The following is a 57,671-nucleotide window of genomic DNA, read 5'->3' as shown; positions in this document are numbered from 1 at the left end:
TATGTGATCATCCTGGGCATCATCATCGGGATTCCGGCCATGATCCTGGCCGGCCCTGTGTTCGGAAAATTCGCAGGGGACCGATATAACTTTCCGGTGCCGTCCTCCTTTGAGCAGAATGAGAAGAAGATGGTGGAGGGAAAACTTCCGTCCTTCGGCACCGTGGTGGCCATTATACTGCTTCCGCTGTTTCTGATCATCCTGAATACCCTGTCATCCGTGATACCGTTTATGAAGCCGCTGAATCCGGTACTGACCTTTTTGGGAACCCCTGTGATCGCCCTTCTGCTGTCCACGATCACGGCCATGGTGTTACTGGGAATGCGCCACGGCTACACCAGGGAGGAGCTGACAAAGATCATGACAGAATCCCTGTCATCCGCCGGAAATATCATTCTGCTGATCGCAGGCGGCGGTATGCTGCGCTTCATTCTCCAGAATTCCGGTATCGGTGAAGCCTTCGGAAATTTCGTGGGAGGCCTTCCCCTGCCGCTGGTACTTGTGGCATTTTTGATCGCTGCTGTGGTGAGAATCTCCGTTGGTTCTGCCACGGTATCCATGACAATGGCTGCCGGGATCATGGCATCCATGCCGGCCATTGCGGATCTGTCACAGATTCAGCTCGCCACTATCACCATTGCCGTGGCAGCAGGCGCTACTGCCTTCAGCCATGTAAATGACTCCGGGTTCTGGCTCTCCAAATCCCTCTTTGAGGTGGATGAGAAGACAAATCTGAAGACCTGGACCGTGATGGAAACGATCATAGGCATCGTCGGTGTCATAGGCGCCACGATCATCTGGTTTATTGTACAGTAAGGTAAAAAAAATAAGAGAGGTAAAAAATTATGAAGTTATCATTTCGTTGGTATGGAAAAGAGGACAAGGTTACATTAGAAAATATCCGTCAGATTCCGGGCATGCACTCTATTGTGACTGCAGTCTATGATGTCCCTGTGGGAGAGGTCTGGAGCCGGGAGAGCATAGCGGAGCTTAAAAAGCAGACAGAGGAGGCCGGCCTTCACTTTGAAGTCATTGAGAGCGTTCCCGTACATGAGGATATCAAGCTGGGCAAGCCGGCAAGAGACCGCTATATTGCCAACTACTGTGAAAATATCAAAAGACTTGCAGAGGCAGGCATCAAATGTATCTGCTATAACTTTATGCCCGTCTTTGACTGGACCAGGACACAGCTTGACCATGTGCTGCCGGACGGCTCTACCTCCCTTGTATACTACCAGGAGCAGGTAGACCAGGTAAATCCTCTTGCCAGTGACAGCGACCTGACACTTCCGGGCTGGGATGCCAGCTATACAAGGGAAGAACTGAAACAGGTGGTGGCTGAGTACAACAGCATGTCCGAGGAGGATCTGTGGGATAATCTGAAATACTTCCTGGAAGCAGTGATCCCCACAGCCGCATCCTGCGGTGTAAATATGGCGATCCATGAGGATGATCCCTGTTGGAGCATTTTCGGCCTTCCGAGGATCATCACCTGTGAGGAGAATCTGGACAAGTTCCTGAAATTAGTGGACGACCCGCATAACGGCATCACTCTCTGCACCGGCTCTCTGGGCTGCAGCGCAGAAAATGATGTGGTCAAAATGGCCGGAAAATACGCCGCCATGGGAAGAATTCACTTTGTCCATGCCAGAAATGTGGCTGTCCTGGAGGACAACAGAGGATTTGAGGAGAGGGCACATCTGTCAGCGTGCGGAAGCCTGGACATGTTTGCCATCCTGAAGGCCCTTCATGACAATGGATTTGACGGCTACATCCGTCCGGACCACGGCCGCATGATCTGGGGAGAGACAGGAAGAGCGGGATACGGCCTGTACGACAGAGCACTGGGAGCCACATACTTAAACGGAATCTGGGAAGCCCTGGATAAAATAAACAGATAGAGAATACGGACCGGCATATGGGGAACAGAATGATTTCTCATGGGCCGGTCTGTTTTCCTGTTCCCAAAACCTGTGGTATGATAAAATAGAAAATGGAAACGGAGGGAGCAATATGAGAAAAATACGATTTCTGTCTGCTGTCCTCCTGCTGGCATTGGCCCTTACAACAAGCGGATGCGGCAGCAGGGATACAGAACGGGAAGAACCTTCAGAGACAAACACCATGCAGACAAATGACCGGAAAGTGGCATTTGTACAGAAAAGCATGAACACATATTTTCATCGTCTGTTAGACGCCTCTCTCAGAAATGATACCCAGGAAGCGGGATGGGAATTCCGGGAGGCAGTGGCGGATTACGACCAGACACGGCAGAACCAGCAGATGCTGAACTTCTGCGCCGGTAACCCGGATGTGATCGTGGCGGCGTCTATCGACAAGGACGGTATCAACTCTGCTATTGAGCAGATAAATGAAAAAGGCGTTCCCGTTGTTCTGGTAGATACGGAATCCACAGGCGGACAGGTCAGTCTTACCATAAATTTTGACAACTATAAAGCCGGAAAAATGGCGGCACAGGAGATCGTCAGGCTTCTCACAGAGAAATACGGGGAGCCAAAAGGCATTGTCTGCCATGGCTACGGCAGTGAGGAGAGCAGCGCCTGGAAAGCCAGAAAACAGGGATTCGAGGAGGAAATCGGAAAATACGAAGAGATCCGGTGTATCTCCGCTGATCTGAAAGGCGACCCGGAGGAGGCCAGGTCATGGCTTACTGGTGTTCTGGCGGATGGCACGCAGATAGACGCAGTCCACTGTTCCAGTGACCATCCGGCAAGAGGTCTTGTGCAGGCTCTTAAGGAGGCGGGAATGTGGAAAAAGACAGGGGAGGCGGGACATATTATCTTTGTCACCATTGACGGGGACCCATTTGCCGGAAAACAGATCCGCGGAGGGTATTACGACGGCAGTGTAGTGCAGGATGCCCTGGCGTACGGGGATGTGCTGGTGCAGATGCTGGATGGTTACATTTTTTCCGGAAAAGCGGTGCCTGTGGGGGAATATGCCCTGGCGGATACCTGGTTCAATACCTATGAAGTGCAGGAGGATGAGCGGGGAAGACACGCGGTCATACCGCCGTATTATATGAACCGGGACAACGTGGAAGACGGGCGGCACTGGTATAAAAAAGCAGAGGAGCAGTGGGGCTATGCATACAATGATTCGCCGGATACGGAAACTGAAAATTGAAAAACGCCTGAGGACCTTCTTCTTCCTGGCATCCATTGTACCTGTCCTGATCCTGGGAATCTGCAGTGCTGTACGTTCCTATGAGGAAATGAAGGGTATGGCTGTGGAATATTCTGCCGCCATGGCAGACATTTCTTCCGGAAACATGGAGCAGCATTTCTCAAAATACATCAGCCAGATAGAGGCCGTGGAGGAGAACGAGACGCTTCTGCGGCAGCTTTCAGTCTACAGCAGCGCGGACTGGGATGAGAAAAAGAGGACGGAGAACGAAATGCGCCTTCTGATAAACAGTATTTTCGGGCAGAACCAGGAGGTAGACACTGTGGAGATCAGCAGTGCCGACGGGGCGAAGTTTTATTATCCATCGCCGGTCACGCAAAAGGAATCCCCCCTGCTTGCCAGGACAAAAGCCTCGGAGGGGCCGCTGTGGAGCTTTATCCCGAAAGAAATCGGTACAGACCGGGAGAATTATATTGTGATCTCCAAGACAATGGAACCCTACGGTAATATTGTCCTGGCCCTGAAAAAGGATTATGCGGAGACGCTGTGCCAAAACGCAGGGGCGGGAAAGCAGTGGAAAACAGCCATATTTGACGGAAGCGGCGTGCTGGTGGCAGGGGAGGATGCCTTTGACCGGATGTCCGGGGAGAAGGGGAACATCACTTCCACGGACCAGGGAAGGATGTTCACCTCCGGCCATGTGATCACAGCCATGCAGTGGAAGATCGTAAACGGAGTGCCCTATTCTTATCTGCTGGGTGGTGTCTATCAGCAGACTGCTGTTCTGGTGGTTTTGCTGGCAGCAGGACTTCTGGTGGTATTCTTTCTCTCGAGGATCATGACAACCAGTATCACGGAACCTCTCGGAAGGCTGACGAGAGCTATGGAACGTGACGGGTGGAGTGAACTTCTGACAGACGGAGGAAGGGATGAATACCATGAACTGATCCGGGGCTTCAACCGGATGAATGAGCGCCTGGGGCATATGGGAAATGAAGTGCTGCAGATGGAACTCAAAGAGAGCCGTCTGGAACGCATTAAAAAAGAGACGGAGCTTTCCGCTCTGCAGAAACAGATCAATCCCCATTTTCTCTACAATACCCTGGAGACAATCTATTGGAACGGGCAGTATGAGGGAGCGGAGGAGATCAGTGACGTGGTGATCGCGGTGGGGAATTATTTCCGCACCATTATCAGCAAAGGGCAGGAGTACACAACGGTAGGGCAGGAGGCTAAGAGCGTGGAGAACTATCTGTTTCTTCAGAACCTGCGCTTTGGGGACAGAATCAAAATCTCCTGGAAAATCCAGGAGGGAATAGAGGACTGTCAGGTAATGAAACTGATCCTTCAGCCGGTCATGGAGGACATGATCAATGAGGCTCTGGAAGAACGGGCAAAGGAAATTCAATTTTATGTGGAGGGAAAGCGGGAAGAGGGCAGGATACGTTTTTTTATAGGCGGTGTGCCGCAGACCACTGCACAGCATTTTCAGGAAAAACAGGATTTGCCCGGCTGTGACAATGTGGATCAGCGCCTGAAGCTTTATTTCGGAGAGGCTTATGGGATAGCAATAGAAGAAAGCGGGATCAACATTCTGGTGCCCATAAAGGAGGGGGATGTATGACGGAAATATTGAGAAAACTATCCATAAAGCGCAGGATGGTCCTCTTCTTTTGCCTCCTCTGCCTTTTCCCTATACTGCTTCTCCTCTGCTTTTCCGGGTGGAGCGGCCGGTATCAGGCGGAAAATGGTGAGCAACGGTTTACGAACATGTATCTGGAACAGGGGCAGAACCAGTTAAATGCCTATCTGGAAGAGTATGAGCAGAAAGTCAGATATCTGACAGAAAACCCGGATCTGCTGGCTGATGTCTATCTGTATCATGAAAACTGCAGTTACCGGGGGGAAACCACTGCGTCCAGAATAGAGAGTATCCTGTACCATGCCTGCAGGGAGGAGGCATTCTTTGACTATGGGATTATTTTATCAGAGGACGGCAGTGTGTTCTTAAAAGGTCAGGATATGGAGGCGGAGGCTAGTTATTTTCAGAAGCTTATGGAATCCGAAGGGGAGAAAATAACTGCGAATAAGCCGGTTTTCCTTACAGGGGAAGACGGAAATGTGTATCTGGCAGGTCTTCTGAGGCCCGGTCTGGAGCCGAAACAGATTACGTGTTATCTGATCCTCAGATGTAATATGGATGCGTTCGGGGAAATAGTTGCACTGCTGAAACGGACACAGGAGCAGAGATTCAGCCTGATGGGGGAAGAGGGACAGGTATTATTTAGTGATGCGGAGGCTGCTGTTGATGCGGAGGCTTCTGTTGATGCGGAGGCTGCTGCTGATGCGGAGACTACAGATGAGGCAGAGTTTTCGGATGAGACAAAGACCTCGGTGGATGCAGCGGCCCCGGAGGCGGTGAATACCATACGCCTGAGAAATGGCTGGAATCTCACCATTTCCGGTGACACTATCTCTTCAAAAAATCCTTTTGGTATTCAAGGGCTGCTGGCCCTCATCCTTCTTCTTTTTTCAGCGGCCTGCATGTATCTGCTGGCAAAAAGCCTGACAATCCCTCTTGGGCAGATCATGGAAAAAATGTACCGTGCAGGTCTGAAAGGAGATATACAGGAAGCCACAGAGGAGAAAAATACAGCAGTTCCGTCCGGCGATGAGCATCACATGCTGGAACAAAAACTGACAGAGATGATCGGAAAACAGCGGGAACTGCGCGATAAGATGTATATGAGCAGAATCGGTGAGGAGAAGATCCAGATGCGCATCAAAGAGCTGGAACTAAATGCCATGCAGCAGCAGATCAATCCTCATTTTCTTCTGAACGTTCTGGAAACCATTTACTGGATGGCTGAGGAAAAAGGATATGAACAGACAGAGGAGATGATCGCTGTCCTGGGTGATTATTTCAAACTCTGTGTCTCAACTGCCGGGGAGTTCGTGACCATCCGGGAGGAGATAGAAAACGCAAAAAGCTACCTGCAGATACTTGCCATATTATATGAAAAGAATTTTGAAGTCCAATGGGAGACAGACCCGGATATCCTGGACGGCAGGACCATCAAACTGATCCTGCAGCCTGTCATAGAGAACGCATTTGAACACGGAATACGCAGTATGAAACAGGGCGGCCGTATCAGAATCACGGGCTGCCGTACGGAACACGGGGTAGAATTTGGGGTCGAGGACAACGGAAGAGGCATGACAGAAGAACGCCTGAAGGAAGTGACAGATTATATGAAGGACAGCAATTATGATCCGGCCAGAAGTGTTGGCACTAAGAACGTGAATCTGCGGATCCGCCTCTATTACGGGGAAGCATATGGTCTCTCCTATGAGTCAAAAGAAGGTCAGGGGACCCGGGCCGTCATAAGGATTCCCTGGGAGACAGGGGCCGGTACACAGGGAGAAAATGTCATCAGAAGCTGATAAGGGAACAGAAAAGGAGGCTTGGAATCATGTATAAGATCATGTTGGTGGAAGACGAAGCCATCATCCGCCGGGGCATCAAAAGAGGTGTCAAATGGGAAGACAATGGATTTGAGATAGCGGCAGAGGCAGAAGACGGGGAGGAAGCGCTGAAGCTTTTGGCGGAGACCGGCGTGGATGTGATACTCACCGATGTAAAAATGCCGGGAATGAATGGGGTGGAGCTGTCCAAAAAGGTGAAAGAACAGTATCCGCAGATAGAAATCGTCATTCTCAGCGGCTTTGCCGAGTTTGAATATGCGAAGGCTGCTGTCTCCTTCGGGGCCTTTGAATATATGGTAAAACCTGTGAGAAAACAGGAGATTGAAGCAGTCTTCGGCAGACTGAAAGAAAAGCTGGACCGGCGCTCCCGTGAGGAGGCAGAGGAACAGCGCCGCATGCTGGTATTAAATGAGGGCATGGAAAAGCTGAGAGAGACACTTCTTCTGGAACTTCTGGAGGGGGAGAGGAAAGCCTATACAAACCTGGAGGAAGAGATCATGCGTCTGGAGCTGGATCTGTCCACCCGGAATGTACAGGCGGCTGTCCTACGCACTGCTGCTTCTCAGGACACTGAGACAGGGGAGCTTAAACAGGCGTACCGGAAAATCTTACAGGAGTATGTCCCGGACGGGGTTTCTGTGATACGCAGTGAACAGGAGACGGTACTGGTCTTCTCTGATGTGGAGATGCAGAGGGAAGAGCAGCTCGCCGCCAATCTGAAAAAGGCAGCAGAAAAGATGAAAGAGGAGTGCTTCGGGGAGGCCAGACCAGAAGTGCGTGTAGGAATCGGAATGGTATACCCCTCCATCACCCATCTGTACAAGTCCTTTGCTCAGGCGAAAAAGGCCATAGATTCCAACTTCCATGAGGTAGGCCAGACTGTAAATCTCTTCAGGGACGGAATTGAGTATGAGTTTGAAAAACAGTGGATTCAGGAATACCCCAGAGAGATAAGCAGTATCACGGAGCTGGTACTGGCGGGAAAAGAGGAAGAGGTAAGGTCTTCCATAGAAAAAATGTTCACAGAATTTGAGCACAAGAAAATGAATCCGGAGCTTATAAAAAACTATTGCTATGTCCTGGGAATCATGCTGAAAAATGCGGTCTACGGCGTTCTGAAACCTGAACAGGAGCAGAGTTATCCAGACGGTTCCTTTGAGACAAGGGTGAAGAACGTCCTTTCCATGGAAGAATTAAAAGAGATCATGCAGCGGGCAGCCGGAGGCATGGTGCTCATGATGAAGGAAAACGGCGTGGAAGAACCGGCCAGGGACAGGCTTGTGATCGGCCAGGCAAAGGCCTATATAGCCGAGAACTACAGCAAAAAAATATCCCTGGATGAAATATGCCGGAATCTGTATCTGTCCACGACCTATTTTTCTTTTATCTTCAAAAAGGAGACGGGACAGAATTACATGGAATATCTGACCGGTATCCGGATGGAGAAGGCAAAAGAACTGCTTGGTACCACCACAAAGAAGGTCTATGAAATTGCCGGGGATGTGGGATACAGTGATTACAAATATTTCACGGCACAGTTTAAGAAATATACAGGGATGTCTCCGAAGGATTACAGACTGGGTGACAGGGCGGGACGGTAACAACAGAGTTTCATTAAAAATCCAGGGCAATGCATTTGGCGGCATTGCTCTGGATTTTTTGAATTTCTGATATATCATATAAGAGTGACATGCTATAATAAATGAAAACTGCCGAATTTTGTAGTGAGAGAGGGGACAAATATGGTAAAAAGAATAAGAAAGCAGATAGGGGTCAGAGGGAAAATATTATTGTCATGCCTGGGATTGATCCTGTGTGCGTTATTCCTGCAGACCCTTGTTTTTCAGTATCAGTCCTCCAGGCTGATCTATAAACAGACACTGGAAATCAGTGAGAATGCGATCAATAATATGAAAGAAGAGATGAATACTACGTTTGATGTTCTGCACAATATGATGATGCAGATATATAATGACAGAGATTTTATCAGTGATCTCTCCAAGTCTCATGACCCGGTAAAGATGCGGATGGGATATGCGGCTTTAGCCCGTGATTTTGCAAATGAAACCTTTGATACCTCTTATGGACTCGGTGCTCTGTATCTGTTCGATGCAGGCGAACATTTGATCAGCCGTTACCTGCTTGCCTCCAACAGCCACATTTCCTATTCCATTGATATCTATGAAGAGAATGAGGAGAATAATATGCAGGCAGTCAGGGAATACATCAATTCCGATGAGAGCGGTTTGCTCATTACCAGCTATTATAACAAGGGGCAGAGGCGGGATATCCTGCGCCTTGTGATGAAACTGTTCACGAATAACGGAAGAACCTGTACCGGATATATGATCTGTGATTTTGAAGAAAACTTTATAAAAAGGGTCATGGATAAATATTTACTGTTTGATGAACAGATGATGTGGATCCAGCCTGTTGGAGACAGGCCGGCTGCGATTTACGATACAGCAGCAGTGGAAGGAAAAGAATATTATGAACAAGTATCGGAAGATACCAGCAAGGGGTTGGATATAGAAGAAAAAGAATACTATTTTACTTCTACGACATTATTCAGTGTGGACTCTGCAAAATATAATCTGAGAATGATATCCCTGGTTCCGGACGCCTTGCTGAAAGAGAGCCAGAAGATTCTGAACCAGGATTTATTCATCACAGCTTTGTTTGTGACCGTTCTGTTCGTCTGGATTTCATCTGGTATCTCCCGACTGATATCGAAGCCAATCGTGTATATGACAGAGATGATGCGGCGTATCAGCAGCGGTGAGAAGAAACTGCGCCTTGACATCAAAACAAAAGATGAATTTGGCGAGCTGGGGCAGACCATGAATGAAATGCTTAATCAGATTGATAAACTTAATTACCGGGAATATTCATCTAAAATCCTGCTCAACCAGGCCCGTTATAAAGCACTGCAGGCACAGGTGAATCCCCACTTTCTATATAATACCCTCAATACCATGGGAGCCATCGCAAAGACTAAAAACTGTCCGGAACTTTCGACCATGTGCAGAGCTCTGTCCAATATCTTCCGCTACAGCCTGGGTATGAAGGAAATGCAGGTGGCGCTGGAAGAAGAGATACGCCATGTAAAAAATTATATGTATATTATGCGCATCAGACTTCAGAATGAAATAGACTTTCAAATAGAGGTAGAAGAACAGCTTCTCCTGGAAAAGATACCCAAGATGTCACTGCAGCCTTTGATTGAAAATTCAATTCTGCATGGACTGAAGAATAAAGAGGGGGACAAGAAGATAGTATTGTGGGGCGGACCAAGAGAAAATCATATAGTGATTACAGTGTATGATAACGGAACGGGTATGGATGTTGAGAGTATGAACAATAAGCTCTGGAACAGGGAATATGACCCGTTAAGCCAGGATAATACTATTGGAGTCGCAAATATCCATCACAGGATACAACTTCTGTATGGACATGAATGTGGGATCCGGTTCAGAAAAGCAGAGAAAGGTGGAACTCTGGCTGAAGTCTGGCTGCCTAAAAACAGAGAGGAAAGCCTGACAAGCCCGCAGAAACAGATATAAGGAGGCATGGAAATGGAAAAATATACGGTTTTAATCGCAGATGATGAATTCTGGATCCGCGATAACTTAAAAAAAATGCTGGAAGAATGTAAATTTGATTTATATGTGCCTGCCCCTGCCAGGGATGGGCTGGAGGCGGTAAAGAGGACAAAACAGGACAAACCTGATATTGTCCTGACAGATATTGACATGCCGGGGATAAATGGAATCGAACTGATACAGATGCTAAAAGACAGTGCGCCGGAGATTGAGATTATTGTAATAAGCGGATATCAGGATTTTGAGTATGTGAGAGATGCGCTGGTGCTGGGAGCTATAGATTATCTGCTCAAGCCAATCAATCTGTCGGCCCTGGAATCTGTGCTGGAAAAGGCAATCATGAACATTATGCATCGTGATGAAGACAATTTAAAAAAGAGCATAAGACAAAAGGATATGCTGCGCTATTCTTCTTATCTGCAGGATCAGGAATACAGTCTGATGGTTTCCCATTATGACAGCTTTTCACTGGTAGAGAACCAGATAGCGGAACTGGAGCTGGATTATGTGGGGTATTGTCTGGTCCTTGTTAATCTGAACGGTTTTACAAGGATGTGCAGAAAATGTGAAGAAAAGGAGCTGCACGAAGAGATTTATCAGGTAAAAGAGTACATCAGAAAGAAACTTTCAGGCAGAATGGGGATTGTATTTCATAATATTTATGTATCGGATGAGTTTGTTATCATCTGTGATACGCCCCAGGAAGAGATGCACAGGCTGGGAGAAGAACTGGCAAAGGAGCTTCCCGTCCGGGAAAAATGCTGCTGCACAGTGGTGGTCAGCAGATATACGTATTCATGGAGAAAGATCAAGGAGGTTTATCTGTCCACAAAGGTAGCCCTCCTCTCCAAAGAATACAGAAATTACAATTATGTGGGTATCGCTGATGAGGATGGGAAAAACGAGGGCAAAAAAAGAATTTCGTCTGAACAGGAGAGGAATCTGACACAATCGGTCAGAATGAAAAATAAAAAAGAGATTATGTCCGTTTTAGAGGAGATACATTTGGCGGACAGCAGCACAGAGAAATGGAGCTTTCTGGAAGTGAAGCAGACTGTAAATAAAATTGCCTGGATTTTTATGGAAGACCAGGAAGTTGTCAAAAATCAGCAGAAGAAGATCGAGATGGAGTATTTGTTTGAGCATCTGAATATGGTGTTGGAAAGCTACAGTATCCGTGATGTCTGCCAGGTGCTTACGGAGATGGCTGACAAACTGCTGGAACAGAACCAGGAAATCTTGGAGGAGAATGAATCCATACAATCGATAATGCTGCAGTGTCAGAAATATATAAAAGAATATTTTTATGAAGATTTATCCCTGTCCGGACTGGCTGACAGGTATCATGTCAGCGCCTCTTACTTTTCCAAGGCTTTTAAGCAGGTTACAGGAGAGAATCTTATGTCCTGTATTTCAAGGGTGAGAATTGAGAAAGCGGTTCAATATATGGAGCAGGGCCTGACCCTGACAGAAATAGCACAGAGGGTGGGATATGACGACTATTCCTATTTTAACAGAGTGTTCCGAAAAATTATGGGAAAGGGTCCCAGAGAGTACAAGATGACAGGTGATCCTGTTTCCCGTGGGTGAGTTAAATAAAAAAGTACCAGTGATCCGGACAAAATAGTCCTAATAATTAGAATGAAAATCTTGTTAAGATAATCCTATCAAAAAAATTTAAGGAGGATTGTTTTATGAAATGGAGAAAGATGACCAGCTTATTGCTTGTTGGATGTATTGCTGCGGGAATGTTGTCCGGCTGCGGCGGCACTGCGGGAAATGACACAGAGGATACGAAAAAGAAGGGAGCAGATGAAACTGCTGCCAGTGATACACAGGATCCCATAACACTGAGGATTCTGCTGGCACAGGGTTCCGGATATGGAATAGAAGATATTATTGACGAGGGCCTGGCAGAAGATTATCCTGAAGTTCAGTTGGAATGGGAGACTATTAACTGGGCTGATTTGAATACAAAGATGCAGACCTATATCCAGTCCGGCCTTCCGGATATTATTGTGGGAAAAGCGACAGACGCGGTAACCTACGGGAATATGGGCGTCTTAGGTGATCTGGCCGGTAAGCCGTACCTGGACGATGTCAATGAAGTGGGGACAGACACGGTCACGGTAGACGGCAAGGTATACGGACTTACCTTTGATGCCATGTACCAGGGCGTTGCCTATAACCGGAAAATGTTTGAGGACTATCATGTGGAGGTTCCAAAGACTTATGAGGATTTGGAGGCTGCGGTAAAGACCTTTGAGGATGCGGGTATTGTGCCTTTTGCCACACACTTTGTGGATACATCACATATAGGCAATCTGGCTATGCAGTTTGCTATGGGCGAGATATTCTGCAAAGATCCGCTCTGGGGAGACAAGTTCAGAAGCGGTGAGGTTTCCTTTGTGGACTCTCCGGAGTACCGCCGGGCATACGAAAATATTAAATTTATCTTTGACCATACATGGAAAGATGAGACCTTTTCCATGGAGGAGACAATATGCAACACGAAATTTATAGAAGGAGAAGCGGCAATGCTGGCACCATACTTCGCTCCCTCAGAGGCCATCAGCAGTATTGATGAGAATTTTGACTTTGGTTTCTTCCCATATCCCAACTCAACGGGGGATACCAAGCTGCTGTTTCAGGCAAACGTTACATTTATGAAGAATGAAAATGCAGACGAGGCTGTCAATGAGGCTGTGGACAAGGTATTCACACTGCTCACGGAAAATAAAGAGATGGTTGGAGAAATCTGTGATGTCATTATGGAATCCCCCCTGATCAAAGATGTAAAAACTACATTTCCGGATTCTACTAAGAGTGATGTGGAAAAATATGTGAATGCCAATGAGATCATTAATGTGGATATAGGCAATAACCAGCTTCAGTGGGGTGGTTTCCAGGATGAAAATGCTAAGGAAATCGCAGAATGGCTTCAGGGCAATATTTCTTTAGATGATGCGCTCAAGGCGGCGGATGACCGGAAGGAAAACAGTCTTCAATAGGTAAGTGACTTACAGAAAGGGGGCCGCACCATTGAGAAAAAAGACACTGGACCGGCGCATGGCATGGCAGTATGCAATGTTTGTGCTTCCAAGTTTTCTATTATTCACCGTTGGTATGATAATACCTTTATGTATGGCATTTTCTTACTCCTTCACCAGTTGGAACGGACTGTCTGCCACTAAGAAGTGGGTGGGGTTTGACAATTATATCAGGCTGTTCCAGGATAAATATGTGAGAGATGCATGGCTGTTTACCATAAAATTTACGATCATCAACACTGTGCTGCAGAATGTGGGGGCGCTGCTCCTTGCTCTACTTATGGACAGCACTATAAAGGCAAAGTCACTGTTTCGCACCATTATATTTATTCCGTGTCTGATCAGTGCGGTCATAGCAGGTTTCGTATGGCTTCGTATTTATGGGAATTTTCTTCCGGCCCTGAATGGTGTGCTGGGAACAGATATCAATTTTATGCTGTTGGGAAACAAGAAGACCGTGCTCACCGGGCTGGTGATCGCCAATAACTGGCAGTGGCTGGGTTACTGGACACTGATCTATCTGGCAGGGCTGCAGTCTGTGCCCAATGAGCTTTTGGAGGCGGCAAGGGTGGATGGTGCCAACGTCATGCAGAGATTTTTTAAGATCACACTGCCCATGCTGGCGCCTGCCATTACGGTCAGCGTGGTGGGGATCACAACCGGATCGCTGAAGGTGTATGACCTGCTGGTCAGCTCTACCAAGGGCGGCCCGGGTTATGCTTCCACCTCCATCATCATGCAGATTTATAATACTGCCATAGCGGGACGCCAGTATGGATACGGCTCAGCCATGTCCATCACACTGATCGCGGTTCTGCTGCTGATCGCGGTGATTCAGTTAAAATGGCTGAAGAAACGGGAGGTGCAGGTGTAATGAAACGAAAGAGATTGGGAAAAACTATACTGCTGCAATTGCTTGCCATTGTGGTATCGCTTTTCTTCTTGCTTCCGGTTCTTCTGGTGATCAATTACTCTTTTAAGACAAAGAGGGAAATGCTCCTGAGTTCGCCTTTTTCCCTTCCGTCCGCGTTTACTTTGATAAATTACAAAAATGCTGTCCATAAGCTGGATTTGGTATATACATTTGCCAACAGTCTTGTATATACAGTAGCGGCGGTCTGTATCCTGGCCCTGCTGTGCGGCGCCGGCGCCTGGGCGATTGCAAGGCGAAGGGAAAAGTTTTTTAAATTTTCATACATATATTTCATTATAGGGATACTGGTGCCTGCCCAGGCATTGTTTATACAGATTTTTACAGTGGGAAATACCCTGCATTTGATCAACAGCAGGATTGGCGTGGTATGTATGTATATTGTGACAGGGCTTTCTTTTGGAATGTTTATGATGAACAGCTTCATGAATACAGTTCCGGTGGAACTGGAAGAGGCTGCGCGGATTGACGGCTGTTCTGTTTTCCGCACTTTCTTCAGTGTGGTAGCGCCGATGCTGAAGCCGGCATACGTAACGCTGATCATTATGCAGTCTTTTCAGTTTTGGAATGAATATCTGATGACCAGTCTGTTTATCAGCAAAAGAGAGCTGCGCACAGTTGTGCTCAGCACACAGGTATTATTTTCTACCTACAAAAATGACTACAGCACGGCCATGGCAGCGATTGTTATCTCTGCGCTGCCAATTACGGTTTTGTTCGCATGTCTTCAAAAATATTTTATAAAAGGAATGACTATTGGAGCAGTGAAAGGATAGAAAAACATGGAACTTATTACGGCAAAAGAGAGAGAATACTTACGGGAACTGGCAAAAAAACAACAGGAATATGCCGGGGAAGAGAGAAACCTGGAGGCAATAAAATTGTGGAAACAACATAACAGCTTCAGGGGTTCAAAGCCTCCTGTTGTCATTGAGGAAGTTGGGTTTTGGGAACAGATCCGTCCCCGATTTTACTGCAGCAGCCAAATGGGGCGGTTTATAGAAGATAAGCTCCTGCAGGCTACGGTCCCTATTTCATTGATTGGAGATGACAGAATCATCGAGGATTACTTTTCCATCGATGCACCAATCGGGACAGATACATATGGTATAATTATGAAGCGAGATATGGCGGAGGGTGCCGAAAATGTGGGCTATCGGGACGTCTATGCGATTGAGGATCTGGAAGAGGATCTTGAGAAGCTGCGCCCGTCAAAATTTTATTTTGATGAGGAGAAGATGAAAAGAGACGTGGACATATGCAGTGATGTACTGGGTGATATTCTGCCTGTCAGGGCGGAGAACCATACGCTTGACTGGAGTGGTATTGCGGAGCGCATGATACATTTGATGAGTATGGAAAATCTCTGTATTGCCATGTATGACTGTCCGGACAAAGTACACGAGTTTGTAAAATTTATCACAGATGATCTGTTGAGCTTTGCAAAGTGGCAGGAGGAGCAGGGGCTCCTCACCCCAAACTGGAACATGCAGCGTTGCTGCGGCATCAGCTACGCGATCACAGACGAACTTCCAAAAGAAGAAAAGAAAAATACAGAGCTTGCGAAGGGGCGTACAGATATCAAACTGGAGGATCAGTGGGTGAACACGAATGCCCAGGAGACAGTGGTGATATCAAAGGATATGTATAAAGACTTTTTCCTGCCCCATTATAAGAGGCTTGCACAGGAGTTCGGACTGGTATATTATGGGTGCTGTGAACCGGTGCATACGGTGTTTGAAGACGGACTTGATCAGATTGAGAATCTGAGAAAACTCTCTATCTCGCCCTGGTGTGATGAGGAGCTCATAGCAGAGCAGCTGCGCGGCAAAAAAATCATATATTCCAGGAAGATCAGCCCCAATTATATAGGCGTGGGCCGGGACCTGAACGAAGAAGCGTTCCGTGCGCATATCAGAAAAACGCTGGATACGGCAAAGGGACTTGAGGTTGAGATCCTGAGCAGAGATGTGTATATGCTGAATGGAAATGTGGAAAAACTGGCACGATCGGTAAATATTATTCGGGAAGAAATAGAGAGATAATACGGGAAACATTTCTTTGATATGTTTCTTGGTACCGTAAACGTCCGGATGGAAAAGCTTTAAAAAGATAAAGCGCATATCAGGAATGATTTGTAAAAACCTGACATGCGCTTTCATGTGCGTTTTGCTGCGGATATTAAAGCTACAGATTACCAATCAAAACAGTAACGGTAAACCGATCATCCGTATAAGCAATATCCAGATTTCCTGCATATTTATCCACCACATCACGGACATTCTGTACCCCGAATCCATGGGCAGTCTTATCTTTTTTCTCTGTCACAAAGCGGTCCTTTTTTACGGTGACGGGATTCGCCTTGGAATTAGAGATTTCATAGCTGAGGAATCCCTTATCATATCTCGCCTTCAGCGAAATCTGCCGTTTGGAGGTGTCCTGTATTTTTTCACAGGCTTCGATGGCATTGTCCAGCGTATTGGAGAATAGGGAACAGAGGCTTACATCATCGATTCCCAGCAGTCCGTCAATGGAAATATTGAAAAAGCAGTCTATCTTTTTATCCAGTGCGGCACTGTATTTACTGTTCAGCACAGCGTTAACAATACTGTTTTTACAGAAAATACGGTTATTCACTGTCAGCTCCCCTGAAAGCTCCCGAAAATATTTCTCAGCGCCTTCAAAATCACGGTTCTGGATAAAAGAATAGATGACACTCAGATGATTTTTCATGTCATGGCGTATTTTCCTGACGGTTTTCTGGTTTTTCGCCAATTCCTCATAATATGACTGCTGGTATTTCAGGTTCTGCATTTCAAACTCGTTTCGGATGGTCTTTGCCACATAGGAAGTCAGATAGAGACATCCTATGCTGGTCAGGATGCAGGCAATACAGGCAGGGTATGTGATATGAGCTCTGTCCAGAGTAGAGTTATAGATAAAAGTAATAAGGCCGGTTGCCGAAGCGAGACAGATGATATCTATGACCAGCCACATACGTTTTGTCAGCTCCCTGGCCCTGGGGACCCATCTGCGGCAAAGCAGCCAGATCAGAAACCAGGCGGGGATGCGAAGATAGATGGTAAAAGAATGCAGGGCAGTCTGTGCCAATGAGGACATATCCCTATTGGCCTGCCAGATCTGGAAACCTATATCTTCCGTCATAAAATTAAGAGTCACCAGTATTGGATACAGCACTATACAAACAGAAACACGTTCCAGTATTTTTCCTTTAAAGAATATCAGCAGATACAACAGAAAGAGGAAAAGAACCGAAATGGTTCCGGTCAGTTCCTCCGGATATATGATGGGTCCGGATAAGGTGGTCAGCATCAGAAAGGATGCCAGGATAATAAGCTTCCTTTCACTTCGGAGAGTGAGAAAACGGCGAATCAGAAGGAAAAGGAATAATACATAGGCAATGGTACCTGCGAAATTGACGATATATTCCAGCTGATCGATTAGTTGCGTTGTCATTTTATCCTCCTAAGCTTGTATAAAATAATGGCGGCTTTACATGGACAGCCGCGGCAGCTCACAGTTCTGTATACTGCAGCATTAATCCAAGTGCAATTTTCATTCCTGTCGGAAGGGAATCCAGGTCCACCCATTCTTCTCTGGTATGGGCATTTTTTCCGGCAATGGTTCCGATGGTGTTGGCTGAAATACCAAGGGAGAGAGGGATATTGGAGTCCGTGGAAGCAGCATTGTATGCAATCTCTCCGGGACAGAACATTTGGATGATCTCGGCATTTGTTTCTGTGAAGGCTTTTAAAGCCTCTGCGGAAATATCCCCGTTTCCGGGACGGACGCCCAAAAGTTCAGTTTCTATGGTAAATGCACCTTTCATGTTTTCAAGGATATCGTCAAAGTTTTGCTGCATGATCTTCAGGCACTTTTGGCTGGTGGAGCGGAATTCATATAATACGGATGCCTCCTGCGCAATGGAATTGACAGTAGTGCCGCCCTGGATATAGCCCACATTATAGGTGGTCCTGGCTTCTGTGGGAACCTGCACATGATATAATTTTTCAACTAACCTGCACAGGATTTCAATGGCGTTGGGAGTGCCGAAATCTGACCAGGAATGTCCGCCTGCTGTTTTTACGGTGATTTTGTACCGGTAAGAGCCTACCGCTTCACAGGTGCAGTTGGACAGGCTGCCGTCAAAGGAATAAAATGCCCGTATCTGACTGCCATAAGTGCGGAAGATCTCTTTGCATCCGTCCAGATTACCCAGACCTTCTTCGCAGGCGTTGGCGACGATGAGAAATCCGGTATTCATTTTCGGTTTATTCTGCAGAAGGAATTTGGCTGCCATGAGAAGATTGACCAGATTGGCAGTGTCATCCCCGATTCCGGGTGCATACAGTCTTCTGCCTTCCTGTTTCATAGTCAGAGGTTCAAGGTCAGGAAATACGATATCCATATGTGCCATAAATACAATAAGGTCAGTATCTTTTTCGGTACCGATTTTACACACCACATTTTTAGCAGCGTCAATCGAAACATCCTCGGCTCCCTGGGAGAGAAGCCAGTCCCGGCAGAATACGGCACGTTTGTCTTCTTGGTGACTGGGGGCCGGGATTTTTCCAAGCTCCATGAGTAGCGTTTCAGCCGTTCGTGTCTGGGAGACGGCATATTCTTCTATGATCATTTTTGTTTTTTCATTCATTTTACTTGCTCCTTTTCTGCTTAGTTCAGCATATATTTTGCAAAGGCGATTGCCAGATCCTGTTTGCAGGAACGGCTCACCGGAAGTTCTTCCTCAGCCATCTGGACGGAATTTCCCTGTATGGACTGTACATATTTCAGATTTACAAGGTAACGGTTATGGATCCGCACGAAATTTTCAGGCAGTTCCGTTTCCAAATCAGATAGCTTTCCGTAAAAGGTATGGGTCTCCTCTGTTGTGACAGCGTTTACGGACCGCCGGTCACTGAAGAAATATTTCGTCTGGCTTAAGGGGAGGCGCAGGGTCTGTCCCCTGGATTCCACCATATAATATTTTTCAGAATCCCTGCCCAGGCGTTCCAGGGCGGTATGCAGGACAGAGATGATCTTCTCTTTCTGATATGGTTTCAATATGTAATTGAGGGCCTGTACCTCATATCCCTGGAATACAAAGTCAGGATAGGAGGTGACAAAAATAATCTCCGGTGCGGAAGTCCTTTTCCTTATCTCCCTCGCGGTTGCGACGCCGTCCAGATCCTTCATCTCTATATCCAGAAATATAATATCAAACACAGAGTCATTAAGCGCACGGACAAGTGATTCCCCGCAGTCAAATTCTGCGATCTTAAATGTCTGCCCGCACAATTCCAGCTCTGTTTCCAATACTTTTCTCAAATCATTGCGCAGTGTCCGCTCATCATCGCAGATTACCAGATTCAGCATAGGTCAGTGATCCTTTCAGTGTAATGTATATTTAAGAATTATATTATAAGATTATAGCTTATTCGGGGTGAAGGTTACAATAGTATTTTGGCAGATTAAGGGTGAAAGGATAGCAGAAAACGAATTACAAAGTGATAATTTACAGAGTTGGAAGTGTGAACATATTTATTGAGAAGTTATTTTACAAAACAGTAAAAGAAAAGTAATCTGAAAGAAAAACATACCACCCACTTGTTTTTCCTCCAGATTACGACATTTTAACCTTTTATAATTTTTGACTTTTTTTCATCCGGCAGAGAATAATAACAGCAACCAATATCCCCAGAGCAATTTTATGTGAGAACAGAAACCCAATCACCCATATTAAGATGAATAATAAAAATAATAAAAGCACCAGAATCTTCATCTATTTTTTCTCCCCTCTGCGAAACGCAGGAATGTATTTATGATTTCGATAAGAACATCAATTATCACAAAAAGTAAGCAGACAGGCACCAGCAAGAAGCAGGAGAGCGCACAGCCAAGCCATATAATTCCGGATGAAACGGTTTTTCCAAAAGGATTTTTATTCCTCATTCTACTTTTAGTGACAGGCTGCCGGTAAAGTCATTGCCCTCCAAAACAATAAAGTTATCCCCGGCGGTCATTGTAAATTCATAAACATCATCATCAGTTGCTTTTGTAATCATATGAACCTCCTTATCTCCGGAAATGATATGGCTGTCAGGACTTCTCAGCCAATATAAGGCTGCAGTACCGGATTGGATCTTTAGTGAGTAAGCTGCTTTCAGTGCAGTGCCGAACTCACGTTTCAGAAAAGTACCACCGAAGATATACTCCTTTCCATTAAATTGTGTATAGGATGCTTCATAACTTCCGGCATATTCATCAACGCCAAGTTTTCGTTCACCCTTCAAATCTTTGTCTTTCGTTATGGCATATTTGCTGGCAAAGCCCATCCATTCATTGATCTCAGCCTTCAAACCGTCTTTCAGTTCTCCCAGTTCACTTTTTATTCCTTCCTTATTATCTTCTAACTCATTCAGTAAGCCGCGGCCGATATCGGAACATCCGGTGAGACAGAACATAAGCGTCACTACGAGCAGTAATGCAGGAATGAATCTGCGCTTTAACATAATTCCTCCTTACAGTTCATTTATAGTTTCCGTAACAACCATATTCCGCAGTCGTTTGGCGGGAGCATAGACAGCGGCGGCAGCAGAGACCAGAATAAACAAAATGATCACGCCCAGTAAGACTACCGGGAATTCCCATGGAATCCCGAAGAAATGTGTGAGCAGCCTGACATGCAGGAAACCGCTGAGCAAAAGTCCGATCACACAGCCGACGATCAGACCGGAAACCGCATAGGTAAAAGCCTCGGCGGCAATCATTCCGGTGAGCTGGTTTCCGTCCATGCCGACAGCCCGCATGGCGCCATACTGTTTTATCCTGGCAGTCACACTCATGGAAATACTGTTGATAATATTAAACAGCGTAATCATGGCAACCACTGCCAGAAAACCATAACCAATGAGGCGTGTGGCCAGATAGGTTGCCTTGATCTCCTGATTACTTTGCCGGTCGTCTGAAAAAATTACATCGTCTTGTGCAAGAACACTGATCTTCTGCACTGTTTTCTCCGTGGCATCTTTATCGAGCTGTATACCGATCAGATTATAATTTTGTTCCCCCATCAGCCGGTCAAAGGTTTCCTGGGAACATATTACGCCCATTTCGCTTGAATATAATCCGTCTGATACGGCGCAGGTGATCTTCATCTCATTTTCGCCAATCCGGATGGTATCGCCCACTCTCATTGGATTGTCCTTATTGCGGATGATCATGACACAATTGCTGTCACCATAGATTGTGGAAATGTCGCCCTGAACGACTCTGTCTTTTGAGCCATCCAGCAGAAAGTCAGTATAAGAAACCAGATTAATATTTTCAATGCCCTCCCGTGAGGAGGTCACAGGAACATCATTGATGTAGGAACTGCCGAATACATGTGAAACACCAGGTATCTGACTGATTTCATCACTGAGCTGCCGGTCAAGTACCAGAGCATTGGCATAACCGTTCAGACTGAGATCCGGCTGCCAGGAACGAAAAGACGGAAGAAGCTGGCCTGCAAAATCGATTCCTACAAAAAAGCAGAGAAACAGGATGATACTGAGGGAAAAGGATGCTGTCATCATAAGCCAGTTTCTTTTGGAAGATATGGCATGATGAACACCTAATGTCCATTCAATTTTGCCGAATCCTGATTTTACCGCATGTTTTACAGAGGGCTTTGTATCCCCATTGCCTGAGACTGCTGCCATCGGGGAAACCTTGGCAGCGCGTTTTGCCGGGGAACGGGCCGCCAGAAGCACAGTTACCACACCAACGGCCGCACCGCTTATGAGTCCGACAGGACTGAGTGCAAATACCGGCATCACGGAAAATTCACCGCCAATGCCATAGTGCAGTATGGCGCAAAGTACCCAACTGACTGCTGTGCCCAGAATCATGCCTACAGGCACTGCGGTTTTACACCAGCTCAGAGCCTCCAGCCGGACAAAACGAATGATCTGGCTGCGGCTTGCACCGATACAGCGCATCATACCAAAGAATTTTGTCCGCTGGGCCACATTGCTGTTCATACTGCTGGAAATCATCAATACCCCTGCTGACAACACCAGTACGAATAAAACAGCCGCTAACCCGTAGAAACTCATCATGGACGTATTCTTACTTTTTCCTGCAATCCCCATGACCGCTGTATTTTCAGAGATACTATCCTTTGGAAGCTGATATTGTTCCTGCAAATTTGACATGGATTTTTCAGCTTTGGCGGCATTCTGATACTGGATATAACAGAATGGAGTGTTTTTTATGCCATTTTGTTCCATGATTCCGGTAAAAGCATCCCGGGTCATGTATACGGCCACCAGATAGGTCTGTCCCTGATAATACTTTTTATCATCAGAGCCAAAACCGGACACAATAAAGTCTGTATCACCGGCAGGGGTGCGTAAGATTATGCTTTCACCAATCTGTGTATGGAGAGCAATCTTTGCATTGCTGCTGAGAAGAATCTCGTTATCCTTCTGCGGAAAACTGCCTTCCTCAAGTCCATCTGTAAGCCGGGTCATATAGGATTCATCGGTGCCGCACAGGACTGCTTTTTTTTCACCGATATAATAAAGCAGTTCCCCGTCATCATTAAATTTCTCTGACCAGCCCACGGCGGTAACATCAGGACGCCGGATGATCTTGTCGACAGCTTCCTTTGGCGGATTTTCTAATTGAATATGCCAGCTCCCATGCTTTTTCTGCAGAAAGATACTTTCTGTCCGGATCATCATATCCGCTCCGCTGAAAATAGTTGTCACCAGCAGTACGGATATGATGATGCATAATATTGTCATCCGATTCTGCCGTTTATGCACTTTCGCTGAAATGGGAACAAGGTTCAGATAGCTTTTCATTCATGGCACCTCCCCAGATCAGTCAGTACACCATCCGTTACCTGCAATACACGGTCAGCCGTCTGTGCGATACTCCGATTGTGTGTGATCATGATAATGGTCTGCTCATATTTTTTCGATGCTTCTTTCAGGAGCGCGATTACTTCACTGCTGTTTTGAGAGTCCAGGTTTCCGGTAGGCTCATCCGCCAGGATGAGGGAGGGCCGGGTGATCAATGCACGCCCTATGGCCACTCGCTGCTGCTGGCCGCCGGATAGCTGACTGGGAAGGTGATGGCGGCGTTTTTCCAGATTGAGCACATGAAGAAGCTCCTCCAGATATTTTTTGTTGGGCTTCTGATAGTCAAGAAGCACAGGGAAAATGATATTTTGCTCCACTGTCAGTTCCGGAATCAGGTTAAACGCCTGGAAGATAAAGCCGATATTCCGGCGCCGGAAAACCGTAAGGTTATGCTCTTTCATGGAAAAAGTATCCTTACCGTCGATAATGACCTTGCCGGAGGTTGGGGTGTCCAGGGCGCCCAGCATGTTGAGAAGTGTACTTTTGCCGGAACCTGACTCACCGACCACTGCCACAAATTCGCCTTTTGGTATGGAAAAGCTGACTTTTTTTAAAGCGTGTACGGCTGTTTCGCCGCTGCCATAAGTTTTTGAAATGGATTTGACTTCCAATAAGTCCATAATGAAACACCTCTTTCTTTCTTGATAAGGAAAGTCTACCATGTGAACCTTACTGGCAGATGACAATAAGCCTACAATTTTGTAGGAATTAAGAAACTGAGTGTAAATGTGGTACCTGCCCCCAGTTCACTGTCAACCTCAATGGTTCCGCTGTGAGCTTCCACAATAGCCTTTGCAAGAGACAGCCCAAGTCCGATACCCTGGGTATTTTTGGAGAAGCGGCTTCGGTAAAATCTTTTAAATATATAATGTAAATCCTCCGGGTGAATGCCGCTTCCGTTATCCTTCACTATGATCTGAACGACCGATGCGGACTGTTTCCATTCAACCGATATGGTATTTCCCTTTTCTGTATGGTCAAATGCATTTTTTACTATATTACTGACTGCTTCCATCATCCAGGTATGGTCGCACAATAATGTGACCGTGTCATCACCGAAAAGAGAGAAGTTCTTTTCTTCCTGTTCCGCACGGTAGGAAAAGTGGCTTTCGATTCTGCTCATCATCTCAGATACATTTTCCACCTTTTTTTCCAGCATGATAGTACCGGAATCCAGCTTTGTGATCTTCAACAGGTTCTGCACAAGGGTTTCTATTCTGTCCAGCTCCTGTTCCGAAAAATCCACAAATTCTTTGATCGTGGGGTATTCCACTGCTTCTTCCTGTAATATCCCATTGTAGATATTAAGGGCAGCGAGCGGGGTTTTTAGCTGATGGGAAATATCGGATATTATGTTTTTTAAAAATTTCTTTGTTGCCTTCTCGTTGTCAACATGAGCATTCAGGATGGCTGCCAGCGCATTGACCTCGTGGAATAAACGGTATAATTCGCCTTCGTCGTTACATTCAATACGCGCGTTTTCATTTCCGGACACATATTCTTTCATCTGTGTGACTGCATCTTCCATGATCTTATTCTGGTCATTGAAATACCAATACCCCACTGCCAGTATAGAAAGCCCCATGCACAGAGATAAGACCAGCACATATATGGCGGCATGTTTCACATTCAGGCAGATCAAAAGAACAGAAAGCAGGGAAAAGATCATGACAGACAGAACGGACAGGGAAAAAAATAATTTGATTTTTCTATTCACCAGTATTTTCACTTTGCACCTCCATGATTTAATCCACAGTATTCCATTTGTATCCCATACGCCGGACGGTCACGATCTTCTTCGGCTGGCTGGGGTTATCTTCAATCTTTGTGCGGAGCCTGCGGATATAAACGGTAAGCGTGTTGCTGTCAATATACTTTTCGTCGCAATCCCAGAGTTTATTCAGAATCTGTTCAGGCGAAAGGACAATGTCCGGATTTTGCATAAACAAACACAAGAGTTTATATTCACTTGCCGTTACGTCAAGCAGTTCATTATCTTTATAGACTTCGCCTTTTAAGAGCTGAACTTTTATCCCGTTGGAATCAAGCTCTGCATCGGCCTGGTTAAAATTGTCACTCCTGCGGAGCAGGGCATTGATCCGGGACAGGAATACAGCTAGCTTGAAGGGCTTTGTGATATAATCATCACCGCCGATATCAAGTCCCATGATGATATCCGTCTCCTCGTCAGCCGCGGTGAGAAAGATGATCGGCACCTTTGATGTTTTGCGGATATTTTTACATAAATCATAGCCGGAACCATCGGGGAGAGAGACATCTAAAATGATTAAGTCATATTTACCGTTTATCCACATTTTCTCCGCTTCAAGATATGTGCGGGCTATGTCTGTTTCGTATCCCTGTTTTTTGATGGCAAAAGACAGACCATTGATCAAACTCAAATCATCTTCTACAAAAAATATACGTTTCATTTATTTACACCGTCCTTTTTCGCTTTTCCTGTATTGTTTGGTACTGTCTTAATCTTCTCACATATATGGGGAATCTGCAACTGTAGGTAAAAAACTGACAGTTTTTAAATTATCTATTGTTCCGGGAACTATGAGTAAAATGTTGGTTGACCGGGAACTGGAAACAGATATGTGGTATTAGGTGTCAGCGTTGATAAAGTAGGTAGAAAGGGTTATTATTGATATACAGAAAGAAGTGTTAATAGTTAATTTAAAATCTAATAGATTAAAAGATTTAGAGATTGGTGACTTCGTGTTTGTACCTGTTGGATAAGATTGTCACGAGGCAGGTGTTGAGGTGGTAAATATCGAATACTTTCTTGAAGACAATGTTATGTTTCTATTGAAAAGACGAAGCAAATTATTCGCAGAAGTGTTTCGGAGCAGAGAACAAAAAATGATATTCTTTGTTCCCCGCTTTCTTAATGAGAAAAATTACATATATTTCATTACAGGCAATGCAGCCGCCTCTGTACATCAGTATATCTGATAAGCCATCACTTTAACTTTCAGATTTTAAATTTTCTGACACACAATAAACCTTCCGAAACTGCGAGGGAGACATATAACAGAATCTTTTAAATACCGTAGCAAAATACTGGCTTGAGGAAAATCCATATTCAAATGCTATTTCTGTAATGGAAAGTCTGGTTGAAAGCAGTAGTTCTTTTGATTTCTTGATTTTCTCCTGCAATATATATTCTCCTGGCGGAATACCAGCTATTCGGACAAAATTTTTCTTAAATGCAGATAGGGACATATTTTCCATCTGTGCAAGTTCTGAAACATAAATCACCTCTTTTAAATGATTTTGTATGTAGGACATACTGTTCTCAATCTCCCCGTTATGTGAATCCTTGCCGGGGATAAATGGGGTCGAAAGGGAAATCAATACTTCGGATAATGCATTTCGTATATGTGTATCAAAATGCATATCCGGTATTATAAAAATTTCCAGCAATCGTCTCAAGGCTGTGGTAAGATGTGGCGACGGTTTGAAAATACGTGTTCCAATATTTCTGAAATAATTGTCCATCTTTGTGTATTCATTTTCGGATATAAAAATATCTAATTCAGAGATTAAACACAGGTCTACGATAAGATAATACAGGACAGATATCTCTTCCGGCAGGATTCCCGTGCTGTGAGGCTCATTAGGCTGTGTAAAAAATACCTCCCCCTGATGGACAGTGTATATCTCATCTATGGTCTGATAGCTCTGCGTTCCTTTTTCAAGAAAAACAAATTCCGTCATATTGCCATGTTCATGAAGCGGTATCGGAGGCTGGGCTTTCTGATAGCGTTTATGACCAAGACGGAAAAGAAAATGATTATGGTAATAATAATCATATATTTGTGCGTATTCTCTTCCCATTGAACTCTCCTTTCTGCTGCAAAATCCGGGGGAATGGAAATGTTTGAAAATGTATTTTAGCTAATGTTATAAGACAAAATTATACAGATTTATTATACTTAATATATCATTTATTTATTAAGAAAGGAAGAGAAATACTATGTATGACAGAGATAATGTTCTAAAAGCCATACGCTTTGAAACTCCAAAATACATACCCATGAAATTTGTTATAAACGATTCCTGCTGGAATGCATATCCACAGAAAGAACTGTTTGACCTGATGGAAGAGCATCCATTCTTGTTTCCGGATTTTGAGAGAAAAGAGATTCCCTACGTGCCTGATTATTCCAATGTAGCACAAAAAAATCACCCCTATATGGATGATTGGGGATGTCTATGGGAGACAACAGACGATGGTATTACTGGTTCCGTAAAGCAGCACCCACTGGCTGATTGGGAAAATTATGATTCGTATCAGTTTCCTGACCCTGAAAAATGTATGGGGATTGGAAAAATAAATTGGCAGTCAGAACAGAAAAGGATACAGGAACGGCAAAAAAAAGGACTTTTGACCATGGAAGGACTGCGGCATGGACATACTTTTTTACAGCTTTGTGATATCAGAGGGTATCAGGAGACGATTTTTGACATGGAGGATGAAGAGCAGAAATTCAGCGATCTGCTGGATAAAATTGTAGCGTTTAATACTTATATTATTGAGCGCTATGCAGGAATGAATGTGGATATTATGACTTATGCGGAGGACTTGGGTATGCAGGTGGGACCTATGCTGTCTCCGGAAAATTTTGAACGTTATATACTGCCATGTTATGAAAAGATGATGAAACCGGCAAAGGAAAAAGATATTTTAATCCATATGCATTCAGATGGTGATATACGTACTCTGATTCCATTTCTCCTTAAAAGTGGAATACACGTTATAAATTTACAGGATTTGGTAAATGGTATTGACTGGATCAAGGAAAATTTAAAAGGAAAAGTTTGTATTGACCTTGATATTGACAGGCAGAGGATAACACCATACGGAACGGAGCAGGATATTGATGATCTGATATTGAAGGAGGTGAAAGAACTGGGTTCGGCAAAGGGAGGGCTTATGATGATTTATGGGCTTTATCCGGGAGTACCGCTGAAAAATATCAAAGCTTTGATGGATGCAATGGAAAAATATGCGTTTTACTACAATTAAACAGTTATCATATGGATACCAGGTGGGGTTGTTTCAAAATGGAGGATTAAACTATGGCAAGGAAAAAAGTTATAGCAGTTATAATATCATCGGTATTGATGGCAGCTATATTCTCAGGATGTGGAAGTGCAGAGGGGGATAACGCAGGGAATAAGAGTAATTCTGAAACAAAAAAAGAGGACGAAGGTATAGTGCTAAGTGTATTTGACGCACAGGCATACGGACTGGAAGAGTATGCGAAGGTAGTGGAAGCTTTTGAAAAAGAGCATCCGGGAGTTACTGTAGAAGTACAGCATGCTGCAAATGACAGCACCACTATATTACAGTCACGCATCAATTCCAATAATATTCCAGATGTATTTGCAGTAGAAACGGGAACATCCGCAAAGCTTTATTATGAGTATGCATATGATTGGAGTGAAGATAATGATGTGACTGGTCTGTTCCTGGAAGATGCGTTAAAAACAGGGATGGATCAAGAAGGGAATATTAAATCGCTGCCATGGTCCTATGCTAATATGGGTTTACTATATAACAAAGAATGTTTTGAGAAAGCGGGAATTACGGAACTACCTGTTAATATGGATGAGCTGGAAGCGGCATGTGAGAAATTAAAGGCCTCCGGAATAACTCCTATTTCTCTGGCTGCGAAGGAAAGTTGGGTTCTCGGGCAATTGGCAACACATTTTATGATAGACAAGGATCTGGATGCAGAGGGAACAAATGATGCTTTAATGTCAGGTAAATTAACATTTGCAGACCTGCCAAATTGGGATAATCTTTTTCGCTTTTTGGATTTGGCTGTGAAATACGGAACGAATAAACCGCTGGAAATAGACTGGGAGCAATCGGAAAATATGCTGGCAAACGGGGATGCTGCTATCATTCATATGGGAGACTGGTGTCAGTCCACATTAGATTCCTTTAATCCTGATGCAGACCTTGCGTTTCTTCCTGTTCCGGTGGGAGAAACAGAGGAGGATGCAACGGTTCTCTCCTGCTGTAACTGGACATATATAGTAAATAAAAATTCCGAGAATCTTGAGCTGGCAAAAGAATACACAGAATATATATTAACCTCTGAAATGGGACAAGAATGGACATGTGACGGAGTCGGTGCAGCACCAGCGGTGAAGACTGACAGAGAGGTAAAAGGGTTGCTGGCAAATGATGCAAATAAATATATTACTGCAGGCAAGACAAATGGCTGGATTCACCCAATTGCTCCCAAGAGTTATTCAGAGACTTGCGGACCGTATTTACAGGCTTATATGACAGGCGAAATGAGTCAGGACGAAGTAACAGAACTTTTTCAGGAATTTTTCACAAACTAATATATAAAACCATAATATTGAAAGGATGCTAGAAAAACATCCTGATTAAAAGAGGAAATCCAACTTGATTTAATGAGCTGAATTTCCTCTTTTTATGATGTAATGGAAGTCCGTTATCTGTGCGTATCCTGTTCTAAAGCCTAATCATGAAGGAAAATCTCCGAGATTTGCAGTTTGGAGGTATGCTGATATTAAAAGAATAGCATATAGTTAAAATACACTAAACCTAACCTTAAAAATTTTAATGTTCATAGAAAAATATTCTATGTTTTCTTTTTCTTACATCAGATATACTGTCAATATCAACAAAAACAAAGAACACGGAAAAAAGTGTCAAAGGAAAGGGAGAGAATAAGTATATGAAGAAAAAAATTGTTTTGATCACAATGGCGGTACTTTTTGGACTTTCAGCTACAGCATGCGGCTCTGGCGGTTCTTCGTCAGAAAAGACAGACACAACAAAAAAGACAGAAACAGAGGAACCGGCAGCCGAGACATCAGACGTGGCAAACAAAGACAAACCTTTAGTATGGTTTAACCGCCAGCCGTCCAACAGTTCTACCGGGGCACTTGATATGACAGCACTTTCATATAATGATAATACATATTATGTCGGATTCGATGCAAACCAGGGCGCTGAGCTTCAGGGCCAAATGGTAAAAGATTACATCGAGAAAAATATTGATAAAATGGATCGCAACGGTGACGGCGTGATCGGATACGTTCTGGCGATCGGTGATATCGGACATAATGATTCCATTGCTCGTACAAGAGGTGTTCGGAAAGCCCTTGGCACAGGAATCGACAAAGACGGCGATATCAACAGTGAACCGGTCGGAACAAATTCAGACGGATCAGCAGCAGCCGTACAGGATGGTTCTATAGAAGCAGGCGGCAAGACCTATACAATCCGTGAGCTGGCTTCCCAGGAGATGAAGAACTCCGCAGGTGCTACATGGGATGCGGCTACAGCAGGCAATGCAATCGGAACATGGGCATCCTCCTTTGGTGAGGAGATTGATGTTGTTGTTTCCAATAATGATGGTATGGGCATGTCCATGTTCAATGCATGGTCAAAGGACAACAAGGTTCCGACCTTCGGATACGATGCAAACAACGACGCGGTAGCAGCTATCGCGGAAGGATACGGCGGAACGATCAGCCAGCATGCAGATGTTCAGGCATACCTGACCCTTCGTGTTCTGCGCAACGCCCTTGACGGAGCAGACATTGACACCGGTATCGGCACAGCGGATGAAGCAGGCAATGTTCTGGGCGATGACGTATATGTATACAAAGAGGACGAACGTTCCTACTACGCACTGAATGTAGCAGTTACTGCTGACAACTACCAGGACTTCACAGATTCCACAAAGGTTTATGAGCCGGTTTCCACTCAGCTTGAGGAAAGTTCACATCCTACAAAGAAGGTATGGCTTGACATCTACAATGCATCCGATAACTTCTTAAGCTCAACATACCAGCCGCTTCTTCAGAACTATGATGGTCTTCTTAACCTGGATGTGGATTACATCGGCGGTGACGGACAGACAGAGTCCAATATCACAAACCGTCTCGGAAATCCAAGCCAGTACGATGCATTTGCCATCAACATGGTGAAGACAGACAATGCAGCTTCTTATACATCCTTGCTTAATCAGTAATATCCAATAACTGTTCAGTCAGGTCTGCGCATTTACTGCGCTGACCGTGCAAAAGAGTAGTTACAATATCCATTGAAATGCAGACTATTAGGGAGAAGAAATTCTCCCTAATAATTTACGAAAATAGAAAGCCTGCGAAGCATGTTTTCTATTGTTTATGACTATAAAAATCATACAGGAGTAAAAATATATGGAAGATAAGAAAGATGATATCGTCTTATCCATACGCGGTATGAGCAAGTCCTTTGGCCGAAACAGAGTGCTGGACCATATCAACCTGGATGTGAAGCGCGGAACGGTCATGGGGCTTATGGGTGAGAACGGTGCCGGTAAGTCCACAATGATGAAGTGTCTTTTCGGTACCTATCAGAAGGATGAGGGCAATATCTTCCTTGAAGGCAGGGAAGTGAGCTTTTCCGGACCGAAAGATGCTCTTGAGAACGGTATCGCAATGGTTCATCAGGAATTGAACCAGTGTCTGGAACGAAATGTGATCGATAACCTGTTCCTCGGACGTTATCCTACCAATTCCATGGGAGTGATCGACGAGGGCAGAATGAAAAAAGAAGCCTCAGAGCTTTTCAGAAAACTGGGCATGACCGTAAACCTCACACAGTCCATGCGTCATATGTCTGTATCACAGAGACAGATGTGTGAGATCGCAAAAGCAATTTCCTATAACTCAAAAGTGATCGTTCTCGATGAGCCCACATCCTCACTGACAGTACAGGAGGTGGATAAGCTCTTTGAGATGATGAGAATGTTAAAAGAGCAGGGAATCTCCCTGATCTATATCTCTCATAAAATGGATGAGATCTTTGAGATCTGTGATGAGATATCCGTACTCCGTGACGGTAATCTGGTCATGACAAAGAGTTCCAAAGACACAGATATGAATGAACTTATTGCAGCTATGGTTGGACGTTCTCTTGAAAACAGATTCCCGCCGGTTGACAATACGCCAAAGGATGTGATTCTGTCCATTCAGCATTTGTCCACAAAGTTTGAACCTCATTTACAGGATATTTCATTTGACGTAAGAGAAGGCGAGATTTTCGGGTTGTACGGCCTGGTTGGGGCAGGCAGGACAGAGCTTCTGGAAACCATCTTCGGTGTGCGCACCAGGGCGGCCGGGCGTGTTTATTTTAATAACCGTCTGATGAATTTCAGCAGCGCCAAGGAAGCCATGGAACATGGATTTGCCATGATAACAGAGGAGCGGAAAGCAAACGGCCTTTTTTTGAAAGGAGACCTTACGTTTAACACTACGATCGCCAACCTGGAACAGTATAAGTCGGGGGTGGCACTCTCCGATTCAAAAATGATCAAGGCAACGGCAAACGAGATCAAAATCATGCATACCAAGTGCATGGGCCCGGATGATATGATCTCAAGCCTCTCCGGCGGCAATCAGCAGAAGGTCATTTTCGGAAAATGGCTGGAGCGCGGTCCCCAGATCTTCATGATGGACGAGCCGACGAGAGGAATTGACGTGGGTGCAAAATACGAAATTTACGAGCTGATCATCAATATGGCAAAACAGGGAAAGACCGTCATTGTTGTCTCTTCTGAAATGCCCGAGATTCTGGGAATCACGAACCGCATTGGAATCATGTCAAACGGACACCTTTCCGGAATCGTGAACACAAAAGAGACAGATCAGGAAGAACTTTTAAGACTCAGCGCAAAATACCTATAATGAGGGAGATGGAAGGATATGGCGAAAGGAAACAGTAAGATTCTTACGGCTGAACAGGAAATACAGCTGCGTCAGCCAATCGAGGATTATGTCGGCAAGATTCAGGCAAAGATCGACAGCTTCAGAGTGGATGGAATAGACAAAGTGATCTCTCTTCAGAATAAAATCGACAGTATAAAGAGAGACCGTAATTTTACAAAAGAAGAGAAAGATGCCGAGATTGCCAAAATCCGGACAGAGATGGAGAAGGCAAAGGCGGTCGAGGCAAAAAATAAAGATGAGGTTTCAAAACTGATCTCCGATGCGGAGGCATATCTCAAAACGCATTTTGACAGGGATTATTATCAGCCGGTCAAAGAAAGCTGTGAGCAGGAAAAAGTAGCCGTCCAGGAAAAACACCGCAGAAGGATTGCGGAACTGGAAAAAGAGCATCAGCAGATCATGTCAAAACTTACGGATCATCAGGAGATAAAAGATGAAAAGTATGTTTATAAGAACCGGCTGTTTGACGCCAAAATGCAGTTGGAAAAGGACCTTCAGCAGGTAAAAGACAGAAGACATATGGCATATAACTACAAATATCATCTGATTGATATGCTTCGTATGTCAAAATTCACCTTTGTGGAGTCAAGAGCGCAGAAATGGGAAAATTATAAATATACATTCAACCGCAGAGCCTTTCTTCTGCAGAACGGATTGTATATTGCCATCATTCTGATCTTTATCATGCTGTGTGCGATCACACCTATGGTAAAAAATGTACCTCTGCTTACCTATAACAATGTATTGAACATTCTTCAGCAGGCTTCCCCCAGGATGTTCCTGGCGCTGGGTGTTGCCGGACTGATCCTCCTTACCGGTACGGACCTGTCCATTGGCCGTATGGTTGGTATGGGTATGACAACCGCAACGATCATCATGCATCAGGGCATTAATACAGGCGCGGTTTTCGGACATGTGTTTGACTTTACAGGTATGCCTATTGGTGTGAGAGTGATTCTGGCTCTGGTGGTTTGTATTGTTTTGTGTACCTTCTTCACAGCAATCGCAGGCTTTTTTACAGCCAGATTTAAAATGCATCCGTTTATATCGACCATGGCGAACATGCTGGTCATCTTCGGACTTGTTACATACGCGACTAAAGGTGTATCCTTCGGTGCCATTGAGCCCACGATACCCAATATGATCATTCCTAAATTAAACGGTTTCCCCACCATCATTATCTGGGCAGTTGCAGCAATCGCAATTGTGTGGTTCATCTGGAACAAGACAACCTTCGGCAAAAACCTGTACGCAGTGGGCGGCAACCCGGAGGCAGCGGCAGTTTCGGGTATTTCTGTATTCGGTGTAACGGTCGGGGCTTTCATTCTGGCAGGTATTCTTTACGGATTCGGTTCCTGGCTTGAATGCGCACGAATGGTTGGATCCGGTTCCGCAGCCTATGGTCAGGGCTGGGAGATGGATGCGATCGCAGCCTGTGTTGTGGGCGGTGTATCCTTTACCGGTGGTATCGGTAAGATCTCAGGCGTGGTAGTTGGTGTTATGATCTTCACAGCGCTTACCTATTCCCTTACCATTCTCGGTATTGATACGAACCTTCAGTTTGTATTTGAAGGTATCATCATCATTGCGGCTGTAACACTTGACTGTCTGAAATATGTGCAGAAGAAATAAATAGATATACTTGCCAAAAGGGTCAGAGATTGTTCTGACCCTTTTGGTCGATTTTGGAAAGGCTGACGTTTACATTTATTTTTGGATTTGCTATACTATTACAATACAAGGCGGATATACACGCACATGGAGACAAAAGATATGGATACATACGCAGTGCTTTTGGTAGATGACGAGGAAGAAGTGATCCAGGTCATCATGAAAAAAATCAACTGGGAAGGCCTGGGCTTCTCAGTCATCGGATATGCCAACAATGGCATGAAAGCCCTGGAAATGATGGAGGAATTCCAGCCCGATGTGGTGATGACGGATATCAAAATGCCCTACATGGACGGCATGGAGCTGTCCAACCGCATTAAGACGGAATATCCGGCAACCAAAATCCTGATCTTCACGGGATTTGATGAATTTGAATATGCGAAAGAGGCTGTCCACCTGGAGGTGGAGGAGTATATTCTGAAACCGGTCAATTCCATAGAACTGACCAATGTGCTCACCCAGCTCAAAATAAAACTGGATCAGGAGATCAGTGAAAAACGAAATGTGGAAATCCTGCAGAAATGTTATATGGAGTCCCTGCCTCTTCTGCAGGCGAACTTTTACTCCACGCTGGTGGAGGGAAGGATCCATGAAGATGAGATTCCGAAGTATCTCACAGATTATCAGATTTCTTTTCCGGGACCATGTTTCTGCTGTCTTGTCATACATACATCATCCAGTCAGGTGCCGAAGGATATGAATCCTTTGTTGCTGTCCACGTCTGTCCATAACCAGGCCAGGGAACGTCTGGGCGAAAAGTGGCAGGCAAAATGCTTTTCTTATCTGGGAAATACCATCCTGATCGCACAGCTTAAAAATGAATATGAAGTCTCGGAACTGACCGATGAATGTGACAGGTTCTGCAGATATGCACATCGTATCATCGGCGCTGTGGTCACAGTGGGAATCGGCCAGGTCTGCAGAAATATCATGGATCTGCCCCAGTCTTACAGCGGTGCCAGGGAGGCGGTTTCCTACCGGGTGATCTATGGTGCTTCCAGGGCGATCAATATGAAGGAGATCGCTCCCCAGGAGATGAGCACAACGGATTTCGCCAGCGATGCGGAATTGTCTGAACTGTTTAAAATGATCCGTTTAAAGTCAGCCGATGATGTTGTCCGGGCAGTCAATCAGTATCTGGATCATATCTCTTTTCCTGCAAAATCCCTGCAGCAGCACCACATTGATATCATGGAACTGGTAAGTGCTCTGTACCGATTTTCTGCAAATAATGATATTGCGCCGGAGGATTTTTCGGGGGATATGCGGACACTGTATGGCAGCCTTCTTGATCTGGGACCTGATGCGCTGCGGAAATGGCTCGCTGATCTCAGCCTGTCCTTCCGTGAAAAATTGATCAGTGCCAGAAGCAGGTCCACGAAATCCATTGTATCCAGAGCCATGGAATATATCCGCAGCAACTATTCGGATGAGGAACTTTCACTGGACAATATCTGTGAGGTTCTGGGCGTGTCAAATTCCTATTTTTCTACGATTTTTAAAAAAGAGACCGGCAATTCCTTTATCGGCTGTCTGACGGATTACCGGATGGACCGGGCGTCACGCCTGCTGATCGAGACAAATGAGAAAAGTTATATCATAGCAAAGAGTGTGGGGTACACAGATCCCAACTATTTTAGTTATGTATTTAAGAGGCGGTTTGGAGTGTCACCTTCAAAGTACAGAACGGAGCATACAGAAAGTGAAAAATAAGTTTTTCGGACGTTTGAAAAGCGCGAAGCCCAGGGGCATACAGTCAACGATCATGTTTGCCATCTCCGTTATATCTATTTCCATCATGCTGATCCTGGGAATCGTGATGTACATCAGGTTTTCCGTTTTATCCCGGCAGGAGATCATACAAAGCACGCAGAAACTGATGGAACAGGCAGGAGAGAATCTGGAAGATTACCTGGGCAGTATGCGGCAGATTTCAGACGCGGTCTATTATAACGTTATAAAAGAAAATGATCTGTCCAATCAGGATATGGATATCCAGAGAGGGATGAATCTTTTGTATGAGGCGAACAGAGACAGCCTGCGCAGCATTGCCATTTACAATAATTACGGCAGCCTGATGGCAGCGGAACCCCTTGCGTCCCAGAAAGAGGACCCGGATGTGACCAGGCAGGACTGGTTCAAACGTGCTATGGGGGAAATGGAAAATATGCATTTTTCCACACCCCATATCCAGAACCTGTTTGATGACGGCACCTTCCGGTATTACTGGGTGATTTCTCTGAGCCGCGTGGTTGAGCTGACCAATAAGGGGGATTCCCAGTTAGGCGTCCTGCTTGTGGATATGGATTATTCCAATATCTCCCGGATGATGAAACAGATCAATACCCTGAACAACGGACAATATTATTATCTGTGCGACAGCAACGGGGAAATTATCTATCACATGCGGCAGATACAGATCAGCGATGGAATCGGCAGTGAGAACAGTAAAACAGCCGCAAAATACAAGGACGGTGTCTACGACGAGACCTTTGAGGGGGAACACCGCAAGGTGATCGTCAACACCATAAGCTACACCGGATGGAAGCTGGTCGGAGTGATCCCTTATTCCACATTTACACACGGAATGGTCAATATCCGGTATTTTATCATGGTGCTCATGCTCTTGATGGCAATGATGCTTGTGATCATCAACCGCGTTGTGTCTGTCAGGATTTCCAGCCCTATTTTGAAACTGAATAACTCGGTCATGGAATATGAGGCGGGGGAAAAGCCGGAGATTTATACGGGAGGCTCCCTGGAAATCCGGCATCTGGGGGATTCCATACAGCGGTCCTATGAGCAGATTGACACCCTTATGCGTAAAATCGTGCTGGAACAGAATGAAAGAAGAAAAAGTGAGCTGGATGCTCTGCAGAGCCAGATCAATCCCCACTTTTTATACAATGCCCTGGAATCGATTACGTGGATGGTGGAGGGGGAGCGGAACGATGAAGCTGTATTTATGATCTCACAGCTTGCAAGGCTCTTTCGGATCAGCCTTTCCAAGGGCCGCACGGTGATCAGTGTAAAAGATGAACTGCAGCATGCCCAGAGCTATATGAATATTCAGAAGGTCCGGTATAAAAACGCGTTTTCCGTTACATTTGACGTGGATCCTTCCATATATTCCTATTGTACGGTGAAGCTGATCCTACAGCCGATTCTGGAAAATGCCATTGCCTATGGCGTCAGCAGCATGGATGACTGCGGAGAAATCAGGGTGACCGGAACCATGAGAGGGGAAAATATTGTTTTCTCGGTGGCAGACAACGGAATCGGAATGTCAGAGGAAGAGGTGAGCCTTATCCTTACGGACAGCAAACGGGTGCATAAACACGGGTCCGGTGTTGGCCTTGTGAATGTGAACAACCGCATCCAGATTCTCTTTGGAAAAGAATACGGCCTTACCGTTGAAAGTGAACCGGATGAGGGGACCACCGTCTCCATCTGTATGCCGGCGGTTCCTTATACGGAGGAAAACAGCAGGATTCTGGAGAAGGGCTATATCTTCAGCCGGGAAGAAATGATTGACAGGAAAACACAGGGTAAATAGAGATGAAAAACAGCAAAAGATTGTTTATTCTGATAGAAGCGGTTCTGGCCGCAATGGTGATTGTACTGGCCTTTGTCATGCTTCAGGAGAAAAACGGCAGGGATCTTGACAAGGTCTCCGTGATCATCCAAAATTCTGATGACAACCAGTGGTCCGCATTCAAATACGGGCTCAGAATGGCAGCGGAGGACCGGAAAATAGAAATGTTTGTCGTCAGCACGGGGGGCACACTGACTGCAGAGGAGGAAAAGAGCCTGATCGAACGCGAGATCGAGAACGGGGCAGATGCAATTATAGTACAGCCCGCTCCGGATGCTGACACGGAAAACATGTTAAGAGATGTGGAAAAGAAAGTCCCGGTCATGCTGGCAGGGTGTACAGCGTCAAAGGAAAAAGAGGACTCCGCCCTGCCGGTCACAGAGCCGGACCACTATGCCATGGGCACGGCCCTGGCGGAGGAACTGCTGAAAGATTACAGTGGAAATATAGAAGGTAAGACAGTGGGAATCCTCTCAGAGACCGCTGATTCGGAAGCGGCAGCCAACCGGGAGAAAGGATTTCTCGATGGATTGAAAGACACAGGCGCTGTGATAAGCTGGTCTGTATATGATTCCTTTTCGGAGACAGACGAAAATGCGCTGGAGTTCCGTTCCAGAGTGGATTTTGTCATTGCGCTGGACGACAACAGTCTGAGGACAGCCGGTAAATATTCTGCAGCCAAGAATCTGCACGGAGCTCTGGTGTATGGAATCGGCAATTCCACGGAGGCGGTCTATTATCTGGACACAGGCTTTGCGGAATGCCTGGTGGTGCCCGATGAATTTAATGTGGGATATCAAAGTCTTACCGAGACGGCAGAAAGTCTGGATGATTATTTTCACACAATGCAGAACAGAACTGTTTCCTATACGGTGATCCGCAGGGATACACTGTTTTCAAAAGAGAATCAGGAAGTTCTTTTTACAATGAGCCAGTAGAGTACGCTTTAAGCGGCCGGAAGAAATCAGGGGTATAGTATGAGAGGAAAAAACATATTGGCAGCAGGATTGATCTTCTGCATGAGTACACAGCTCTTATGTGCCTGCCAAAAGCAGCAGCCGGCTGTGTCTGACAAGGTTCACGCGGGGGTGATCTGCTATAATCAGAGTGATACCTTCCTGGATGAGCTGATCACTTGTTTTAAAGAAAAGCTCAGTGACTATGGAAGTGAGGAGTTTAAGACCACTGTGACACTTAGGGACGCCGCCGGTTCACAGAGGACCCAGAATGACCAGGTGAAGGAACTGATTGACGCGGGCTGTAATGTCCTCTGTGTAAACCTGGTGGATCGGGCGGACCCATCGGAGATCATTGACCTTGCCAGGGATAATAATGTGCCTATCATATTTTTTAACAGGGAACCCGTTGCTGAGGATCTGATGCAGTGGGACGGTCTTTATTATGTGGGCGCAGAGGCAAAGCAGTCCGGAGTCATGCAGGGGGAACTGGCAGTAGACGTAATACAGGCAGACAGCCGCATAGACCGCAACAAGGACGGCAGGATCCAGTATGTAGTGCTGGAAGGAGAACCCGGCCATCAGGATGCCATCATCCGCACGGAAAATGCGGTGGATACCTTGAAAAACAACGGCATTGAACTGGAGAAACTGAGCTATGGAATCGCGAACTGGAACCGTGCCCAGGCACAGAACAGGATGTTATTGCTGATCAGTCAGTACCAGAATAAGATAGAGCTTGTTTTAGCCAACAATGATGATATGGCGCTGGGCGCCATTGATGCCTACAAGAAGTTGAATTATTCAGAATCTGCCCTTCCGGTATTTTTGGGGATCGACGGCACGGATGTGGGACTCCAGGCAGTCCTGGACGGGGAAATGTCCGGAACGGTATATAACGATAAAGAAGGACAGGCAGAGGCTATGGCAGAGCTGGCAGTTGCCCTTGTGTCAGGTAAGGGGATGGAAGATATTAAGTTCGAGAAGGATAAGTATATCTATCTGCCTTATTCTAAGGTTACGATGGATAACGTGGAGGATTATCTGCCGGAACCCGCAAATTACAGATAAACGTAGGCTGCGGTCTTTCTGCATGGAGATACGCACAGGAAGGAAGTGAACCCGTGATGGAATTGCTGGGTAAATGCAATCTATAACGGGGACTTATTAACAGGCGAACTCTGACCGGGGAATGCATTTGGCATTCTCCGGTTTTTATTAAATTAAAAAAATACAAATCTGTCATCAAATGCAAAACTTTACAAAAATCATGTCAAACTTGTCATTCACTCATCTGTAATCGATTCCCTTTTTTCGATAGAATAAATACATACAAACAACAGCCGTCCGGCTCATCAAAAGCTTCTTAACGGCTGAATTTCCGTATCAGTTCAAGATATTTGAACGACTACAAATTTATAGAAAACAGGGAGGATTACATATGTTACAGGTAAATCATTTATACAAGAGCTACAAGACAGGGAACACCACTTACGAGGTGTTAAAGGACGTTTCATTTTCCATAGAGGAAGGCGAATTCGTGGCAGTTATGGGGCCGTCCGGTTCCGGGAAAACAACCCTTTTAAACTGCATTTCCTGCTTCATCCCTCACGACAAAGGAGAAATCCTGCTGGACGGGGTCAATATTTCCAATATGAAAGAGGAGCAGATCGCCAAGATAAGAAACGAAAAGCTGGGATTTGTTTTTCAGGATTTTATGCTTCTGGACGGGCTGAATGTTTTTGAAAATGTATGTGTCCCGAAAGTCATCCATCAGGAACCGTACAGGCAGATGGAGACAAAAGCGGAGAAGCTTCTGAAAATGTTTGAGATCTCCGATATCGCCGGCAAATTTCCGGCAGAGATATCCGGCGGCCAGAAGCAGCGTGCCGCAGTGGCAAGAGCGCTGATGAACAATCCGCTTCTGATCCTTGCGGATGAGCCTACCGGCAATCTGGACAGCCGTTCCAGCGAAGCAGTGATCGGAGCTTTTCTGGAGGCGCAGAAGGAATTGAATGCAACCACATTTATGGTGACACATGACAGTTTCTCTGCCAGTTACTGTGACCGGGTGATCGTGATGAAGGACGGAACCGTTTATACAGAATTGACCAGTAATGGAAATCACAGGGAATTCATGGAAGAGCTTTTAGATGTTTTGAGAAAAATGAACGGTGGTGAATAGAATGAAACTGAGCGGATTATTTGCAAAATTACGGAAAAACAACAAAAAGGAATATATGCAGTTCCAGTTCTGCATGTCCCTGTCCATTCTTTTGATCACCTCGTATCTTGTTATGTATGGGAGTGACCTGGTGCAGAAAACACTGCCCAATGGGGGTGACTCCAGAAAAATAGCGGATATGATCTTCTTCCTTGCAGCAGCAGGCTGCATTATGTTCAGTATCTACGCGGCAAGTCTGTTTTTGAGATATAAGAGCAGAGAGACAGGGATTTTCCTTGCACTTGGTGCCGGGAAAAGTAAACTTGGCAGGGCTTTATTTACAGAGATCGGCAAGATGATGGTCAGATGCTCCGTTGTGGGAATTCTGCTTGGCATTGGTCTTGCAAGTGTTATCGGTGTTATTTTTGAGCATATTGCAAGCAGCGGGAATGATAACCATTTTTCCCTCTCATTTTTGGGAATTGCAGGAGGAATTGTCTACTGTATGCTCCTGATTATCTGTGTGGCTGTGATGTGTGTGCGTTTTATGAAGAGAAGCAACGTTATGGATATCATCAATGAGCAGCGTAAACAGGAGCCGCTGCGAAAGGGCATCACATTATCTTACCTGATATCCGGTATCGTGATGATTCTTGTGGGGGTTTTTATAGGATATTTTGTGCCTATCCTCTCCGTTAACATCAGCGGACACTGGATGGGGGCCTGGACCAATTTGTTTTATATTCTGGCCGCTGTTGGGCTTTACCGGATTTTAGTCTACTCCATCGCCTCACACAGGAAAGGAAAGAATGCGCAGAAATATTATGATAACATGATATCTTACGGCATGTTAAAATTCCAGGGAGGTTCCATTGTCAGAAATATGCTGGTGATCGCATTACTGCTTATGGGAGTACAGTTTGGCGTTTTTTATCTGCCGCTTCAGGGGGGCGACAATTACGGAGAATATGAAGACGATATCTCTTACCGCTATCCCATGGATGCAGATGAACTGTCAGAGGAAGAAGTGTTTGCCATGGCTGATAAGTATCAGGTATCTGTGCAGGATTACCGGGAGGCGGAATTTATCCAGGTTCTGGGGGACGGTGTAAACCGTGAGGACATGGATGAAAATAATAATATGATTGAGGAATACAACGAAAAATATTTTTATTACGAATGCATCAGCGCAGCGCAGTTTGAAGCCATGACAGGAAAAGAGACCGAGATCGCAGAGGGGCATTACAGGGTAATCCAGTCAAAATCGGGCTATGAAAATATTTTTAACAGATTTGACGATACAACCAGGCTTTATCTGCAGAATGAAGAAGATTTTATTTCTATGGAATATGACGGACTGGAGATATACCGCTCTCTTGTGATAGGAGCAGGGTATGGTGAGGATTCCAGGTATATTCTGAATGATGCGGACTATGAAAAGCTGAAGGCAGATATCAGCCAAGACAAGATCATCCGCCAGGTACTGTTTCAGGTGGAAGACAGCAAAGAGACCTACGCATTCAGCAAAGATCTCTATGAACAGTTCTGCAGCAGGGCCCCCGAAAGCATGAATCATATTGGGGCATACAATGCATATCAGGCAAAAGTGCGGGGAGAGGAATATGGATACGATCTTCCGGGTATTTATGACGGCAAAAGGCCTGCTTTAGAGGCAGACTGGCTCTACAAGCCCTCCATTGTGCCGATGGAAAAGGAAAACAGTATTATGAGACGTGCCATCTTTTTACTGCTGTTTGTATACATCGCTGTGATATGCCTGGCTGCTGAAAGTATTATCTTATACACAAGAAGCCAGAACGCAGCCATGAAAAACAGCCAGATATTCAAAGATCTGGAAAAGCTGGGTGCAAATAAGAAATACCTGCGCAGGCTTCTGAAAAGCCAGTTGGCAAAAACCTTTGTACTGCCTACGATCATGGGATGTCTTCTGATGTTTTTATATGAGCTGCTCCTTCTGTGGCAGAATGACGGCATTCTGACAACGGGTGAAATAAAAGTTGCCGGATTGATGCTGACAGTCATTGCCCTGATAGGACTCTATCAGTTTGCTTTGTACAAGATTTCCATGAAGAACGCAGCAGGTGTTCTGGAAATTTAAAATTACGGTTTATGTTTTGCTGTACCGGGAGGTGTTTTCGGGCCAAAAGTGGTTATGCCATTGCACAAGCGGATCCTATCCCCTATAATATAAGAAAGACGGAGACGAAGAGGGGGAAGGATATGCTGAAAATAGCAGTCTGTGACGATGAGGCATCCGCAGTTGCCCTGTCGGAGAAATATACCAGGCAGTGCCTGAAGACCTGCGGGGCCGCGGCAGAGATAACGACCTATACAAGCAGCCGGAATCTGCTGTATGACATTTCCGAGGATGGATTTCATTATGATCTGATCCTTCTGGATATCGAGATGCCGGATACGGACGGCATGGAACTGGCGGCAGAAATAAAGCCTTTTCTGCCGGATGTGAAGATCATTTTCATCACTTCCCATCTGGAATATGCCATTGATGCATATGAACTGTCCATATTTCGCTATGTTCCGAAAAATGATATGGAAAAACGCCTGACAGCAGCCATCACGGACGCTGTCAGGCTGCTTTTGCTTGAAGAGGGGGATTCCTATACCATAAAAAACGGCAGTTCTCTGGAAAAGGTAATGTATCGTGACATTTATTACATTATGAAGGAGGGAAAAAATTCTGTGTTTCACACTTCCAGGGGAATCTCGAAAGTCCGGAAAAGTCTGCAGCAGGTATATGAGGAACTGCAGGCAGAAGAATTTATTTTCACGGACAGGGGTTGTATCGCAAATATCATCCACATTATGCAGCTACAGAAGCAGTCACTGGTTTTAAAAAACGGGGAGGAGCTGCCTGTCAGCCGTTCCCATATACAGGGGGTAAAAGAACAGATCACAGCGTATTGGGGGGCACATATATGATGGGATGGATGGTGTTGGTTTCCGGCTTTTTTACAGACAGTATCTGCATTTTGCTGTACTTCTTTCTCATCCGTACCTGGGACGGCGGCAGGAAAGAAAAAAGCCATACAGCGGTATTGGGGACAGCGTTTTTCCTGGCAGCCTTGTCAGGTCTTCTTTTTATACTGAAAGTGCCGGAATTTCCGGTATTGACTGTGCAGGTTATTCTGGCGGCATCTGCCGGAGCATGGATTTATGGAATCAGGAGAAAAAGGGCTCTGTTTCTGGCTGTGGAATATGCAATGGCACTCAGCCTGTGGAAGTTTATCCTTTGCGGAGCCATTGGTGTTATACTGCGCATGGATACTTTGCCGGGCAGAGGTACAGGAGGAAATCTGGCTGCGGACTGGATCGTTTGTCTGCTCACAGGTGTGTTATCCTTTTTTCTTTATAAGAAAAGGGAGGAGGAGCAGTCTGTCCGGCAGATACTGTCCAGGACCGCAGTTGCGGGACTGATACTGACAGTGACGCTCACGGAGCAGAATATTCTTCCCATAGGAGAAGAGGAAATGCTGGCTCCTCTCATATTTGCTATGGTCCTTCTCATGGGAATGCTGGTGTATTATACGCAGAGGCAGTACGAGAGGGAAAAGGAGCTGGCAGAATTAAAATCCACCCAGAAGGAGCTTTTAGAGAGGGATTACAGGCGGCTCAATGAAATCTATGCGGGTAATGCAAGGCTTTTTCATGATTTTCACAACCATATGACAATTCTGGGACAGCTTCTCAGGGAGGGAAAAACAGAGGAGGCATCCGCTTATCTGGAGGACATACAGGGGCCTGTCAAGAGGATTGCCAAAACAGTATGGACCGGGGATGAAACCATGGATTACCTGATCAACAGCAAATTAATGGCGGCAAAGGAAAAGCAGATCCATATGGAGATCAATATAGAATTTCCCAGGCAGACGGGCATACGCAGCGCTGATTTATGTGCGGTTCTCGGGAATCTGCTGGACAATGCACTGGAAGCAGCAGGGCAGGCAGAGGATGACAGCAGACGCATCATTTGGCTGACCATACGGCGCATCAACCATATGCTGGTCATAAAGGTCCAAAATACCTGTGAAAAACAGCCTGTGTGGGAAAAAGGGGAATGGATGACCACAAAAGAGGACAAATCCCTTCACGGATGGGGATTGAAGAGCGCTGCCGCCGCAGTGGAAAAATATAACGGCACCCTGCTGAACCGTTGGGAGAACTCTGTGTTTACAGCTACGGCGGTCATGTATTACCGGGAACAGGAGGAAATGTAAAGTTTCCATTTGCGGACAAAATGCCTCCATTTACGCCCAAATCCGTACAGCGGATTTCTCTGTGCTATGATGAGACCATAGAAAAAAGCAAAGAGGAGGAATCAAATATGCGTCATTATTACTTTCGTTTATTCTTTGGAATCATCTGGCTGTTGGCAGCATTGGTAAGCTTTCTCTCGGCAAATATCTGGTTTGGTATTCTGTATATAGTGCTGGGAGCTTGTTTTCTTCTTTCGGCATATCATTTGGGAAAGGACAGGGAGGACAAATGAAAGCAGAATTTTCCGTAAAAGGCCTTACCGCCTGGTATGTGAAAGAGAAGCCGGTTCTGCAGAATCTGACCTTTCAGTTACAGAAACATGAGGCAGTGGGGATAATCGGGCTGAATGGTGCAGGTAAGACCACCTTGCTCAATTGTCTCTGCGGCCTTCATGACCGGTTTCAGGCAGAACACATCCAATGGGAGGGCGAAGATATCTCTTTGAGGAATCCTGCATTTATGTTACGCAGATATGCTGTTTTTGACGGGGAGGCGCCTTTCGGATATTTTACATTTCGGGAATATCTGGCCTATGTGTTCGGCACATACAAGAGGCAGGTTCCTGATATAGAAACGCTGGTGCAGGGGTTTTCCTTTGAGAAATATGAAGATGTACTGATAAAAGAGCTGTCCACCGGTAATAAAAAGAAAGTGTATCTCATCACAGCATTTGCGCTGCGCCCGGAGCTTCTCTTCCTGGATGAACCGGTTAACGGGCTGGATTTTCAGAGTACGGAATTTTTGTATACGCAGATCAAAGAATATAAGGAGCACGGGACGGTTTTCTTTTCTTCCCACGTGCTGGAAAGTGTGTCTCTTACAGCGGACAGGATTCTGCTTCTGAAGAACGGAAGCATGGAGGAGCTTAAGGACAGGGAATGGAAAGAAAACGGGGATATAAGAGAGGTGCTTCGTCATGTATGAGACTTTTGCAGTGTTCTTAAAAAAGCTGCTGGGTAAGCGCTGGGAACGCGCTGGCAGGTCTTTTTTATACTGTGGGATCGGAGTTACCGCCACTTATGCCGTCTGGGGCAGCATAGTCATCAGGGAAGAGATTTTTTATCTGATCCTGCTGGTGTTCTCGGCTGGTGTTATGTGGAAAGCCCTGTCTTCAGAGGAGAATCGTGTGGATCTGCGCGGTGTTCTGATGCTTCCGGTTCCCGGCAGTAAGGCAGTGCGGGCCTTTGCTGCGGCCCTTGCCGTCTATACTGTGGTGACGAAAACAGCGTTTCTGCTGACCGTTCTTCTTGCAGTGTCCGGCTTTGAGCCGTGGAAACTTGTAAACGGCCTTATCTGCGCGTTTCAGGTCTGCTTCTGTACGGCGGCGGGATACTGGCTGCTTTGTAAAAAAAGATTTCCGGCAGCAGCAGTGCTGGCAGCGGGAGAAGGATTCCTTGTTTTGGGAGCGGGAAAATACAGCCGGATGTTTCTGGTGCTTGCCTCTATGGGCGTACTGGCGGTGCTGCTTGGAAGAGCTGACCCCTGCTTACTCTGCCGGTCCCGTACAGGAGCTGCAAAACGGGTGGGAAGCCTGACAGGAGACGGAAAAAAGGGAAATGTACTACGGTACCTGTTCCGGTATATGGCCTCACACGGCAATTATATGGTGAACACGCTGGCTCTGTGCGGACTTGGCCTGATGTTCTCCTTTTTTATTCCTAAAATGGGCGGCATAAGCATGATGCCCATGGGATTTGCTCTGTTGTCCCTGAACACGCCGGTGTCGATTCTGTTGTCCTCAGACCGCAGGCTCTGCCGGGGGATTCGCATGCTGCCCGGACAGATTGGGCGGTTTGCTGTTCCTTATGGCATATTTATAGCATGTAATTTACTGGTGCCGGAATCTGTATTTTTCCTTTCCTGTGCAGTACAGTTCCCGGAAGTGGGGATGGGAGAGGCCTTTACCGCTCTGCTTTTTATCCTGCACAGCGCCCTGCTTCTCACAGCGCTGGAGTGGAAATTTCCGCTGACAAAATGGAAAATTGAAAGTGACCTGTACCATTATCCCAGGAAATACTGCGTGCCCGTGATCATGCTCCTGTGTGCAGTCTTGGTCAGCACATGGCCTGTGATGAGTTATGTGATGCTTGGTCTTCTTGCCGGGGAGGCGGGCTGGCTGGCAGTGAAAGTGAGAGGTGAGAGAATATGAAGGAGACACATAAATGTCCGAAGTGTGCATCACACAACATTGTACGCATACCGGATAACTTCCGGTATGCCAGCGGAAATAATATCTATACCACAACAATGACACTCTTGGGAAAAATACCGGTGATCCGCTACGTCTGCTGCGACTGCGGATACGTGGAGAACTGGGTAGAACAGCCATGGGAGCTGGAGAAATTAAGAAAAACCTTCGGTGGGAAATGAGAGGGAGAGTTACTGTTCACTGCGTGCCCGGCAGCACGCTTCGCGATGCACAGATATGGAGCATTTTGCTCCATATCGCGCCGGCTGCCTCGGGATTTTCATGCCTTCGGTCTGAAAACACCTCGCGGGACAGTGGCATGTGAACAATAACGGGAGGAGCTTCTGTCCGGTCCTTTTCCTATCTTTGCCCTTGCATATCGCTGTTAAAAGAGATATAATAAGACAAAAGTGCGTGCACGAGTACATTTTGGGCAGGAGGATTATTATGCCAGTAACATTACAGCAGATAGCGGAAGCGGCCGGGGTGTCCAGAGGGACGGTGGACCGGGCGCTGAAGGACAGAGGAAGAGTCCGGCCGGAAGTGGCGGAGAAGATAAAGAATATAGCGAAGGAAATGGGGTATCAGCCCAGTCTTGCGGGCAGGGCCCTTGTTATGGCAAAGCGGAATCTGAAAATCGGGATCATCATGCAGTCAGCCCAGACCCCTTTCATGGTACAGGTCTATGAGGGGATGAAAGCTGCCAAACAGGAGGTGGAAAGTCTGGGCGGTACTGTGGAGATTTTTCGTGTGGACGGCGTGGATGCAGGCCGTGTCATGGAAATCATGCAGGAAATGAAGGCGCAGGAGTATTCGGGTATTGCCCTGTCTCCGTCCGAAGATACCATGCTCAAGAAGATGATCAATCAGTTTTCCGAGGAGTATGGCATTCCCATTATCACCTTTAACTCGGATATTGAGGATACGAAAAGGATATGCTTTGTGGGACAGAATACCATCCAGAGTGGAAGGACTGCAGCCGGGTTAATGGGAGAGATCACAGGCGGCAAAGGGGAGGTGGCTGTGATCTCCGGCCATATTTCCAACCCTGCGCTGAACAACAGGATCAGGGGCTTTCAGTCCGAGATATTGGAGAGCTTTCCCGGCATCCAGCTTGTGGGAACAAAATATTCCTATGATGACGAGTGGGTGGCAGCCAAAATCGTGGAGGAGCTGCTGGAGCAGTACCCGGATCTGAAGGGAATCTACGTGACAGGAACCGCAGTAAAGGGCGTCTGCGAAGCATTGGTAAAACAGGAAAAGGAACGGGAGATCAAAGTAATAGGCAACGATTTTCTGGATGAGAATAAAAAATGGGTAGAACGGGGAGCCATCAATTTTCTCATCGGCCAGGATTCCTATATGCAGGGATATGAACCGGTGATGATGCTGTTCCATTTACTTTTTGATGATGAAAAACCGGAATCTGTTTACCGGTATGCAGAGATTGTGATAAAAAACAGATATAATTTGTAACAGTATGACCGCTTTTCAGGCGGTCATACTGTGGTTAACACAGAAAAATGACATATCCGCCGGAAAAAAGTATCTGAGGCACTTCAGCCGATTATTCCAAATGAAAAGAAAAAATATACGTGCACGCATCTTACATTACTAATATATACTCAAGATTTAATCATTATAATCCATAAATAATATAAAAATTACCATAAATATAGCTTGGAAAAGAATAAATAATAATGCTCCATTACTAAGTTAAAGTAAAAATAAACAAAAGTCCAGTCTGTCATCCAGGATAAAACTGGAAATAATAAACAACATGCACAAAAACATTGTTTGTTTTTTATCAATTAGCAAAAGTTAATAAAAATAGACTGTGAATATTGTACAAAAAAACTATTGCGTTCACGTGAACGCTATGGTATGATTGCATCATCAAGAAAGAACAAAAACAAAAAAACAAATAACTGGGAAACAATGAAAAAGAGAAATGGAGGATATGTATTATGTTAAGAGTAGGAGTTATCGGATGCGGCGGAATGGGTAAGGATCACATCAAAAGACTGACAAACAAGATTCAGGGAGCTGAGGTAGTCGCAGTATCAGACGTATTTGAGGAGAGTGCAAAACAGGCGGCAGCCATCTGCGGAGCAAAGGTATACACAGATGCAAACGAACTGATCAACGACCCTGATGTGGACGCAGTGTTTATTGTATCTCCGGGATTTGCACATGTAGAATCTCTTCTGGCAGCCATCAAGGCAGGAAAGAGAATTTTCTGTGAGAAACCGCTCTGCACAACTGCTGAGGACTGCCTGAAGGTAGTTGAGGCTGAGGTGGAATCAGGAAAACATCTGATCCAGCTTGGATTTATGAGAAGATACGACAAAGGCTATATGCAGGTGAAGGAAGCCCTCACATCCGGTGAATACGGCGAGCCCCTGATTCTTCACTGCACACACAGAAATCCGGAAGTCGGAACCAACTACACAACTCCAATGGCTGTTCATGATACAGCAATCCATGAGATTGACGTGCTTCACTGGTTAGTGGATGATGAGTATGAATCCGCACAGGTTATTATGCCGAAAGTGACAAAATATTCTCACTCTGAATTAAAAGACCCGCAGATCATGCTGCTCCGCACTAAAAAGGGTGTATGCATCGACGTTGAAGTATTTGTAAACTGCAAATTCGGATATGACATCAACTGTGAAGTGGTTTGTGAAGACGGCGCGATCAAGATGCCTTCACCGATTTACCCAAGCATCCGCAAAAATGCAGCCGTTGCCACAACCATCGACACAGACTGCTTCGTAAGATTCAAAGACGCTTATGATACAGAGGTTCAGGACTGGGTTGATGCTGCAGCTGAGGGCGTGATCAACGGACCGACCGCATGGGACGGATACCTGGCAGCTATCACAGCAGACGCACTTGTGAAAGCACAGGAGACAGGCGCAGTAGAACAGATCAACGCTGCAGTTGAGAAACCGGAGTTTTATAAATAAGCCGAAGTACGGCAATAAACCAAAATACAATAGAAATGAAGCCGGATGCACCAGACAAAGCATCCGGCATGAATAAGACAAAAACCGAAAGGATGGTATATATTATGAAACTTGGATTTAATGAGGCAACAGCACTGGAATGTAAAGGACAGTCCCTTCTGGCTGATATGGAAATGTGTGAAAAATACGGATTTGATTATATTGAGATTCGTTTTGACTGCGTAAAAGATTATCTGCAGGAGCATACCCTGGAGGAATTGGCTGACTGGTTCAAAAACCATCATCTGAAACCATGGGCATACAACACCCTGATCTATTTCAACCAGAGAGACGAAGCAGGTAAAAAAGAAATCGACGATGAAGTGGATTTCATCCTGAAAGTTTCCAAAGCGATTGGTATGAAAATGCTGATCACAGTTCCGAATTTTGACGTAAAAGACAAAAGTGTCAGTGAAATCAAGGAAGAAGCTGTGGAAAGACTCCGCTATTTATCAGACAAAGTAGGCGCTGATATGAAAATATCCCTGGAGTTCTGCGGTGCACCAAACTGTTCCATCAATCAGTTCGGCACAGCATATGATGTGGTAAAAGCAGTAGACCGTGACAATGTAGGTATCACAGTTGACACCTTCCATTTCCATGAAATGTGCTCTAAACTGGAAGATTTAAAAGCAGCAGACGGCAAGAAAATCTTTGCTTACCACTTAAATGACTGCGAAGACCTGCCCCTTGGCTCCTGCGGCGATGACAAACGTCTGTGGCCGGAAGAAGGTGTGGTAGACCATGCAGGAATCGCTGCAGCTTTAAAAGAGATCGGATTCGACGGCGTGTGCACGATCGAAGAGTTCCGTCCGGAATATTACGCTATGTCCCATGAGGAGAACGTGAAAAAAGCTGCTGAAGTGACCAAGGCATTTGTAGAAAAATATTTCTAAACGATATATGTGCCCTTTGCAGGGCATAAGGAGATGGGATAAGCAAAAATGACAGGCTGTGCAAACTCCAAACGCTGAATGTGAAGACAGAAAAGCGCAGGACTTGTCACAGAATGAGAGGAAGGAGCAGGGCGGATGGGTAAGCTCCGCCCTGTAAAAGGTGATAGTATGGCAAAGGGAGGAATTCCCGAACTGCTGAATTTTAAGCAGAAGGGTAAAGATATGAATGAATTCATCAAAGTCCCAATGTCGGAAAAGCTGGCGTACTGTTTTGGTGACCCGGCGCTGACTTTGATGTATACGATGACAACAACACTGCTGATATATTTCTACACGAACGTGGTAGGCATATCTGCAGGCGCAGTGGGTATGATCATGCTGCTCTCCAGGGTATTTGACGGATTTTCCGATGTGCTCATGGGAACTATTATTGACAGGACCCATTCCAAATACGGAAAGGCCAGAATCTGGATTCTCCGACTGGCGATCCCGTATGCATTGGCAGCCATTTTGCTGTTTACCATGCCTCCCATGGGGGATATGGGGAAGATTATTTATGCATTTGTAACTTATAACATTATGAACACAGTGGTATATACCGCAATCAGCCAGCCTTTCCATGCACTTGGTTCACTTATGAGCCGTGACAGGAGAGAGAGGGACGTGATCTGCAACATCCGTATGGTGCTTTCTATTACGGCAAGTATGATCATCACAGCATTTACCCTGCCTCTGATCAATAAAGTGGCAAAACTGATTGACAACCAGCAGATGGCCTGGATTCTTGTGACTGCGGCATATGCCATTGTATCCGTATTCGTTTTGATCAATACATACTGCACCTGTACGGAACGTGTGCAGGCATCCGGCGGCAAAAAGGAAAAAGAAAACACTCCGTTCTGGACTGCTTTCAAAGTTACGGTTACCAACAGATATTTCCTTATCGCCCTTGGCCTGATGGTGTTCTATACTGCTTATCAGATCATCATCGGTACAGATCTGACCTATTATTGTCAGTACGTGTTAAATGATGTGGATCTGGTTATGCCGCTTTCCGCAGCAGAGAAGATTTCCACTATCATCGGTATCGCAATGCTTCCGAAACTGCTTCCGAAATACGGCAAGAGAAACCTGATCTGTGCCGGATGTATCCTGGGTATTGCAGGACAGCTTCTCTTCCTGCTGAACATCACAAGTGTTCCGTTAGGTGTCGCAACCTGTATTATGAGAGGATTTGGTATCGCACCGTTCTACGGCGTACAGTATTCCCTGCCAAGTGATGCCATTGAATATGGCCACTGGAAGACAGGTGTCCGCGTGGAAGGCCTTATGTTCTCCTCCATGAGTATGGGACAGAAAGCAGGTTCAGGCTTTACATCAGCTATCATGGGCGCAATTCTTTCCATGGCAGCATTTGACGGACTGAAAGCAACAGCAGCGGAGCAGACAGCATCTGCCATCTCCGCCATCAAGACCTTTTATCTGTATGTGCCCATCGCCATCTGGGTGATCATGTTTATCATAGCAGCATGTTATAAGCTGGATAAAATGTATGATAAGATGATGCGCGAGCTGATTTCCAGAGAAGGAAAGAACGGGCTGGAAGAGATTCCGGTGGCAGCGCACTCTGAGAATAAGATCAATGTGGCCATTGGCCGTGTATATGGCAGCAGCGGAAGAAAGATTGCGGAGGAAATCGCAAAAGAACTGAACTGCCGTGTCTATGACCGTCAGATCATCTGTCTGCTGGCAGAGAAGATGGGAATGGAAACTTCCAATCTGGAGGAAGTGCAGAAATATCTGGATAATTATAACTATGGGGACAAAGAGCCCACATTCTCTCCGTATGCCTACCCACAGGCAGGTGTAGCGGATGATATGAACGCTGTCAAAATGTTTGAAGAACAGAGCCGGATCATCAAAGGCCTTGCCAGAAGCGCGCCCGGCGTATTCCTGGGAAGATGTGCAAACTTTATCCTTGGCGGACAGGAACACACCTATTCCTTCTTCATCTATGCAGATGATGAATACAGGGAAAAAGAAGGCAGGGAATATTACGGCGGCATTTCTCTGGAAGAACTGAAAGAGAAGGATGAGATGCGGAACAGCTATTATGAGAAATTCACCGGCATGCGGCGTGATGACCCGAAACATTACGATATGGTTGTCAATGTATCAAAGACCGGTGTACAGGGCACAGTTTCCATGATTCTTGATTACATCAGGAACAAAGAAGAGAGCAGTAAGGGAGGAAATTGATAATGTTGGATAAAAGCAAAGTAAGACTGGGTATCGCTCCCATTGCATGGACCAATGATGACATGCCTGATCTGGGCAAAGAAAATACATTTGAGCAGTGCGTCAGTGAGATGGCTCTGGCCGGATTTACAGGCTCTGAGGTGGGCGGCAAATATCCCACAGATACAGAGGTACTGAAAAGAGCCCTTAATTTAAGAGGAATCCAAATCTGCAACCAGTGGTTCTCCTCCTTCCTCATTTCCAGACCATATGAGGAGACAGAGAAGGAATTCATCAAAGCCACGGATTTTCTGAAGGAAATGGGCGCAAAAGTGATTGGCGTATCCGAGCAGAGCTACAGCATCCAGGGAAAGATGGAGCAGCCTGTCTGGGAAGGCAAATATGTCATGGATGACCGAGAGTGGAAATTGCTTGCGGAAGGCCTGAACAAGCTGGGAAAAATAGCGAAGGACAAGGGCATGACACTTACTTTCCATCATCACATGGGAACTGTTGTGCAGACAGAGGAGGAGATTGACCGTTTCATGGAAATGGTTGACCCTGAGCTGGTATTCCTTCTTTTTGACAGCGGACATCTGTCCTTTGCAGGCATTGATCCGGAAAATGTGCTGAAGAAATATGTAAACAGAGTAAGACATGTACATCTGAAAGACATTCGCAGAGAGATGGTGGAAAAATCCAGAAACGAGAGATGGAGCTTCTTAAAAGGTGTCCGTGAAGGCGTGTTCACCGTACCCGGAGACGGAGATGTGGACTTTGCACCAATCTTCAAAATTCTTGAGGAGGCCGGATACGAAGGCTGGGTTGTTGTGGAAGCTGAGCAGGACCCCGCAAAGGCCAATCCTCTGGAATATGCAAAGAAGGCAAGAGCTTATATTGCGGAAAAAACAGGTTTATGATCAAAACAGTCTGCACCTCCCGGTATTCTTACCGGGAGGTATCAGAGAATAAAGATTAGGAGGAAATCAATATGAAGATCGCATTTGACGTGGACGTACTGGCAAAACAGATGGACATCAACCGTATGGTCCATCAGGTTGCAGATTGGGGATATAAATATATTGAACAGTCACCCCATCCGAGAATCAATCCGTTTTACAAACATCCGCTTTTTTCCAAAGAGTGCGAACAGGAATACAGGCAGGCTCTGAAGGAGACAGGCGTGGAGATCTCATCTTTCATCGTTGTATACCGCTGGTCAGGCCCCACGGAAGAGCAGAGACAGTTCGCGGTTGCCAACTGGAAACGTATGATTGAGATTGCAGTGGACATGGGTGTCCAGGTTATCAACACAGAGCTGTCCGGTGACCCGAACCAGCAGGAAATCTGCAATGGCATGTGGTTCAGATCCATGGAGGAACTGCTTCCTATTATAGAGAAGGAGGGCATCCGTGTGGAAATCCAGTCCCATCCCTATGATTTCTGCGAGCTGAACAATGAGACCTGTGACCTGGTAAAATCCTTCCGTTCCAAAAATCTGGGATATGTATATTCTTCCCCTCACGGCTTCTTCTATGACGAGGGCAAAGGGGATGTGCGTTCCATGCTGAGATATGCGGGAGATGAACTGACCCATGTACTGTTTGCAGATACCTTTAATCAGACACTGGACTGCCGTTACATCGCCAATCCGCCGTGGCTGAACGGCCGGGGAAAAGCAGATGTGACCATTCATCAGCACCTGGCAATGGGGGAAGGAGATGTGGATTTTGACGGCATCTTTGAAACTCTGCGTGATATGGATTTTGCAAATAAACAACTGAAAGAAAATGCCCCGAAAGTGGGCGGTGACAATATCGCCTGCGTCTCCATGTTCGGTTTTCCTGAGAAAATGGATAAACAGGCACCGGAGGCAAGAGAGAGGATCGAGAGAGAACTTCTGGGAAAATAATATATAATTAACGACTGACAGCAAACCGGCTTTTTCATATGGCAGTATACCATATGGAAGGGCCGGTTTTTCATTGGGCAGTGCCGGTAAAATGGTTCTATATGCTGTCCTTCAAAATGTGAAAATAATGTGAATTCTAAATCGTGTGCTTGACAATATGATATATAAGTGTTATATTACAACTAGAACAAAGGAAAAGAAAATTTATTGATATTGTTCACATGTCATTGTCCCGCGAGGTGCTTTCAGGCCGAAGGCATGAAAATCCCGAGGCAGCCGGCGCGATATGGAGCAGAATGCTCCATATCTGTGCATCGCCAAGCGTGTTGCTGGGCACGCAGTGAACAGTAACAATTTATTTCCTGGTTCATAACAACAGGGATTCTCTGAAGAAGTAAAAAAATAATTTGTCATAGAAAGAAAGGAGAAATGACTTATGTTGATGCCCAGTATTTTTGGAGAAAATTTATTTGATGACTGGATGGATTTCCCGTTCGGAAGGGGTCTTTTTGGAAAGAACAATTCTCTTTTTGAAAATGGCGGCAGTTATGGCATGAGCACAGATGTGCGGGAAACAGAAAATGGCTATGAGGTGGACATGGAACTTCCCGGATTCAGGAAAGAGGATATAAATGCCCAGTTAAAGAATGGTTACCTGACCATCCGGGCCGCGAGAACTTCAGACAAGGAAGAGAAAGATGAAAATGGCAGATATATCCGTCGTGAGCGGTATTCAGGAAGCATGAGCAGAAGCTTCTATGTGGGTGAGGATGTGACAGAGCAGGATATTCATGCAAAATTCGAGGATGGAATTTTGAAACTGGCTATTCCGAAAAAGGATGCCAAAGCTGTGGAACAGCAGGAATATATAGCTATTGAAGGCTGAAACTATTTGAATCCGCTGCGCCGAAAAGTGCGCAGCGGATTTTATGTTCCGTCCTGACAGTTATACGTTCCATCTGGAATCATGCGTGTCTTCGGAGAAATCTACGTTCCTATGGCTTTGTCGGGTGATAATATGACAGACAGAGTTTCGCATCATATTTTTTTGATTTTGTGGAATTTAATGATAGAAATATTCAGACAGGCGGATGGTTCGCATCCGCCTTATATGATTTGAAAATAACAGAGCCCCAAAGGGCAGAAAATTACATGGAGAGACGGTGAATATAAGATTATAATCCGTATTCCTGATACAGAGATTCCAGCAGATGTACGTCAGAAGCGGCTTTTACGATCTGATCGTTCTTTCCATCATCTGCCAGAAGGAGAATTAACCGGCTGTAACGGCTCTGTTCTTTGCTCTTTCCTTCAGCAAGGCCTTTGGCAAGGCTTTCAGCAGCAGCTTCTTTCTCGGCACTTTTGATCAGCTCATCTAACAACATATACTTTACCCCCATTTCCCGATTCTTTTTCAATTCTTTGATCTTATTATGGATTTTATGAACAGTTTCACTTTGGGTCTTCGCTGCGCATTGATCTGTGCTGTTCTCTACATACTCCAGAAATGCAGCCAATTCTTCTGAGATATCCTCAGGATTGTTCCCTTTTGTGCTGAAAAAGATTTTCTGTGTCTCGTCTCCAAGTGCCATATCTGTTTCCAGACAGCGGTTTTCAAAGGTATACCTGTACAGACCCTTGCCAAAAGGGTCAAACGTGCAGATGAAAATAATGTAATTAGGCTTCAGATCGTTGTAAGTTTCCCCGGGTTTCAGGGAGGTTACATCCAATTCACTCTGATAGTATCTTGACCTTTTCGATAAATTGTTCTCATTTTTATTCTGCATTTCGAGGAAATTCCGATATCGGGATTTTATT

General features: G+C 45.5%; 46 protein-coding genes and 1 pseudogene (1 of these 47 running past the window's edge). 36 read left to right on the top strand and 11 right to left on the bottom strand.

Features of this window, described 5'->3' with window-relative positions; genetic code table 11:
* From V8Q34_RS20365 to V8Q34_RS20310, 12 genes are all read left to right on the top strand, one after another.
* On the top strand, positions 1-816 hold the 3' portion of the coding sequence (locus V8Q34_RS20365) for a GntP family permease (RefSeq protein WP_103731418.1). Its footprint begins 543 nt before the window's first position; only the last 816 of its 1,359 coding nucleotides appear in the window; the start codon falls outside the window, past its left edge; its stop codon occupies positions 814-816.
* Between the two features lie 29 nt (positions 817-845).
* Positions 846-1,901, top strand: a complete 1,056-nt coding sequence (gene uxuA, locus V8Q34_RS20360) for a mannonate dehydratase (RefSeq protein WP_335836210.1) — start codon at positions 846-848, stop codon at positions 1,899-1,901.
* A gap of 112 nt (positions 1,902-2,013) precedes the next feature.
* A complete protein-coding gene (locus V8Q34_RS20355; RefSeq protein ID WP_335836209.1) occupies positions 2,014-3,147 on the top strand; it encodes a sugar ABC transporter substrate-binding protein in 1,134 nt (377 codons plus the stop codon).
* Complete coding sequence (locus tag V8Q34_RS20350) at positions 3,107-4,771, top strand: sensor histidine kinase (protein ID WP_335836208.1); 1,665 nt, start codon at positions 3,107-3,109, stop codon at positions 4,769-4,771. Before V8Q34_RS20355 ends, V8Q34_RS20350 begins: the two co-directional genes overlap by 41 nt.
* The gene (locus V8Q34_RS20345; RefSeq protein WP_335836207.1) at positions 4,768-6,591 is read left to right on the top strand and encodes a cache domain-containing sensor histidine kinase; all 1,824 of its coding nucleotides are present in this window, start codon (positions 4,768-4,770) and stop codon (positions 6,589-6,591) included. The genes V8Q34_RS20350 and V8Q34_RS20345 overlap by 4 nt, the downstream gene beginning before the upstream one ends.
* 29 nt (positions 6,592-6,620) lie before the next feature.
* Positions 6,621-8,234 carry a response regulator gene (locus tag V8Q34_RS20340; RefSeq protein WP_335836206.1) on the top strand — a complete coding sequence of 538 codons (1,614 nt, stop codon included), beginning with the start codon at positions 6,621-6,623 and terminating at the stop codon, positions 8,232-8,234.
* A 141-nt stretch (positions 8,235-8,375) separates the two neighbouring features.
* Positions 8,376-10,196, top strand: a complete 1,821-nt coding sequence (locus V8Q34_RS20335) for a sensor histidine kinase (protein WP_335836205.1) — start codon at positions 8,376-8,378, stop codon at positions 10,194-10,196.
* Positions 10,197-10,208: 12 nt separating this feature from the next.
* Positions 10,209-11,825: a response regulator transcription factor gene (locus V8Q34_RS20330; RefSeq protein ID WP_335836204.1), complete on the top strand. Its 1,617-nt coding sequence runs from the start codon at positions 10,209-10,211 to the stop codon at positions 11,823-11,825.
* Positions 11,826-11,929: 104 nt separating this feature from the next.
* Entirely contained in the window at positions 11,930-13,246 is a 1,317-nt protein-coding gene (locus tag V8Q34_RS20325) for an ABC transporter substrate-binding protein (protein WP_335836203.1), read from the top strand.
* A gap of 31 nt (positions 13,247-13,277) precedes the next feature.
* The gene (locus tag V8Q34_RS20320; RefSeq protein ID WP_335836202.1) at positions 13,278-14,159 is read left to right on the top strand and encodes a carbohydrate ABC transporter permease; all 882 of its coding nucleotides are present in this window, start codon (positions 13,278-13,280) and stop codon (positions 14,157-14,159) included.
* Positions 14,159-14,992 (top strand): carbohydrate ABC transporter permease, encoded by an 834-nt coding sequence (locus V8Q34_RS20315; RefSeq protein ID WP_335836201.1) that lies wholly within the window; start codon positions 14,159-14,161, stop codon positions 14,990-14,992. Before V8Q34_RS20320 ends, V8Q34_RS20315 begins: the two co-directional genes overlap by 1 nt.
* A gap of 6 nt (positions 14,993-14,998) precedes the next feature.
* Positions 14,999-16,261, top strand: coding sequence for a hypothetical protein (locus tag V8Q34_RS20310; protein WP_335836200.1), 1,263 nt, complete (start codon positions 14,999-15,001; stop codon positions 16,259-16,261).
* Positions 16,262-16,403: 142 nt separating this feature from the next.
* Here V8Q34_RS20310 and V8Q34_RS20305 read toward each other — a convergent pair whose 3' ends face one another.
* The 10 genes and pseudogenes from V8Q34_RS20305 to V8Q34_RS27575 all read right to left on the bottom strand — a co-directional run.
* Positions 16,404-17,693 carry a GHKL domain-containing protein gene (locus V8Q34_RS20305; RefSeq protein WP_335836199.1) on the bottom strand — a complete coding sequence of 430 codons (1,290 nt, stop codon included), beginning with the start codon at positions 17,691-17,693 and terminating at the stop codon, positions 16,404-16,406.
* Positions 17,694-17,751: 58 nt separating this feature from the next.
* Complete coding sequence (locus tag V8Q34_RS20300) at positions 17,752-18,891, bottom strand: M20/M25/M40 family metallo-hydrolase (RefSeq protein WP_335836198.1); 1,140 nt, start codon at positions 18,889-18,891, stop codon at positions 17,752-17,754.
* Positions 18,892-18,911: 20 nt separating this feature from the next.
* Positions 18,912-19,613, bottom strand: a complete 702-nt coding sequence (locus tag V8Q34_RS20295) for a LytR/AlgR family response regulator transcription factor (RefSeq protein WP_335836197.1) — start codon at positions 19,611-19,613, stop codon at positions 18,912-18,914.
* 572 nt (positions 19,614-20,185) lie between these two features.
* Entirely contained in the window at positions 20,186-20,749 is a 564-nt protein-coding gene (locus tag V8Q34_RS20290) for a hypothetical protein (protein WP_335836196.1), read from the bottom strand.
* Positions 20,750-20,758: 9 nt separating this feature from the next.
* Positions 20,759-23,089 (bottom strand): FtsX-like permease family protein, encoded by a 2,331-nt coding sequence (locus V8Q34_RS20285; RefSeq protein WP_335836195.1) that lies wholly within the window; start codon positions 23,087-23,089, stop codon positions 20,759-20,761.
* Positions 23,086-23,769 carry an ABC transporter ATP-binding protein gene (locus V8Q34_RS20280; RefSeq protein WP_033143818.1) on the bottom strand — a complete coding sequence of 228 codons (684 nt, stop codon included), beginning with the start codon at positions 23,767-23,769 and terminating at the stop codon, positions 23,086-23,088. Before V8Q34_RS20280 ends, V8Q34_RS20285 begins: the two co-directional genes overlap by 4 nt.
* Positions 23,770-23,840: 71 nt before the next feature.
* Positions 23,841-24,878 carry a sensor histidine kinase gene (locus tag V8Q34_RS20275; RefSeq protein WP_335836194.1) on the bottom strand — a complete coding sequence of 346 codons (1,038 nt, stop codon included), beginning with the start codon at positions 24,876-24,878 and terminating at the stop codon, positions 23,841-23,843.
* Between the two features lie 16 nt (positions 24,879-24,894).
* Positions 24,895-25,581 carry a response regulator transcription factor gene (locus V8Q34_RS20270; protein ID WP_335836193.1) on the bottom strand — a complete coding sequence of 229 codons (687 nt, stop codon included), beginning with the start codon at positions 25,579-25,581 and terminating at the stop codon, positions 24,895-24,897.
* A gap of 541 nt (positions 25,582-26,122) precedes the next feature.
* Positions 26,123-26,446: a helix-turn-helix domain-containing protein gene (locus V8Q34_RS20265; protein ID WP_225305409.1), complete on the bottom strand. Its 324-nt coding sequence runs from the start codon at positions 26,444-26,446 to the stop codon at positions 26,123-26,125.
* 135 nt (positions 26,447-26,581) lie between these two features.
* Positions 26,582-26,995: pseudogene (locus tag V8Q34_RS27575) on the bottom strand (cupin domain-containing protein); the annotation flags it as partial.
* Positions 26,996-27,134: 139 nt separating this feature from the next.
* Here V8Q34_RS27575 and V8Q34_RS20260 point away from each other — a divergent pair.
* The 24 genes from V8Q34_RS20260 to V8Q34_RS20145 all read left to right on the top strand — a co-directional run bounded on the left by V8Q34_RS20260 (position 27,135) and on the right by V8Q34_RS20145 (position 56,739).
* Positions 27,135-28,187 (top strand): uroporphyrinogen decarboxylase family protein, encoded by a 1,053-nt coding sequence (locus V8Q34_RS20260; protein WP_103733010.1) that lies wholly within the window; start codon positions 27,135-27,137, stop codon positions 28,185-28,187.
* 245 nt (positions 28,188-28,432) lie between these two features.
* Positions 28,433-29,521, top strand: a complete 1,089-nt coding sequence (locus tag V8Q34_RS20255; RefSeq protein ID WP_335836192.1) for an ABC transporter substrate-binding protein — start codon at positions 28,433-28,435, stop codon at positions 29,519-29,521.
* Between the two features lie 359 nt (positions 29,522-29,880).
* Complete coding sequence (locus V8Q34_RS20250; RefSeq protein WP_335836191.1) at positions 29,881-31,185, top strand: substrate-binding domain-containing protein; 1,305 nt, start codon at positions 29,881-29,883, stop codon at positions 31,183-31,185.
* Positions 31,186-31,375: 190 nt separating this feature from the next.
* A complete protein-coding gene (locus V8Q34_RS20245) occupies positions 31,376-32,884 on the top strand; it encodes a sugar ABC transporter ATP-binding protein (RefSeq protein ID WP_335836190.1) in 1,509 nt (502 codons plus the stop codon).
* 18 nt (positions 32,885-32,902) lie between these two features.
* Positions 32,903-34,558: an ABC transporter permease subunit gene (locus tag V8Q34_RS20240; RefSeq protein WP_227245309.1), complete on the top strand. Its 1,656-nt coding sequence runs from the start codon at positions 32,903-32,905 to the stop codon at positions 34,556-34,558.
* Positions 34,559-34,699: 141 nt separating this feature from the next.
* Positions 34,700-36,310 carry a response regulator gene (locus tag V8Q34_RS20235; RefSeq protein ID WP_227245311.1) on the top strand — a complete coding sequence of 537 codons (1,611 nt, stop codon included), beginning with the start codon at positions 34,700-34,702 and terminating at the stop codon, positions 36,308-36,310.
* Entirely contained in the window at positions 36,300-38,153 is a 1,854-nt protein-coding gene (locus V8Q34_RS20230) for a cache domain-containing sensor histidine kinase (RefSeq protein WP_227210265.1), read from the top strand. Before V8Q34_RS20235 ends, V8Q34_RS20230 begins: the two co-directional genes overlap by 11 nt.
* A 2-nt stretch (positions 38,154-38,155) precedes the next feature.
* Positions 38,156-39,130 (top strand): substrate-binding domain-containing protein, encoded by a 975-nt coding sequence (locus V8Q34_RS20225; RefSeq protein ID WP_227210266.1) that lies wholly within the window; start codon positions 38,156-38,158, stop codon positions 39,128-39,130.
* A gap of 39 nt (positions 39,131-39,169) precedes the next feature.
* Positions 39,170-40,219, top strand: coding sequence for a galactose ABC transporter substrate-binding protein (locus tag V8Q34_RS20220; protein ID WP_054350889.1), 1,050 nt, complete (start codon positions 39,170-39,172; stop codon positions 40,217-40,219).
* Positions 40,220-40,589: 370 nt separating this feature from the next.
* Complete coding sequence (locus tag V8Q34_RS20215) at positions 40,590-41,333, top strand: ABC transporter ATP-binding protein (protein WP_033143809.1); 744 nt, start codon at positions 40,590-40,592, stop codon at positions 41,331-41,333.
* A gap of 1 nt (position 41,334) precedes the next feature.
* Entirely contained in the window at positions 41,335-43,431 is a 2,097-nt protein-coding gene (locus tag V8Q34_RS20210) for an FtsX-like permease family protein (protein ID WP_033143808.1), read from the top strand.
* Between the two features lie 122 nt (positions 43,432-43,553).
* Positions 43,554-44,273 carry a LytR/AlgR family response regulator transcription factor gene (locus tag V8Q34_RS20205; RefSeq protein ID WP_033143807.1) on the top strand — a complete coding sequence of 240 codons (720 nt, stop codon included), beginning with the start codon at positions 43,554-43,556 and terminating at the stop codon, positions 44,271-44,273.
* A complete protein-coding gene (locus V8Q34_RS20200) occupies positions 44,270-45,568 on the top strand; it encodes a sensor histidine kinase (RefSeq protein ID WP_335836189.1) in 1,299 nt (432 codons plus the stop codon). Before V8Q34_RS20205 ends, V8Q34_RS20200 begins: the two co-directional genes overlap by 4 nt.
* 107 nt (positions 45,569-45,675) lie before the next feature.
* Positions 45,676-45,840: a hypothetical protein gene (locus V8Q34_RS20195; protein ID WP_186971053.1), complete on the top strand. Its 165-nt coding sequence runs from the start codon at positions 45,676-45,678 to the stop codon at positions 45,838-45,840.
* A complete protein-coding gene (locus V8Q34_RS20190; protein WP_033143805.1) occupies positions 45,837-46,532 on the top strand; it encodes an ATP-binding cassette domain-containing protein in 696 nt (231 codons plus the stop codon). The genes V8Q34_RS20195 and V8Q34_RS20190 overlap by 4 nt, the downstream gene beginning before the upstream one ends.
* Positions 46,525-47,757: a hypothetical protein gene (locus V8Q34_RS20185; protein ID WP_335836188.1), complete on the top strand. Its 1,233-nt coding sequence runs from the start codon at positions 46,525-46,527 to the stop codon at positions 47,755-47,757. The genes V8Q34_RS20190 and V8Q34_RS20185 overlap by 8 nt, the downstream gene beginning before the upstream one ends.
* Positions 47,754-47,978, top strand: coding sequence for a hypothetical protein (locus V8Q34_RS20180; protein ID WP_033143804.1), 225 nt, complete (start codon positions 47,754-47,756; stop codon positions 47,976-47,978). The genes V8Q34_RS20185 and V8Q34_RS20180 overlap by 4 nt, the downstream gene beginning before the upstream one ends.
* Positions 47,979-48,243: 265 nt before the next feature.
* The gene (locus V8Q34_RS20175) at positions 48,244-49,272 is read left to right on the top strand and encodes a LacI family DNA-binding transcriptional regulator (RefSeq protein WP_033143803.1); all 1,029 of its coding nucleotides are present in this window, start codon (positions 48,244-48,246) and stop codon (positions 49,270-49,272) included.
* Positions 49,273-49,763: 491 nt separating this feature from the next.
* Complete coding sequence (locus V8Q34_RS20170) at positions 49,764-50,768, top strand: Gfo/Idh/MocA family protein (protein WP_033143802.1); 1,005 nt, start codon at positions 49,764-49,766, stop codon at positions 50,766-50,768.
* A gap of 104 nt (positions 50,769-50,872) precedes the next feature.
* Entirely contained in the window at positions 50,873-51,703 is an 831-nt protein-coding gene (locus V8Q34_RS20165; protein ID WP_054351059.1) for a sugar phosphate isomerase/epimerase family protein, read from the top strand.
* 135 nt (positions 51,704-51,838) lie between these two features.
* Entirely contained in the window at positions 51,839-53,962 is a 2,124-nt protein-coding gene (locus V8Q34_RS20160; RefSeq protein WP_242850020.1) for a cytidylate kinase family protein, read from the top strand.
* Between the two features lie 2 nt (positions 53,963-53,964).
* Complete coding sequence (gene iolE, locus V8Q34_RS20155) at positions 53,965-54,861, top strand: myo-inosose-2 dehydratase (protein WP_148393071.1); 897 nt, start codon at positions 53,965-53,967, stop codon at positions 54,859-54,861.
* 71 nt (positions 54,862-54,932) lie between these two features.
* Positions 54,933-55,853 (top strand): sugar phosphate isomerase/epimerase family protein, encoded by a 921-nt coding sequence (locus V8Q34_RS20150; RefSeq protein ID WP_033143800.1) that lies wholly within the window; start codon positions 54,933-54,935, stop codon positions 55,851-55,853.
* Between the two features lie 436 nt (positions 55,854-56,289).
* Positions 56,290-56,739 (top strand): Hsp20/alpha crystallin family protein, encoded by a 450-nt coding sequence (locus V8Q34_RS20145; protein WP_033143799.1) that lies wholly within the window; start codon positions 56,290-56,292, stop codon positions 56,737-56,739.
* Between the two features lie 289 nt (positions 56,740-57,028).
* On the opposite strand, the gene V8Q34_RS20140 is transcribed toward V8Q34_RS20145, so the two are convergent.
* On the bottom strand, positions 57,029-57,671 hold a 643-nt coding region (locus V8Q34_RS20140), incomplete at its 5' end, for an Rpn family recombination-promoting nuclease/putative transposase (protein ID WP_335836187.1).

Source organism: Blautia sp. JLR.GB0024 (assembly GCF_037000545.1).
In the GTDB taxonomy this organism is placed as follows: Bacteria; Bacillota; Clostridia; order Lachnospirales; family Lachnospiraceae; genus Blautia; species Blautia celeris.
This window is presented reverse-complemented; position numbering and strand designations above follow the sequence as displayed.

Bases quoted from the DNA above. Each gene is read 5' to 3' on its own strand.
- uxuA (WP_335836210.1), top strand. From the start codon at position 846: ATGAAGTTATCATTTCGTTGGTATGGAAAAGAGGACAAGGTTACATTA.
- V8Q34_RS20355 (WP_335836209.1), top strand. From the start codon at position 2,014: ATGAGAAAAATACGATTTCTGTCTGCTGTCCTCCTGCTGGCATTGGCC.
- V8Q34_RS20350 (WP_335836208.1), top strand. From the start codon at position 3,107: ATGCATACAATGATTCGCCGGATACGGAAACTGAAAATTGAAAAACGC.
- V8Q34_RS20345 (WP_335836207.1), top strand. From the start codon at position 4,768: ATGACGGAAATATTGAGAAAACTATCCATAAAGCGCAGGATGGTCCTC.
- V8Q34_RS20340 (WP_335836206.1), top strand. From the start codon at position 6,621: ATGTATAAGATCATGTTGGTGGAAGACGAAGCCATCATCCGCCGGGGC.
- V8Q34_RS20335 (WP_335836205.1), top strand. From the start codon at position 8,376: ATGGTAAAAAGAATAAGAAAGCAGATAGGGGTCAGAGGGAAAATATTA.
- V8Q34_RS20330 (WP_335836204.1), top strand. From the start codon at position 10,209: ATGGAAAAATATACGGTTTTAATCGCAGATGATGAATTCTGGATCCGC.
- V8Q34_RS20325 (WP_335836203.1), top strand. From the start codon at position 11,930: ATGAAATGGAGAAAGATGACCAGCTTATTGCTTGTTGGATGTATTGCT.
- V8Q34_RS20315 (WP_335836201.1), top strand. From the start codon at position 14,159: ATGAAACGAAAGAGATTGGGAAAAACTATACTGCTGCAATTGCTTGCC.
- V8Q34_RS20310 (WP_335836200.1), top strand. From the start codon at position 14,999: ATGGAACTTATTACGGCAAAAGAGAGAGAATACTTACGGGAACTGGCA.
- V8Q34_RS20305 (WP_335836199.1), bottom strand. From the start codon at position 17,693: ATGACAACGCAACTAATCGATCAGCTGGAATATATCGTCAATTTCGCA.
- V8Q34_RS20300 (WP_335836198.1), bottom strand. From the start codon at position 18,891: ATGAATGAAAAAACAAAAATGATCATAGAAGAATATGCCGTCTCCCAG.
- V8Q34_RS20295 (WP_335836197.1), bottom strand. From the start codon at position 19,613: ATGCTGAATCTGGTAATCTGCGATGATGAGCGGACACTGCGCAATGAT.
- V8Q34_RS20290 (WP_335836196.1), bottom strand. From the start codon at position 20,749: ATGTTAAAGCGCAGATTCATTCCTGCATTACTGCTCGTAGTGACGCTT.
- V8Q34_RS20285 (WP_335836195.1), bottom strand. From the start codon at position 23,089: ATGAAAAGCTATCTGAACCTTGTTCCCATTTCAGCGAAAGTGCATAAA.
- V8Q34_RS20280 (WP_033143818.1), bottom strand. From the start codon at position 23,769: ATGGACTTATTGGAAGTCAAATCCATTTCAAAAACTTATGGCAGCGGC.
- V8Q34_RS20270 (WP_335836193.1), bottom strand. From the start codon at position 25,581: ATGAAACGTATATTTTTTGTAGAAGATGATTTGAGTTTGATCAATGGT.
- V8Q34_RS20265 (WP_225305409.1), bottom strand. From the start codon at position 26,446: ATGTCCTACATACAAAATCATTTAAAAGAGGTGATTTATGTTTCAGAA.
- V8Q34_RS20260 (WP_103733010.1), top strand. From the start codon at position 27,135: ATGTATGACAGAGATAATGTTCTAAAAGCCATACGCTTTGAAACTCCA.
- V8Q34_RS20250 (WP_335836191.1), top strand. From the start codon at position 29,881: ATGAAGAAAAAAATTGTTTTGATCACAATGGCGGTACTTTTTGGACTT.
- V8Q34_RS20245 (WP_335836190.1), top strand. From the start codon at position 31,376: ATGGAAGATAAGAAAGATGATATCGTCTTATCCATACGCGGTATGAGC.
- V8Q34_RS20240 (WP_227245309.1), top strand. From the start codon at position 32,903: ATGGCGAAAGGAAACAGTAAGATTCTTACGGCTGAACAGGAAATACAG.
- V8Q34_RS20235 (WP_227245311.1), top strand. From the start codon at position 34,700: ATGGATACATACGCAGTGCTTTTGGTAGATGACGAGGAAGAAGTGATC.
- V8Q34_RS20225 (WP_227210266.1), top strand. From the start codon at position 38,156: ATGAAAAACAGCAAAAGATTGTTTATTCTGATAGAAGCGGTTCTGGCC.
- V8Q34_RS20220 (WP_054350889.1), top strand. From the start codon at position 39,170: ATGAGAGGAAAAAACATATTGGCAGCAGGATTGATCTTCTGCATGAGT.
- V8Q34_RS20215 (WP_033143809.1), top strand. From the start codon at position 40,590: ATGTTACAGGTAAATCATTTATACAAGAGCTACAAGACAGGGAACACC.
- V8Q34_RS20210 (WP_033143808.1), top strand. From the start codon at position 41,335: ATGAAACTGAGCGGATTATTTGCAAAATTACGGAAAAACAACAAAAAG.
- V8Q34_RS20205 (WP_033143807.1), top strand. From the start codon at position 43,554: ATGCTGAAAATAGCAGTCTGTGACGATGAGGCATCCGCAGTTGCCCTG.
- V8Q34_RS20200 (WP_335836189.1), top strand. From the start codon at position 44,270: ATGATGGGATGGATGGTGTTGGTTTCCGGCTTTTTTACAGACAGTATC.
- V8Q34_RS20195 (WP_186971053.1), top strand. From the start codon at position 45,676: ATGCGTCATTATTACTTTCGTTTATTCTTTGGAATCATCTGGCTGTTG.
- V8Q34_RS20190 (WP_033143805.1), top strand. From the start codon at position 45,837: ATGAAAGCAGAATTTTCCGTAAAAGGCCTTACCGCCTGGTATGTGAAA.
- V8Q34_RS20185 (WP_335836188.1), top strand. From the start codon at position 46,525: ATGTATGAGACTTTTGCAGTGTTCTTAAAAAAGCTGCTGGGTAAGCGC.
- V8Q34_RS20180 (WP_033143804.1), top strand. From the start codon at position 47,754: ATGAAGGAGACACATAAATGTCCGAAGTGTGCATCACACAACATTGTA.
- V8Q34_RS20175 (WP_033143803.1), top strand. From the start codon at position 48,244: ATGCCAGTAACATTACAGCAGATAGCGGAAGCGGCCGGGGTGTCCAGA.
- V8Q34_RS20170 (WP_033143802.1), top strand. From the start codon at position 49,764: ATGTTAAGAGTAGGAGTTATCGGATGCGGCGGAATGGGTAAGGATCAC.
- V8Q34_RS20165 (WP_054351059.1), top strand. From the start codon at position 50,873: ATGAAACTTGGATTTAATGAGGCAACAGCACTGGAATGTAAAGGACAG.
- V8Q34_RS20160 (WP_242850020.1), top strand. From the start codon at position 51,839: ATGGGTAAGCTCCGCCCTGTAAAAGGTGATAGTATGGCAAAGGGAGGA.
- iolE (WP_148393071.1), top strand. From the start codon at position 53,965: ATGTTGGATAAAAGCAAAGTAAGACTGGGTATCGCTCCCATTGCATGG.
- V8Q34_RS20150 (WP_033143800.1), top strand. From the start codon at position 54,933: ATGAAGATCGCATTTGACGTGGACGTACTGGCAAAACAGATGGACATC.
- V8Q34_RS20145 (WP_033143799.1), top strand. From the start codon at position 56,290: ATGTTGATGCCCAGTATTTTTGGAGAAAATTTATTTGATGACTGGATG.